This is a genomic window from Pradoshia sp., from assembly GCF_051873915.1.
Lineage (GTDB): Bacteria > Bacillota > Bacilli > Bacillales > Pradoshiaceae > Pradoshia.
Map to the genome: position 1 here is coordinate 1 of NZ_JBJEFJ010000179.1, position 57,671 is coordinate 57,671.

Below are 57,671 nucleotides of genomic sequence, written 5' to 3' on the forward strand. Positions count from 1 at the left end.
GGGCAAGGAATTTGATGAAACCTATAATAGAAAAAACCAAGAGAACCATCATGCATAAAAAAGAGAAGCCTGGTTTTTCACCGGCTTCTTTTCTCTTATAAAAAACCCGCTAATTTAGCGGGTTCAAAAATTAATGCACTTCTTTAGCTGCACAATCAGGGCAATCTCCGTAAATCTCCATCCGGTGATGAGTTACCTTGAAACCAGCCACATGCGAAGCAAGATGCTCAACCTCATCAAGACCTGGATAATGGAAATCGACAATCTTCCCGCATTTCTCACAAATAATATGGTAGTGGTCAGAGGAAGAATAATCAAAACGACTGGATGAATCTCCGTACGTCAACTCTTTCACCAATCCAACCTCTTTGAACACACGCAAGTTATTGTAGACAGTTGCTACGCTCATATTGGGAAATTTACCTTCTAATGCTTTGTAAATATCATCTGCAGTTGGATGTGTATGTGATGTAATTAAAAATTCTAATATGGCATGACGTTGCGGAGTCATGCGGACACCAGTTGTTTTCAGAGTATCTAAAGCATCTTTAAGTTGGTGAGACACCGTCATGCACTCCCTTTTTTATAGATTCTTACTTTATAATGGTTACAATAAGTTTACTTGATAAAGCGCCGTATTGTCAATGTTTCTACCAACCTAGCGGGTATAAGTCATCCACTCAGATTGGTAATCTCCTCTCCTATTCATGCAGCGTGGGTTCAAGACGGCCTAAACGCAGGTTCAAGAAACGCGCTGCAACGAAGAGCAAATCGGAGAGCCTGTTCAAGTAGGCAATCACGAGAGGGTTGACTCCTTCGCCAATCGCGATAGCTTTTCTTTCTGCCCTTCTGACAATCGTTCGTGCAACATGCAGCGTTGCACCAGCAGGATGTCCGCCCGGAAGAATGAAGTTCTTGAAGGGAGGAAGCTCCTCATTTAGCTCATCAATATACAATTCCATATCCGTAATGGACTCCTTCTTGAGTACCCATCCGACTTTTTTGCCCTCTGGTGTTGCTAATTCAGCACCAACATGAAATAGATCTGTTTGAATGACATGGAAGACTTGTTGAAGCTTATCTTTCCCCTCAAAGTCCAAATCATGTATATGACTAAGAGCGAGTCCAATCATCGAATTCGCCTCATCACAGGTACCATAGGCTTCTACACGTAAATCTGTTTTCAAGACTCTTGTCCCGTAAACAAGGGATGTTTGCCCTTTATCTCCAGTTCTCGTATAAATCTTCAATATTAATACCCCTTTCCTAAATCGATTTTATTCATATAATCATCTTCTTTTCTGCCAGAATACACATCTAAGTTGTGCTCAAAGATGGCAAAGGCTCTCGGAAGATAATTCTCCGTGATACTGGAGATATGCGGAGTTATCGTCAAGTTCGAATAGCCCCAAAGCGGGTTATCGGCGTCAAGCGGCTCGGCAGGAAACACATCAAGCGCCATATGACCAACGACCTTATCCTCCAGCACCCTCTTCAACGTCTCTATCGTGATAAGATCTCCTCTTCCTAGATTAATAAAGAGAGCATCACTTCTCATCTGCTTGAAATGATCATATGTGAGAAGCCCCCTCGTCTCTGGCGTACTTGGCAGGACAGACACAATGATATGTGCCTCCGGGAGTACCTGATTCAATTGTCCAATTGGGTGCACATCAGAAAAACTCTCTCCATCATAACGGCCGCTTCTATTCACGCCAATCACCTTCATTTGGAATGCATCAGCAAGACGAGCTATTTCCTCCGGAATAGCTCCAGTTCCAAGCAACAAGAGTGTCTTTCCGCACAATTCACCTACAGGGAGCCATTTATTCCATGTACTCTCCCTTTGCAAATCCTTTAAGTCAGCCAGCCTTTTCACATGTGATAACATGAGACCCAGTGCAAATTCAGACATCGGGACAGCATGGATACCTCTTGCGTTCGTCACAAGGATTCCCCTGCTCTCGATAGCTTCAATCGGCATCTTATCAATACCTGCAGCCATTGCGCTAATCCATTTGAGCGAGGACGCACGATTGATAATTTCTGGGCTCAAGTCTTCCGCATATGTAATGAAGATTTCCATTTCACCAATCAGTTTATCGTCAATCTGTTCCATCCCCTTAAAAAAGCAGAACTCATGTTCATTAAACTTCTCAGTGATGGATTTCTGCAGCGCTCTCGGAGGCAAAAAAGACGAGACAATTTTCATAATTACATCCCCCAAACATCTTATAACTAATTTCTTACTATTTATATTAAGAAACTTTCCCTATAAATACCAAAAAAAGGACTGCAAAATAATGATCTTTTGCAGTCATCAACATTTATGTTTGAGGAGGTATTCCCTGATTTCATCTTATTCAGATTGTCCGAGGTTGATTAGGGGATGAGCCTTCATTCTATAAAAAGGGCTCATTTCCCCTTCCGAAGCAAGGCATTCGGATTCAATCCCTCAAGCTCCGGGACGACAAATAAACCATTTTTGCGAATGAGACGGTCATCGAAGTAAATCTCTCCTCCACCGTATTCCTCACGCTGGACAAGAACCATATCCCAATGGATAGAGGATACATTTCCATTATCCGCTTCCTTATAAGCCAATCCAGGCGTGAAATGAATACTGCCATTAATTTTCTCATCAAAGAGAATGTCGCCCATTGGATGATGAATCATCGGATTGAGGCCAAGTGCGAACTCTCCAATATATCGGGCACCTTCGTCAGTATCAAAAATATCATTTATTTTCTCTGATTGATCAGCCGCAGCTTTGATAATCTTTCCATCTTTAAAGGTCAAACTCACATTACGGAAGGTTGTCCCCTGGTAGGGACAAGGAGTGTTATAGGTAATGGTGCCGTTAACGCTGTCTCTGACAGGAGCGGTATACACTTCCCCATCCGGTATATTTCGCTCCCCATAGCACATAACAGCCGGTATCCCCTTGATTGAAAAGGTGAGGTCTGTGCCCGGTGACACGATACGCACACGGTCAGTCTTCTCCATTAATTCTTTTAGAGGTTTCATAGCAGCTGCCATCTTTGCATAATCAACCGTACATACATCAAGAAGGAAATCCTCAAATTTACTCGTGCTCATGCCAGCTTTTTGTGCGAGCGATTTTGTCGGGTAATTCAGGAGTACCCAACGGCATTTATTAATATAGTAATCAGTAACAGGCTTCATGACTTCACCGCTCACCCTGAATACCTCTGCAGGGATATCGGTCATCTCCGCGTCATTCTCTTCCCCGACTATGTAAATCAGCGCGTCCAAGTCTTGGAATCGCTGCATTTCCCACCTGGCGATTGTTTCATACTGCTCAAGGCTGCTTTGTATAGCCCATTGCCTATCTAATTCATCATCCTTAAGCTCCATGAATGGATAGGCTCCCAGCTTATACGCCTCCTCAAGCAATTCGAGCATAAGCGGTTTTGTATTCGGTTGGCCGTGAATCATGATTTTATCCCCTTTTCCCGCTTTCACAGAATGCTCAAGGATTTGTTTGGCCAGTACCTTTAATCGCGGATCCCTCATCTTCTCCCTCTCCCCTCACTTTGCCTTTAAGATAAATTCTCCTTAATATAGGTTAACGCTTCTTCAACATGCCCCTTCACCTTCACCTTACGCCACTCCTTGACGACTTCACCCTCTTTATTGATGACAAAGGTCGAACGCTCCACACCCATATATTCCTTACCGAAATTTTTCTTTAAAACCCATACCCCATAGGCTTCAGACAAGACATGTTCCGGATCAGACAATAAGAGAAACGGCAAATCATATTTAGCTATGAACTTTTCATGTCTTTCCTTTGGATCAGGGCTCACACCGACAATGATGGTATCGAGTTCAGCAAACGATTGATGACTTTCTCTGAAATCGCAAGCCTCCGTCGTACAACCAGGTGTCATATCCTTTGGGTAGAAGTACAGCACAACATTCTTCCCAGCAAAATCAGCCATCGTTACAACCTTTCCATCTCCGGCCTCCAGTTTAAAGTCAGGTGCCATCTTTCCTATTAACGTACTCATATCGATTCCTCCTTCACTTTACATCTATTTATTACTATACCTAATTACGGTCAATTTTTACATTCTCAAAGTCAATGGCCGTACGAACAACAAATGCCGCCGGCAGCGCATATCCAATTAACGCTTCTATAGAAGCAATCCATCTCCCGACACCAACAGGCACCATATCCCCATACCCCACAGACAGCAAGGTCATCGTGCTGAAATAGAGTGATGAAGCAAGCTTGGCGAAGAACCCTCCCATAACAGGCAAACCGTTCAAGTGAATAACCGAACCAAATTTCAAATCCATCAAGACATACAATAACCCAAAGCCTATCAAGAAGATGAAATAGACCGTTATAATCCAATACAAATGCTCCAAGGAAATTCTCTCTCCCTTCTCAGTCGGAAGCAAGAGGCTCTTCAAGCTCATCCCCAGGCATATAATCACCGCTGATATAAACACATAGAACAAAGGATTCCCTCCTTCAATCGCGAACATCCCGCTAGTAATATATACTCAAGGCTCTGCATAACTATGATTGGTTGTACAGAACTGCTGGTTGGCTCGACCATATACAAATAAAGTTTGGGAGTGCTACAATATATTACGTGCTTTATGCATGAAGGAGGTATTTTTTATGAATCATACACAATCTGAGAAGCTGCATGCAGAAGCCCTCGAAATTATCGTCGGAGGAGTCAACTCCCCCTCACGGTCATACAAGGCTGTCGGCGGCGGATCGCCCGTCTCCATGGTAAAAGGTAAAGGCGCTTACTTCTGGGATGTTGACGGCAATAAGTACATAGACTACCTTGCTGCTTTTGGACCGATTATTACAGGTCATGCACATCCCCATATTACGAAGGCCATTACGGAAGCAGCAGAGAACGGGGTACTCTATGGAACACCAACACCATCAGAATTGACGTTTGCCAAAATGCTGCAGGAAGCCATTCCTTCTATGGAAAAAATTCGTTTCACAAATTCAGGCACTGAATCCGTCATGTCAACGATTCGTGTTGCCAGAGCGTATACAGGAAGAGACAAGATCGTTAAATTTGCCGGATGCTATCACGGACATTCCGATCTCGTATTAGTCGCTGCAGGCTCAGGGCCATCTACACTCGGTACACCTGACTCTGCCGGTGTTCCTCAAAGCATTGCCAAAGAGGTTATAACTGTACCATTCAATGATGTTGAATCTTTTAAAGAGACAATGGAGAAATGGGGAGAAGAAGTAGCAGGTATTCTCGTTGAACCAATCGTCGGAAACTTCGGCATCGTTCAGCCGCAGCCAGGATTCCTTGAATCTGTAAATGAAATCGCTCATGCACACGGTTCCCTTGTCATCTATGATGAGGTCATCACTGCATTCCGCTTTATGTATGGCGGTGCTCAAAACCTATTAGGCGTGGAGCCGGACATTACCGCTATTGGGAAAATCATCGGCGGCGGCCTGCCAATTGGCGCCTATGGCGGCAGAAAAGAAATCATGGATAAGGTAGCCCCAATGGGACCCGCTTACCAAGCTGGAACAATGGCCGGAAACCCTGCTTCCATGTTAGCTGGCATCGCTTGCCTCGAAATCTTGAAAGAAGAAGGGGTATATGACCGCCTAGACACGCTCGGTGCCCGATTAGAAGACGGCATCCGCAATGCAGCTAAGCAGCATAATGTAGCTATTCAGCTTAATCGATTAAAAGGTGCCTTGACTGTATACTTCACAGATTCAAAAGAAGAAATCATCAATTACGCACAGGTAGAAGCAACTGACGGAGAAAAATTCGGCCGTTTCTTCAAACTCATGCTTGAGCAGGGCATTAATCTCGCCCCTTCGAAATATGAGGCTTGGTTCTTAACAACCGCTCATACAGAAGAAGATATTGATAGAACGATAGAAGCAGTCAACGAAGCATTCAAATCTTTATAAATTCATCAAGATGAATAATTATTCAAAGGTAAATCCGCTTATCATAAGCGGATTTATTCTACAAATGAATAAAGGAAGCGTTTACATTAGGCTGTTTTACTGATTGCATATTTTTTTACAATCTAGTGACCAATGCATAATTAATTGATTTCTGAAAATTCTAATGATACTATATAGCTATTAGTCTTTAATGATTGTATACCCTCACACTATGTATTCCCTTCCAATTAGTTTCCAAAGTTACATCCAATACCACAAGTTTAAGCAGGAGGTGAACTGGCAATTAAATAGGCGCAAGCTTATCCGTTGCCTTTCTTATGAACCAAAAATGGAGTCCTAGCAAATTTACCGAATTCCATAAAGCTGAACATGATGCTTGCGGAATTATCGCCTGTGTAGAAAAGAAAAAAATCCCAACACGTGAAAATATCTTTGCGTGTATTGATGCCCTTGTAACCATGAACCACCGCGCTGGTTTTATTAATGGTGAAGGTGACGGCGTTGGCATTCATATAGATATCCCGCGTGCGTTATGGCAAGAAAAGCTAAAAAATACAGGGGTCGATTCTTCCCTGGCTGATTCCTCTCACTTCGTCGTTGGTCACTTCTTTATAGACCGCCGCGCCGATAAAGGACAGACAATCGAAGAGATTGTCCACAAAGCAAAAAGCAGCGGATTAAATGAGGTCTTTGTGTCCGATCAAGCCTATTCTTCAGACGCACTCGGACCAATCGCCCTGCAGGAGAACCCTGTCTTCTTACAGGTTGGCTTTATTGCCAATAAAGAGTTAAACCAGCAAGCACTCTCTTCCCTTTTATTTGATTTGACTATAGAAATTGAAAAAAATGAATCGATTCATGTTTCATCCTTAAGCCAATATCATGCGGTCTACAAGGTTATGGGTGCCGGGGATATTCTGCCAAAATATTATCCTGACTTAAGCAGCCCGCTCGTTGCATCCACTATGACTCTAGGACATAACCGGTATTGCACGAATACATTATCAAGCTTCTTCCGTGTGCAGCCATTCAGCGTTCTCGGCCATAATGGCGAGATTAATACGATTGCACGCTTACGGGATGAAGCACAAATGATTGGTGTTCCGCTCGTGCAAGGCGGAAGTGATTCACAAGACCTTAGCCGCACGCTCGAAACATTTATTTACCGCGAAGGCTACAGCTTATTCGAAGCGCTTGATATCATCTTCCCTCCAATCATCAATGAGATGAAGGAATATCCTGGACATCTTCAGGATTTGTACACATACTTACGTGAATCCTGGGGACATTTCGCCCAAGGACCAGCAGCCATCATTTCCCGCCACGCAGACGAAGTAGCGTTCTCCGTTGATTCACTGGGCTTGCGCCCATTATGGATGATGGAAACATCAAGCTCTTATCTTTTCGGTTCAGAACCTGGTGTCATTCCAACGACTGAATATGTTGCCGATCCAAAACCAATCGGACCAGGAGAAAAGGTCGGCTTGAAATGGAACGGAGATACCATCAAGCTTTATGAATATAAGCACTATCAAGAAGAAGTGTTCGAACGCTTCTCCAGTCGACTTTCATTTAAGGATACACACCTGCGCATGCTTCCTCCTGAAGCGAAGAAAATAATCGTGAACCAAGAGGACTCCAAAATCCAAAACGGGCAGTATAAGGCCTTTGGATGGGAGCGCGATAATATCCAATTAGTTGAGCAAATGGCAGAAAAAGGAGCAGAACCAATTCGTTCACTTGGCCATGATGCACCACTCGCAGCCCTTAACCCAGAACGACAAAACATTGCTGACTTCATTAAAGAAAGCGTGGCAGTTGTCACAAACCCTGCCATTGACAGGGACCGTGAGATGGAGCATTTCTCGACAAGAACCATCATCGGAAAACGTCCATCCTTATTTACAAGCGATAAGCAAGCAGGCCCAATCATTGAACTTCTTACCCCTCTGCTAGTAGAAGGTAAACCTGGTCAGGATTGCGTACGAGAATTGGGCCAGCCTTCCTTCGAACAGATTTATCAATTATTTGATGGCGAAGGCAAATGGCATACCATCTCCATGACATTTACAGAGGAAGAAACAATCGCTGAAGCCCTTGCACGCATTACAGGAGAGGCTATTCAAGCCGTCAGCAATGGTGCTTCTATCCTTTGTCTGGATGATGATTCAGCACATAAGGACGGACAGTTATGGATTGACCCGCATCTAGTCGTATCAGCCGTTGACCAAGCACTTGTCAAGAACGGTAAACGTCGTGATTGCTCTCTTGCCCTGCGTTCTGCAGCTATTCGCAATTTGCATGATATTATCGTTGCTTATGGATTGGGTGCAAATCTAATCAATCCTTATTATATGTTCCGAACAGTCGCTGATGAGACAGCGAAGCCTGTTGCGAACCTTTATAAGGCCTTGTCAAAGGGTCTTGAGAAAGTGATCTCCACACTCGGTATTCACGAGCTTCGCGGGTATGGACGCTTATTCTCAAGCATCGGCTTGCACGATGAGGTTGCAGAAGTCCTGAATATCGTCAACTTCTTTGGCTCTAACGAACTCAAGTACAACTTTGAAACCATGAAGGAAGATGCCAAGCAGCGCACAACTGATTATGCAAATGAGAAAGAGCGCATCGGCAAAACATTCCACCTCTTCCCGCGTATTTGGAAAGCAATCGGGGATGTGGCAAAGACCGGCGATTATACAGCCTACGGCGAGAAGATTTCTGAGCAAGAGGAACAGAATCCGACAACCATCCGTCATTTAACAGATTTCAAACAGACGGGTAATACTGTCAACCCAGAAATGGTCAATCTCGGCGTCGGTGAACATAGCCTGCCATTCGTTATTGCGTCCATGTCTTTCGGTTCTCAAAATGAGACAGCCTTCCGTGCATATGCTGAAGGAGCAGATCGCCTGAACATGATCAGCATGAACGGCGAAGGCGGCGAAATCAAAGATATGCTTGGTAAATACCCTCGGACACGCGGACAGCAGATTGCTTCAGGACGGTTCGGTGTCAATGCAGAGCTATTAAACTCTTCTAACCTGCTCGAAATTAAAATCGGGCAAGGCGCGAAGCCTGGTGAAGGCGGGCATTTGCCTGGTTCTAAGGTGACAGCGAAGATTGCCGAAGCTCGTAATGCGACAATCGGCTCTGACTTGATTTCACCTTCTAATAACCATGATATTTATTCGATTGAGGACTTGGCTCAAATGATTCATGAGCTGAAAACGGCCAATGACCAAGCCAAGGTTGCTGTCAAGGTTCCTGTCGTGCCGAATATCGGAACAATTGCTGTCGGAATCGCCAAAGCTGGAGCAGATATTATCACTTTAAGCGGATTTGACGGCGGTACTGGTGCCGCTCGGATTCATGCCCTGCAAAATGTTGGTCTTCCAGTCGAAATCGGGGTTAAATCTGCGCATAACGCCTTACTTGAGGCAGGCTTAAGACAAGATGTCGAGCTTTGGGCTGACGGCGGTCTAAAGAGTGCAAAAGATATCCTTAAAGTGATGCTGTTAGGAGCTAACCGTGTTGGCTTTGGTACCTTATCCATGATTGCCATCGGGTGTACCACTTGCCGCGGCTGTCATCTGGATACATGCCATGTCGGTATTGCAACTCAAATCGACTCTGAAGCTGAAGCTAAAGAACATGGCTTGCGCCGCTTCGTACCAAGGCAATACGATTTAGCCGTTGAAGGGATCGTCAATATGTTCACCGCTTTCGGTAATGAGCTGAAGACATTGGCTGCCCAGCTCGGCATTACGGATCTTCAAGAAGCAGTCGGTCATTCTGAGCTGCTCGAGCAAACAAAAGGCAAAGACATGCTTGACCTAACCTATCTGCTTAAGACCCTTGAGCTTGGACAAATCTCCAAGATGGAATCAAAATCATCGGATGAGGAGCTCATGGTCCAAATGGCAGCGGTTGGTGCCGAATATCTTGATTCAAGTGTGAACGATTTGTTCCAATCCCGTAATTTCCAAAATGTCAACGCCATTCAACGTGTTCTTGGCAGCCGCGTTTCCTGCCATCGAGTACGCGGGCGCTTAGATGGTTCATACAGAAAGCTTGATCCGGTGAATCTAACCTATAAAGGCTCCATTCCAGGAAACGGTCTTGGTGCATACAACACAGAAGGCATCAATATCGTTGTCGATGGCGGAGCCCAGGACGGAACAGGTAAAACATCCTTTGGCGGAACAATCGCCATCTTGAAGGATAAAGGAAAAGATGGACAATACTATAACGGCTCCGTTGGTAAAGGCTTTGGCTATGGTGCTCAAAAAGGCTTGCTCATCGCCCAAGGTGATGCCGATGCCCGTGCCGGAATCCGTCTCTCTGGTGCAGATATGATTATCGGCGGACTGCTTAAACAGGATATACCAGCCGACGAAAAAGGCAATATTGGTGTTAACTCCAATATTAAAGGCTTTGCCTTTGAGTATATGACCAATGGCCGCGGACTTGTACTCGGTGATCCAGGCCCATGGATTTGCGCCGGCATGACAGGCGGAGTCATTTATCTCCGCTATCAGCCAGAGCGCGGCTTGAATAAAGATGCCCTCCAGCGCAGGATCGCTAAAGGCGCACTTGTATCCATCGAGAAATTAACTGATACAGGCGTTAAGGATGTTACCGAGCTTCTTAGTCAATACATGAGCATACTAGGCTCAAATGGACAAAAAGCAGAAGCAGAAGAACTGGCCCTCCTTTTAGAGAACCCAGCTCAAAACTTCATCCAAATCGTCCCTGTGAAGGAACATGCCGATCCTTCCGTTTCAACAGAATGATTCGCGTATTGAAAAAAAGCCCTCCTTTGATCAGGAGGGCTTTTACTTTTAACTACCAAGACAGTTGTAAGCTCATCTATTTTGTTTTAAAGAAGGAAACTAGGGCATCCATGCATTCTTGAGTGAGTAAAGGGGAAAATAATTATCATATATAAGTCAATTTACAAGTATATCTTGAACATCCGGCCAAAACCCTGTATAGTACATTGAGTGAAAATAGACAAACGATTTGCATAACTTTAGATAAAGGAAGAGGTAGAATTTATGAAGGTTGGTGCCCGAGTTTTTAAAACGGGAGTAGCCATAGTCATAGCCATTTATGTAGCGGTACTGCTTGGGATTCCATCCCCTACATTGGCAGCCATTTCGGCGGTATTTGCCGTACAGCCGACTATTTATCGCTCCTATTTAACATTGATTGACCAAATACAGGCCAATATCATCGGTTTCTTGGTAGCCATCACATTTGTCCTGTTATTCGGAAACGAGCCGTTATTAATCGGTCTCGCTGCCATTATCACAATCGTCATTAATCTGAAGCTAAAAAATGATAATCAATTAACCATCTCTTTAGTGACATTAATCTTGATTATGGAGCAACCTGAAGGCGATTTTACAACGTTCGCTTTCTGGAGAGTATTCGCCATTCTCATCGGGATTCTCTCAGCCTTCCTAGTGAACTTGATTTTTCTTCCGCCTAAATATGAAACAAAGCTGTTCACACGAATTAATTACACCACTGATGAGATTCTGCGCTGGATTCGCATTGGCTCACGCAGCACGACCGAGCATGTGCATTTAAAGAAGGATATTAAACGGCTTAAGGAGAACATGAGCAAATCCGAGCGGCTTTATGATATGTATCAAGAGGAACGGCAATATTTCAAGAAAAATAATATTGCAAAGGCTCGAAAGCTCGTCCTTTATCGCTATATGATTGCGACCAACCGACGAGCGCTCGATATCCTAAAAAGACTTCACCGTTTTGAAGTAGAGTTTCACCAAATGCCGGATGACTTCCAGCTTGAAGTCCAAGAACAGCTCGATATCCTGATGAGAAAACATGAACATATCCATTTGAAATTCACGGAAAAAGTTAAACCAGGATACTTATATGCCGAGACAGAGGAGCAATATAATAAGCAGCAGTTGATTGAGGTTGTCAGAGGCTTCCGCATTAATGCCACGGATGAAACACCTGTTTACTACCATATGGTCACCTTGATCTCCGCGATTTTGGAATACGGAGACTATCTGGAGCATCTCGAAATGCTCGTCAATAGCTTCCATTCCTACCATAAAGCAGAAAACAAATCCGTACAATTACCGGATGATGATCAAGCATAAGAGCCATTGAGCGCTCAAAATAGCAGGCGAAAAACCGTTTTGGTTTTCCGCCTGTTTTTATAGCGTATTGCTGCTGTTTCTGTTTCCCTGACGACCGAGGTTTAAAAACAGCCTTTCTGTGACATCTAACGTACCATTCAGTTATAGTCCAGAATATAAGATATGCAGCAGTCATCCTTATTTAACCTTTACCCATGTTGTAAATTCCTTTACCAGTTTCTACACTTATAGGTAATGAGGAATGTTCATGGATTATAAACCATGATTCATTCACCTTTTTCAAACCATATGTGAATCGATTAGACATTTGGCGAAGTTGCTCACCACCATCTGCTAAATGTGCAGTAAATGTTACAGTACAATAAACAAATGCAAGGTTTATATCTTCCTCAACTACTAGGTCATGAAAATCAACCTTAAGTAAAACACCCTCTTCGTTCAATCCATTAAACCACTCTGCTACATTATTCTTCCACAAAGAAAGGTCCTTAACCTCCCAGTTCCCCCAGCAATCATAAATATGCATTTCAGGAGCGTACATGGATAAGAACTTTTCAACATCCTTCTCGTAAACGGATGTTTTATAGTTTTCAAGTACGTCTTGAACTTTGGAAAATACAGCTGTCATTAAGTACATCCTCCTTTATTAGTTTCAAAAGTGCAAGAATGCTTACTATAAGAAATTCTATGCTCCATCATCTATTTCCTTTCAATTAACCCGAACTCACACTCCAAAGATGGCTGTTTCATAACCATTTTTTACACCTTTCATAAAGCATGGTAACTCCCGGCAACAAAAAAACGAGCCAAAAGCCCGTTTTGAACGGAGCTTTCAGCTCAGCTTCTTCATTAACTGTCCAATTGCTGGATTTTAAACAAATCATAGTAAGAGCCCTGCCTGTCCATCAATTCTTGATGGGTGCCGCTCTCAGTGATTTCACCATGCTCGATTAAGACGATTTTATCGGCATGGGTAATCGTGGATAACCGGTGGGCAATGATAAAGGTCGTCCGGTCCTCTGACAGCTTCTCAAGCGCCTCTTGAATGAGATGCTCACTCTCAAGGTCAAGAGCTGAGGTCGCCTCATCCAGAACCAGGATTGGCGGATTCTTAAGGAATACACGAGCAATGGACACACGCTGCTTCTGCCCGCCTGAGAGCTTGACGCCTCTCTCGCCCACTTTCGTCTCATATCCGCTCGGTAAACCCAAGATAAAATCATGGGCATTGGCAGCTTTAGCTGCCTCATATACTTCTTTATCAGTTGCCTCTGGCTTCCCAAGCAGAATGTTAGCACGAACCGAGTCACTGAATAAGATACTATCTTGCATGACCATGCCAATATTATCTCTCAAGGAACGGACCTTAACATCACGGATATCGATTCCATCAAGCAGAATCCTGCCTTCTGTCACATCATAAAATCTCGGAATCAAGCTGACCAAGGAAGATTTTCCTCCTCCGCTCATCCCAACCAATGCGACAGTCTCTCCACGCTTTACTTCGAGATTAATATTCTTCAAAGCTAGGTTTTCATCTTCTCCATAGGAAAAGGAAACATTCTCAAACTTGATTGTTCCTTGCACGTCCTTACATTCATTTGCATTCGGGCGGTCCTCGATATCATAAGGGACATCCAGGAACTCAAATACACGGTCCATTGATGCCAGCGACTGAGTCAATGTGGTGGAGGAATTCATCAACCGTCTCAATGGCGCATAAAGCAAGTCTATGTATCCATAAAAGGCAACCATCGTTCCAAGTGTCAAATTTCCGGATATGACTTGATAGCCGGCAAAAAGAATCACAATCAGCGGCGCAACATCTGTAATTGTATTGACAGCCGCAAATGATTTGGCATTCCAGCTCGTATGCGTCAGGGCTTTTTTAAGGAAGTTGCCATTCTCCCGATTAAATTGCTTTTGTTCATGGTCTTCTATTGCAAAGCTTTTGATTACAGCCATTCCCTGCACCCGTTCATGCAGGTATCCCTGAACCTCCGCAAGGGCCTGAGAACGTTCTCTGGTCAATCCCCGAAGCTTGCCGAAGAAGTATTTAATTGAAAAACCATAAAGAGGTAAGAGCAACAATGAAATCAGTGTCAGCTCTACATCCATAGCCAGCATAATGCCAACCGCAATGAGGATGGTGACAAGATCAAGCCATACATTCATCAGCCCGGTGATGACAAAATTCTTCGTCTCCTCTACATCATTGATTACCCGGGATATGATTTCCCCGCCCTTGGCATTGGAATAATACTTAAAGCTCAGCTTCTGTATATGACCAAACATCTTGTCACGTATATCAAACAGAATCTTGCTCGCTGTCCACTGCGCATAATATTGACGGTAATATTCAACAGGCGGTCGGACAACGACAAAGATAAAGAACATTAAAGCCATCAGCATGAACAGCTTCCTAAGCTGTTCATCCTTTGTCAGGGCATTCGCCCCGATGACATCATCAATGACGTAACCAAGCAATGCCGGAGTAATCAACGGTATGGAGAATTTCACAATTCCGATGAGAATCGTGATGATGATTTGCCATTTATAAGGTTTTACAAATTTCATATACCGTTTTATACTGCTCACTATTAATTCTCCTCTTATCACGGAAAAAGCCCGTCCGTAATGGAAACAGGCTATCTTTCGTTATTCTTGATCGTTACATAACGCTTATACCAGCTATGAACAAATTCAGGCGCGAACGGTCCCTTCTTCGCCCGAATCATGCCGATTAATTTTTCCACATTCCGTCTTAGAATATGATCGATTACATTTGGGTAACTCATTTCACGCTTATGCTGCTCATATTCATCCTCATCAAGTAAATTGTACGTCATATCTGGATATACTTTAATATCCAAATCATAATCGATATATTTTACGGCTTCTCCATCAAAGACGAAAGGGGAGCTTAAATTACAGTAATAATAAATCCCATCTTCTCGCAGCATGCCAATTATATTGAACCAGTATTGCGAATGGAAATAGGTGATTGCAGGTTCTCTCGTCAGCCATGTCCGGCCATCACTTTCGGTGACGAGAGTCCGGTCATTGCACCCAATCACAATATATTGCGTTCCCTTCAAAACGGTCGTTTCTTGCCAAACTCGGTGGATGTGTCCATTATGCTTATAGCTGTGTATTTGGATTTCTTCTCCTTCTCTCGGTACTCGCACGTTGTATTACCTACTTTCTCACCCTATGGGCAGGGCACTTATCTATCACCAATCAATTCACCCTTGTCCTTATTCAGTATAAATAAGACACCATTTCCGTATTCTTCTTATTTATTATAACGATTTGAGCGTGATTTTAAAACAAAGTGAACCAGGATTATGCATACAACCTCATGAACAAGTATTATATACTTCCCACTTCCCGCCATATGTGAAACACTTGGCTCTATATGTATAAACATTCGATTAAACAAATAAAAAAGAACATCGATTAGATGCCCTTTAAAAACAATCTCAATCATGCATGATTTTCTCAGTAGAGGATTTCGTCTGGTAGCTTTCAATAACCCTCTCTGTCAGCTGCATGAAAATATTCTGAATCGAATTCAGCTCTTTCTTCATTTCCATAATATCATCCTGTACGGATAATAAATCCTGCTCCTTCTTACGGTTCCTCAATTCTTCCTCAAGCTCTCTGTAACGGTCAAGTTCTGTTTGCATATTTAATAATTTATCCATGATCAACATCTGCTCATTCACTAATTCCTCAAAGCTTTTCATCGTCATCACCCACCTCTTGTCCGTATAAAGAATAATTTCTCTATGTAGTGCTTTAATCCCTTTGACTTTTTCTGTTGGCTAATAAGAGGTTTTGTCGACATAAAAAGAAGCACCTGCCAGGCAAGGGCAAGTGCTTCGGATTAAGCATGCATTAAGATTGTTTTCCGAAGTTACCGGAGTTTTTCGCTTTGTTTTGTTCAGCTTTTTGGTTAGCTTCTCTTACGCTTTGCACATCAGTTTCAGATGCAAATTCAGAGCCGTATTGTCCTTGGCTTTGACCTGCAGATTGTGCGTTTTGTTGTCTCACTAGGTTAGCATTTGTTTTTGAACTGTTGTTAGCCATTCGTATCACCTCCACAACTATTAATGTGTCCAAGACACATATTGTTATTCAAAACTTTTACGAGTGATTTAGGCAGCTTTTCGGAAAACTATCTATTATTTAAAGGAGGGCTTACACATGTATGTAGGACGAGATATGACTGAGCTGTCAATGATTAAGAAGGAGGAATGGAAGGACTCAGAGCTTGAGTATTTTCATCATTCTCTTATGCAGATTATGCCTTATTTAAATGTTGAAGGGCATACGATTCAACGTGAGATTATCGAGGAAATTGAACGCCGAGGCGGATTAACCCGCTTTGAGGCTGACTGGACACACGGGACACGCATCTCTTATGACTAATGAAAAAAAACAGTGGCGGATAATCCGTCACTGTTTCTCATTCATTAAATGGGCTTCGTAGATTTTTTGATGGGATACAGGCAGTGCGTAGTCTTTGAAATCCTCATCCCTCACAAAGGCAGTTTTTCGGCCCTCTTCTGTAAACCGTTCCACATTTTCTACCCTTGCCTCATAGGCAGTGATTTCCCAAACAAGATGGGAGAAGACATGGCTGATTTGTCCAATTGGACGAATATCTTCTATGACAAGATGATGTTCCTTGGCCATAATCTGCTTTAAATCCTCCATGCCGCTGACCTCATAATTGGGAAATTCCCATAAACCAGCAAGCAGTCCGGATGACGGCCTTTTTCGAATAACCATCCTGCCGCTCTTATCAATCAAGACAAGGGCACTTAATTGAACTGTCTTCGTCTTCTTGGCCTTTGTCTTTACAGGAAGCTCCTGCTGCAACCCTTTTTCAAACGCTTGGCAATGCTCACGTACAGGACATAGCAGACATGAAGGCTTTGTCGGCGTACAGATTAAAGCCCCAAGCTCCATTAAGGCCTGGTTAAATTCAGACGTATGATCATGGTCAATCAATTCTCTCACAGCCTGCTCAAATACTTTTCTTGTGGCAGGTTTAGCAATATCATCATAAATTTCTAATATGCGCGAGAGCACCCTCATGACATTCCCATCAACAGCCGGCTCCGGCAGCCCGTATGCAATACTTAGAATCGCACCTGCTGTATAAGGGCCAACGCCCTTAAGGCGGCTTATTTCCTCTGGCGTATTTGGAACAGTACCGCCATAGCTTTCTTTCACTTCTTTCACGGCAGCATGCAGATTACGCACTCTTGAATAGTAACCAAGACCTTCCCAAGCTTTGAGGATTCTCTCCTCGTCTGCCTCTGCAAAATCTTCAAGTGTTGGGAACCATTCCATGAACCGCTCGTAATAAGGTATGACTGTATCGACACGTGTTTGCTGCAGCATAATTTCAGATACCCAAACCCTGTAGGGGTCTTTATTCATTCTCCACGGGAGCACCCGTTGTTCCTCCAAAAACCAATTTACCAAATCTTCTCTGAATTGCTCAATATTATTACTGGCTAACTTTTTCACGTTTCCTCCTGGTTATGTTAAATATTCGGGCAAAAAGGGAATATAAACATATTAGAAATAAACTTAGCAAGGTTAATTTCTTCATTGTAATTCATCCATTTCGGTATGGAAAGTAATTAAAATATGGATAGTATAGACATATAGTCTTTCATCTAAGTCTGTTTGCGGCAAAGGAGGTTTTCATATGGATACCGGTACACATCTTGTTATGGGTATAGCGCTCGGCGGGCTTGCTACTTTGGACCCTGTTGTGGCACATAGCTCATACACTGCGACTGCCGTTATGATTGGTACCGTTCTAGGCTCACAAGCACCTGATATCGACACTGTTTTGAAAATGCGCAATAATGCTGTTTATATACGGAATCACCGGGGAATGACCCATTCTATTCCCTTTGTATTATTGTGGCCGGTCTTGATTACAGCTGCCGCCTCCCTTATTCTTCCGGAGGCAAATGTATTGCATACATGGCTTTGGACCTTCCTAGCCGTTTTTCTCCACGTATTCGTCGATATATTCAATGCATACGGAACACAGGCAATCAGACCGTTATCCTCTAGATGGGTGGCACTCGGCATCATCAATACATTTGACCCTTTTATCTTCGGGATTCATATCGCCGGCTTAATATTATGGGCATTCGGTCTTCCGCCAGGCCCGACATTTGTCATGGTGTACATTATCGTCATTGGGTATTATCTTGCGCGGATTCTCGAGCACCGTTCCATTAAAGAACTTGTACGCCAAAAGATTCCTGATGCAAGACGAATCATCCTCTCACCGACAATGCGCTATCACAAATGGAAGATTGCTGTGACGACAGGGGATAAGTATTATGTTGCGGTTGCTGAGAACCGGGAAATCAGCATCCTTGATACATTTGACAGACATCCATTACCGGAAAGCCGTGTACTTGATGCGGCCTTGCAGGATGTGAACCTATCGGCCTTTGTTTCTTTCTCCCCGGTCTACCGGTGGGAGATCAGCTATGAAAACGAAATGTTCACCGTCAGGTTTATCGACCTTCGCTATCGAAGCAGAGGGCGTTATCCATTTGTGGCAATTGTTCATCTGGATGATCAATTGAATATCCTTAATTCATTCACTGGCTGGGTATTCACTGAGGAGAAGCTCCAAAAGAAATTAAATATCATCACAGGCTGATGGGAAATATTCGCATGCCTATTTCATCCTCCGCTTCCCATACTAAGAGGGAATCTAAGGAGAAAGGCATGATACAGATGAGAAATAAAGAAACAGGATTCCCTTATCAGCATGACAATAAATTCAGGGCTGAAACAGCCCGCGCCAAATCCAAATATGCTTCAAAGCGCCCAGATGGCACTACCAATACCCATCCTGAGGAACGAATGTATGCCTCTAGTCATCGGGATGAAGAATAAGCCCAAAATCAAAACCGCCCTCTATGGGCGGTTTTTTATTAAATGAATTTACTGTTTCTATTTCAACCTTTGTAATAAGGAGATGGGCAGTCCTTCCTCTTCTCCTTTATTCAGGCGAAATCCCCATGCGAATACGCCTTTCAAATACTCGACCTTAAAATATTCACCCGGAGCACCGTCAATCCCATAAATTTCACCCGGTTCAAAATCCTTCGGGTTTAAAGAATAGGCCTTTGCCATAACCGCTCTTCTCTTATGGACGGCAAATTCATTCACCATCCCTAGCTGCTCGGCCTTTCTTGCCTTTTCATTTAATTCAGCTATTGTCTGTCTTAATTCATGCTCAGTCATTTCACTAAATTTCTTCTCTTCCATCCCCATATGCCCCTCTCACAGTTCGTATTCTTGATTGTCTATCTGCTCTTTTCCAAGCTCAACAAACTTATTAATTAAGTCCATTTGAAATCCTTTACGGAATAAGGCTGTTTTCATCTTCTGCCCATATTCCCGTTCTTCAAGCTTTGCATACTTACGATGAAATTTCTGTCCCATCAGTACGAGGCTTTCCCACTCGCTATCCTCATCCACTGATGCGAGCTCGTCCGCAACAGATGCAGCAAGCCCCATATTATAACCCTTTCTTGTTAAGAAAAGCACAGCTTTTTGCTTCGCCTCTTTGTGAGAGCCCTTGCTTTTCTTCAATGATTTTTGCGCCAAAGCCTCCGCATTCTCCCATTGAAGAGCTGGTGTATATTGCTCTAGAGCTTCATCCTGCATACTCACAGAAATTCCCTTCTCGCTAAGCTCCCGTTTAATTAAATCCGGTCCCTTCCTGGCAATATTCATCTGGGTACGGACATAAGCTTTGGCATATTCCTCATCATTGACATATTTATATTCTCGCAATTTATGCATGGCTTCATCAATTACGGCTTCTTCCCATTCTTTCTCAGCCAGGTAAGCAGCAATCTCTCTTTCTGACCTCATACGATATGACAGGAAATGAACAGCCGACTGGAAGGCTTTTTGAACATGGTCGCGATATTGAATCTCCATAATGGCAAGTTCATCAACTTCCATTCCTTTCGATAACCGCATGCGGACGAGGAGGTCTTCATCTACACTAAATCCATATTCCTCTGCTTTCCCCTCATCGGATAAATAGATATTGAATCGGTTTTTATTTCGTTTTTGCTGTTCAATCTTTGAAATATTCGGCAACCTCTATTCACCTCCTCCTTTAATGTAGCATAATGTGATTCATTCAACTACCGAAAGAAACATCAGCGGAATAGTTCAGGTTTATTTTGGAAAATATAGAGAGGTAAACTATGTGCAGGAGGAATGTGTAATGGATAAGAAAAAACGTGAGAGCATGAAAAAATCACTAACAACTACACAAGAAGTAATGTATCAGCGTGAATTCAAACGAGCTGACCGCGCAGGCGGCTTCAGCGGGCCAAAAGGCATTCGTCCGTGAATTACCTGTATTTTACCGGTCTGATTCATGAATCAGTAGCACATACTATCCTTTGAGAAACAATCACTTTCCAAGGAGGGAACTTGCAATGGGCAGGTATAACCATAACTTAGTTCACGCTAAATCCCGAAAGCTGACAGCCGACATGCGCGGACTGTCGGATGGAATCGATGTTGAATTCTCAGAGGCACTTGCTGACCACGATGATCTCGTGGCGCAGGAAAGAGCCAGAGCCGCCGATGAGCGTGCAAGGGCTCGAGCTAAGCAATAAAGAACGGCCCGCTGAAAAGCGGGCCGTTTCTTATGTCTCTTATGAATTTACTTCTGCATTTAAACTAACAGGTGTTAGACCAAGCTCTTCAAAGATATCATTGATCATTTCAGAACCAAGGTTAAAGGATTCATTAGCATCCTCCAGCTTTTCTGAAGAGTTTCCAGCAAGGATCTCAGCTTTCTTGCTATAAGACGTTTGAATCGCTTCAGTCGCCACATCTAGGTTTTTCTTATAATTGCTTAATGCTTTAGGCACTTCGACTTTGCCAAGGGCATCAGCAGTTGCCTTTGCAGATTCAGAAGCAGCAGCTTTATCCTCATCTGTCAGTGTATCTGGTTCCTCAGATAATTCATATGTATTCAATGCTGTATCATTTGCATTAATCGTGTTGGCTAATGAGAGGTAGAAATCAAGCATCTCGCTCTTTACATCCTCCTCTGATACTTTTGAATCATCTGAGCTTTCCTCTTTGGAAGAATCCTCTGATGAACAACCAACAACAAGAATAAAAGCAAATGCCATCATAATACTCAGTAAAAATTTGTTTTTCATCCCTTTTTCATTCCTTTCCATATTTCTATTGTGCATTTTATATCATACAACTATTTAAATTGTTCGTAAACATCTGAATAATCTCGTTTTTACAATGTTTTTCGACAGTGGAAAATAATGTGTTAATCTAGGCATTTTCACATAAATATTGTACTATTAAATGCGAGATGAACCATTAATTACAAACAAGAGTCAGGAGAATGACCATGATATTATCAGTCAAGAATTTAAGTCATGGATTTGGCGACCGCGCCATCTTCAACGATGTATCGTTCCGTCTGTTAAAGGGAGAACATATCGGTCTTGTTGGAGCTAACGGCGAAGGCAAATCCACCTTCATGAATATTGTTACCGGCCAATTGGAACCTGATGAAGGAAAGGTTGAGTGGAACAAGAAAGTCCGTACCGGCTACCTTGACCAGCATGCCGTTCTTGAAAAAGGGATGACCATTCGTGATGTATTAAAGACAGCCTTCCAATATTTATTCGATATCGAGCAAGAGATGAATGACATCTTCGCAAGTATGGGGGATGCATCCCCTGAGGAATTAGAAACATTGCTTGAAGAGTCTGGCGTCCTGCAAGATATCCTTACTAATAATGATTTCTATGTCATCGATGCAAAAGTAGAGGAAATCGCACGAGGACTGGGATTAGATGAGATTGGACTTGAACGGGATGTCCAAGACTTGAGCGGTGGACAAAGAACGAAGGTATTACTCGCAAAGCTGTTATTAGAAAAACCTGACATCCTTCTTTTGGATGAGCCGACTAACTATTTGGATGAGCAGCATATCGAATGGCTGAAGCGCTATCTCCAAAATTATGAGAATGCCTTCATTCTCATCTCACATGATATTCCATTCCTCAATAGTGTCATCAATCTTGTTTACCATATGGAAAACCAAGAGCTGACACGCTATGTCGGAAATTATGATGACTTCATGAAAGTATATGAAGTAAAGAAACAGCAGCTTGAAGCCGCCTATAAGCGCCAGCAGCAGGAAATTGCCGACCTGAAGGATTTCGTTGCCCGCAATAAGGCACGTGTATCCACACGTAATATGGCAATGTCCCGTCAGAAAAAGCTGGATAAGATGGATGTCATTGAACTGGCTAAGGAACGTCCGAAACCGGAATTCCATTTCCGCGAAGCCCGTACTTCCGGGAAGCTCATCTTTGAGACAAAGGATTTAGTCATCGGCTATACCGAGCCATTATCAAGACCGCTTAATCTTCGGATGGAACGCGGCCAAAAAGTGGCGTTCACAGGTGCCAATGGAATCGGAAAAACGACGCTTCTGCGCAGCATCCTTGGTGAATTGAAGCCGATATCCGGTCAGGTCGAGCTTGGAGAGCACTTGCATATCGGCTATTTCGAGCAGGAAGTTAAAAACCCATCAACCAAAACGTGTATCGAAGAGATCTGGCAGGAGTTCCCCTCCTATAACCAAGCAGAGATTCGTGCAGCCCTTGCAAAATGCGGCCTGACAACGAAGCATATTGAAAGCAGGGTAGATGTCTTAAGCGGTGGAGAAAAAGCGAAGGTACGCCTGTGTAAGCTCATTAACAATGAGAATAATCTGCTCGTGCTTGATGAGCCGACAAACCATCTTGATGTTGATGCGAAGGAAGAATTGAAACGTGCATTAAAAGCATTTAAAGGGAGCATTCTCCTCATCAGCCATGAGCCTGATTTCTATCAGGACATTGCAACAGATGTATGGAATTGTGAAACCTGGACAACGAAGGTATTTTAAGCCTAATAAACCCCTGCAGCAAAGCTTGCTGCAGGGGTTTTGTATGATTATGGCTTTAAAATAACCTTTGTGCAGTCATCCTCATGCTCATTGAACAAGGAATAGGCTTTTGCCGCATCGGTAAGAGGCATCTTATGCGTAATGATCTCTGTCGGATCAATCTTTCCTTCTTCAATCATCTTGTATAAACGCGGCATATAATGAATGACTGGAGCTTGTCCTGTTTTGATGGTGACATTGCGGGAGAAGAATTTCTCAAGCGGGAACATATTATAGGTCATTCCGTAAACACCGGTAAGCTGAACGGTACCAAATTTACGTACTGCATCGGTCGCAATTTTGATGGCGCTTAATGTTCCGCCCTGAAGCATTAACTTTTGTTCGATCTTCTCGATAGCAGATTTCTTTCCGTCCATTCCAACGCAATCGATGACCACATCAGCACCGCCGCTAGTCAAATCCTTAATATAGCTGCCCGTATCATTGTAATCAATTAAATTAACCGTTTCTACTTTATTCATTCTTTCTGCCTGCTTCAAACGGTAGTCTAAATGATCAACGGCAATCACACGCTTAGCTCCAGCAAGCCAAGCAAATTTCTGGGCCATCAAACCTATCGGACCGCAGCCAAGGACAACGACTGTGTCATCTGGCTTCACACCAGCATGCTCGACACTCCATAAGGCAGTTGGAAGTACGTCTGACATAAATAAGACTTGCTCATCCTCAAGCTCGGAGGATTCAGGAATTACAAACGGCATGAAATTCGCGAATGGCACTCGCAAATATTCCGCCTGTCCTCCCGGATGGTTTCCATACCGTTCCGTATAGCCGAAATATCCGCCCGTATCCTGATGGGGATTGGATTCTGAATGATCGCATTGGCTTTCCATTTCATTTTGACAATAGAAGCATTGGCCGCAGGAGACATTAAATGGAATGACAACACGGTCGCCCTTTTTCACCTTTGTAACTTCCGGTCCAACCTCCTCTACAATACCCATTGGTTCATGCCCAATGACATAGCCCTTACTGATTGGCATATTTCCTTGATAAATGTGCAAGTCAGATCCGCATATTGCCGTAGACGTTATTTTGACAATAATATCATCATTCTTCTGAAGCTTTGGATCTTCTACTTCCTTGACTTGAATATCTTTTGCACCCTGATAAGTTACAGCCCGCATTTTTCAGCCTCCTATAATTTAGGTTCTCTTTCCTTATTCCCATAAGGATAGACGCTTATGCCAAAAAAAGGAGAAAAAGGCAGATAGGCGGAATTATGACTATTAACAGATCTTGCTAATTTAGTCATCAAGCCCGCCCTGTTTCACGCTTGTCACTTATTCTTAATCCATAAATACAAAAACCAGACGGCATGGTTCTGCTCATCCTTTGCAGCCCGTGTGAAGAATTGCTTTACCGCTGTGTTTGCTGCATGATCGGCAATGGTCAAATACTTATCAACCGTATTCTGTTCATCAATTATCGCCGCCTCGAGTCCAAGCTCATATTCATCCGGGCATTCCTCAATCAGCTCAGGCTTTGGATCGCGTCCAAATATTCCCGAGTAAAGCTTCACCAATTCCGTAAAATGCTTAATCTCATCATTCCGTATTTCAAGAATCCGCTCTCTTTCCTGGTCATTCGGAGCCATTCTTGCGAGCTTCTCATAGCATTTAACCGCACTGTACTCCCCATCGATGGCGCCCTTCATTTGCTTGATTAACTCATCAACCGCCTGTTGCTGATTCCTCGCATAGTAGTAATACATCCAGTCCCCCCCTAACGTATTCCTCCATACTCTATGACAATCCCCCAAATTAGGTTCAAAAAGCTGACGGTGTTTTCAATAAAAAATATGGGGTATATAACAAGTGTGGCTGATATGTGATTACAACACGTGGTTATCTTATTAATGGACGTTGATTCCGAAATTTGACAGAATGAAAGTAAGGGTATATACTTAGAGTAATGTAATAAAAGTGACGTACTGAGTGGAGATGTAAACATATATGGCATTCTGCAGAAATGTTTTTTATCGGAACACTTATTCACACTGGATCGGCTTCGGAGCCGTAAGGATGTAAGAGAGGTAGGGCTTACGTCGTTTAAGTAAAACGTCCAAGTGGAATAGATAACCGCGGCAGTTTACATGTACGCACTTCATAAGAGATTAACCCATCTTATTTCATTATCAGAACGGAGCAGACTATTCTAGTTTGTTCCGTTTTTTAATGCAAAAAAGCGCAGTCCTTTTTAAGAAAGCGCCTAGAAATTAAATGTGTCCCGAATCAATCGAGCGACCTCTTCTGCCGATCGCTCAGTATTATCAACTCTCATATAATTTTCCCTCTCAATTTCACCCTCATGTGAATTCAAACGATACGTCTGCATCGAATTCGTTAATTCCGCTTCGGACGCAGCAATATCCCTTTTTGTCGGTTTGTGCTCCAGCCTGTTCGCACTCCGATTCCTGCTCAGCCTTTCGTTCCAGCTCTGCCTCTAGTTCAACGAAATAGACATCCGCTCCTTCTGATTCAAATACCTTACAGACATCATTCACAAAATCCCAATCCTCTTGTTCATTAAATGCCCATACACAAGTGAAAATCAGTCCCTCCATTTCACTGGCTGCAGCAGACTTAAATATCTCCATTCGAAATTGGTTCGTGAGCCTCCACATTTCCGGCGTGAAACCAAAAAGGGGCTCCAGCATTTCAATGGTCATATGATTATGAAATAATTTCATGCCCGTCATACTGGCTAATTCTTGCCCTACCGTCATCTTCCCAACAGCTTGCGGGCCAAAGATTAGAACAAATTTCATTATTTTCCTCCTATGTAAGAAGCTTTATTTAGTCAAGCTGCCATTTCTCCTATTGTAGAAGATCTATCGTTCTACTTAACCAATGTATATATTTATTTCTCACTTCTTCTAACCCTCCATCCTTATCTCCTCACCTTTCATTCTAGCATTTCTTATCGCTTAAAAAGACTGATAGCATCCCATGAAAAAAGAGGCCATAAATGGCCTCTTTTCTTAAAGCTCTGTATTTCCTCGTAAATTAGGGTCTCCACCAGTGGTGGGGTTGATTGCCTCTGATCTTGTTCGCTCAGCTTGTACAAGCGGATCATCCGATTTCTCATAGGTGTCCCTGTCGGTGTATTTCTTCTGGGCCTCTGGATCAACCAAGACAAGGATCTTCCCTGATTCTACGTCTCTTTCATATTGCTTGGCATCCTCATCCGGGACGCCCATACCAACAAGTGCTCCTGCAAGACCGCCTGCACCAATTCCCGCTGCCATCCCGCTTAAAGTTGCGGCAATCGGTCCAGCAGCCACAATTGGACCCACACCTGGGATAGCAAGGGCTCCAAGCCCCGCAAGCAATCCAGTCAAGCCTCCGAGAACACCTCCCGTCGCAGCGCCAGCGGCTAGACCATTATCCACCTTTGTCTTATCCGTAATATTTTTCGTTTCTTCCTTATCCTTGGCTACGACCGAGATATCATCGCGATCATATCCTTCCTCTTGCAGCTTCTTCACGGCCTTGACCGCTTCTTCTCCATTTTCATAAACACCAATTACTTTCTTATCCACACATTTCACCCTCCTAGAAAAATTCTTATATGGAAACATTACCCGGAAACAATCTCGATAATCCATTTTTTGTTTCTTTGTTACTTCATCATTTTTCAGGGTATTATAGAATAAGTGAAACGTAAGCGGTAAGGAGGAATCGCAATGATTATCGTATGGATTAGTGTTGGGCTCATTGTCGCTTCACTTGTCTTTCTTGGCATCTTTGCCGTTAAGACGATGAAGGAATCAAAACCAGTCATGACAAAAATGAATGCGACTATCACACGTATTCAGCAGCAAACCGATACAATCAAGATGCAAACTGATCATTTAAGCGCCACTCAGGCGAAAATTACAGAGGATATCGAGTACAAAAAACAAGCCGTCAATTACCCGGTCAACGAAGCGAAACAGATTGTTCCCCGCTTAAAGACCCTTTGGGCAGCAACCCCGTTTTCCAGCCTGCTCCCAAAAAAATAAACCAAAAAGGAACGCCCCCATCATGATTGGAAGCGTTCCTTTTTGTTATGTTATTTTGGGAAGATTTCAAGAAGATCGCGCAAGGAATGAATATGGTAATCTGCTCCATCCAGCTCTCCATCATCCGCAAAGCCAAAGTGACAAGCAATAGCCGGTATTCCATTTGCATGAGCTGCTTCAATATCAGATGAGCGGTCCCCAATCATATATGCTTCTTCCTTAGGAAGGACCGCAAAATGAGCCTGCAGTATCTCTTCCTTTTTCTTTCCTTGCACTAATTCAATGCAAAGCGGGTCATCAAAATATTCCTCTATTCCTTGAGTTTCCAAAATTCGTTCAAGATAAGCCGTTGAACAGTTACTCGCGGTTGTCAATCTATGTCCTCTCTCCTTTAACTCAGAGAGCACCTCCTTCACATACGGCAGCAGGACATCATGCTCCTGCATCATGTCCAATAGCTTTACCTCCCAGCTTGATTGAATGTGGATAAGCTCCTCAGGCTTCCCGTCTGGAATGAGTGTTTCCCAAAACTCCTTCTTCGGAAGTCCAAATACAGATTGAATTGCCTTAGGCTCAGGCATTTTTAGGTGAGGATAACGCTTGATTTCCTCCTGAATAAGCGGGATGCTAAGCTGTGTTGTTTCTACAAGAGTTCCATCTAAATCAAATATCAATAGTGCCAAAAGACCTACCTCCAAATCAATTATTCCCTTTAATCTCCTACAGATACAAGCATCAATAGGAAAGATAAACCAAAAAATATGGATTTTTTATGAAATTTATTATATAATAGAATTAACCCGCAAACATGACCAATGTTTAATGCCATCCCGCTTTGGGAATAAATTTTTATCTCCTTCTTCACCGCACATTATGTACACCTTCTACTAAACATTAACCAGCACTCATTTACCCTACTTTTTAGCGCAGCCAACATCTTATGCGTTTATTAACTGAATCAATTTTTATCAAAAGGAGAGATGTAACAATGATGAATGTAACAGTTGTAGTTGATTTCATGGGAAGACATTATACAACAAATGTGTTGACTCAAAGAGACACGGACGAATCTGAGATCATGCAAATGGCTTACGAACAAGTTCGTAAACAATGGACACCTATTAAATAACATATGATCTTAATCAACCGCTCAGGGATAATCCCTGGGCGGTTATTTTTTTCTTTAATCATCTCGAAAAAATAGTGAAGGGTCAAATGATACTTTGCCAACTCATCTAAAAACCCGAACAAATATCTATTTCAGTAAAATATTAACTCTTTTACCTATAATCATGATTAATCTTATTTTTCACAGGTATACCAAAGGGTTATCATTTGAAATTACGTGTTCACTACTTTTATCATTAAAGGGAGGAAAGATTTTTCAATATAATTTATTTTGAAAAAAATCTATAGAAAGGAGCATAATTATGAAGAAATTCTGGCTTTCTCTTACCGTTTCAATAATGGCGCTTGCTGGATTAAGCGGATGCAGTCCAATTACTGTCCTGAATCCGAAAGGACCGCAAGCGGAAATCCAGTCAGACACAATTATTTTCTCAATGTATGTTATGGCGGGTATTTTAATCATTGTTTATGCGCTTTTTATTTATATGATTGTGAAATACCGAGCAACAAATCAGCCAGTTCAGTATGATCCTCCATACATCAAAGGAAATAAATGGCTGGAGATAATTTGGACGGCTATCCCTATTATCATTGTCATCGTGCTATCTGTCGTGACTGTAAAAACTACTTTCCAGGTGGAAAGCACACCTGCTGGTTACGAGGATGAGGAACCATTAGTCATCTATGCCGCATCATCCAACTGGAAGTGGCATTTCAGCTATCCAGAGCAAGGCATTGAAACAGTCAATTACGTCAATATCCCGACAGATAGGGAAATTGAGTTTAGACTTTACACATATGGCCCAATCACCAGCCTTTGGATTCCACAGTTAGCCGGGCAGAAATATGCCATGAGTGATATGGTCACCACCTTGCGTTTAGCGGCTGATGAGGAAGGAGAATATCACGGACGCAATGCGAACTTCAGCGGTGAAGGCTTCGCTCAAATGGATTTCATATGTGAAGCCATGACCGAAGAAGATTTCAATGACTGGGTTGATGAGGTCCAAGCAACCGCAGACCCATTGACAGAGGAAGAGTTTGATAAACTGCTTGATACCGAATACATGGGAATCGCTACCTACTCTTCTACTCACCTAGAGTTTAGACCAGCTCCTGTATGGCCATTCCATCAGCCCGAAGAGGATGAAGATGGCGGAACAGGAACAGGCGGACATAATCACTAACCTTTAGAGAAAGGAGATACCACCATGAAATGGGATGAGTTTTTTGTTACAGGCGATCCGCTTATATATGGCGCAATGGTCAGTATCGTTGTGGCCACATTAGCCATCTTGATTACATTGGCCGTAACGAAAAGATACGGCTGGCTATGGCGGGAATGGCTGACAACTGTTGACCATAAACGCATTGGCATCATGTATATCCTAGCTGCACTCTTGATGCTTTTCCGCGGCGGTGTCGATGCACTAATGATGCGTCTTCAGCTTGCGACACCTGATATGGCATTCTTGGCTTCACAGCACTATAACGAAGTTTTTTCAACTCACGGAACGATTATGATTTTGTTCATGGCTATGCCCTTTGTGCTTGGCATGATGAACCTAGTGGTCCCGCTGCAAATCGGGGCAAGAGATGTTGCGTTCCCTGTTTTGAACGCAGTCAGCTTCTGGCTATTCTTTGCAGGGGCGATGCTTTATAATTTATCCTTTGTCATCGGCGGTTCACCAGATGCCGGCTGGAGTGCTTATTTCCCGCTTGCTAGCAATGAATTCAGCGCAAGTGTCGGACATAACTACTACTCCATTGCCATTCAGCTATCCGGTCTAGGAACATTGATGACTGGGATTAACTTTATCGTAACGATTATGAAAATGAGAGCACCAGGCATGAAACTTTGGAAAATGCCGATGTTTACATGGGCAACATTAATTACATGCATTATTATTTTATTTGCTTTCCCTGCTTTTACCGTTTCCCTAGCCCAAATGATGTTTGATCGTCTATTCGGCACACAGTTCTTTGCCATGTCTAATGGCGGGATGGATATGCTTTGGGCCAATAACTTCTGGATTTGGGGACATCCTGAGGTATATATCGTTGTCCTCCCTGCATTTGGGATCTTTAGCGATGTCATTTCAACCTTTGCACGGAGAAATATTTATGGATATAAATCCATGATATTCAGTATGTTCGCCATTTCCATCTTGTCATTCCTTGTCTGGGCCCACCATTTCTATACAATGGGCCACAGTGCAGCTGTCAATGACTTCTTCGCCATTGCGACTATGGCCATTGCAGTGCCGACAGGAATCAAAATCTTTAACTGGTTGTTCACTCTATATAAAGGCAAGATTGTCTTCCCTACGGCGATGCTGTTCTCTCTCGCCTTCATTCCAATCTTTACGATTGGCGGGATAACAGGTGTCATGCTCGCGATGGCAAGTGCGGATTACCAATATCATAATACGATGTTCCTGGTTGCCCACTTCCATTACGTGCTCATTCCTGGTACAGTATTCGGTATGCTTGCCGGGGTTTATTATTGGTTCCCGAAACTTTTCGGCTTCCGCTTGAATGAGAAAATTGGCAAGATCAGCTTCTGGCTTATCGCGATTTTCTTTAATGTGACCTTCTTGCCATTGTTCTATCTAGGTCTCGATGGGATGGCTCGCCGGATGTACACCTATTCTGCGGCAACTGGATATGGTCCGCTCAATCTTGTGTCATCAATCGGTGCCGTCTTCTTGGCAACAGGATTTGCGCTCATTTTCTACAATGTCATCTATAGTGCACTTAAGAGTCCTAGAGAGCATCTTGCTGACCCGTGGGATGGACGGACACTTGAATGGTCAATCCCAAGCCCGGCACCATTTTATAACTTTGCCGTAACCCCTGAGATTCAATCAGAAGAGCCGGTCTGGGATTATAAGAGAAAAGGCATCCCAATCTATCGGGATAAAATAACGCCGATACACATGCCTAGCAACTCAGGAAAACCGGTTATCATGGGAATCTTCTTCTTCTTGTGGGGCTTCTGCATGGTATTTAGCTGGTGGATTCCATCAATCATTTTCGGAGCGGCTGTATTCATCATCTTAGCCACCCGTTCCTTTGAACGTGACCATGGCTATTATGTACCAGTAGATGAGATTATCGCAACCGAAAACAAGCTGAGAGGTGAGAACCAATGAAGGTAGATACTAGCCTGCCATTAGAATATAGCACCGAAGAGAATCGCTTGAAAATCTTTGGATTCTGGCTCTTTCTTGGAGCAGAGATTGCCTTGTTCTCTATGCTGTTTGCCACCTATTTCACCTTGGTCAACGGAACAGGCGATGGACCGACAGCATCAGAAATATTCGAGCTCAAACCCGTTATTGCAGAAACCTTTGTTCTCTTGACGAGCAGCTTTACATGCGGATTGGCGGTTCACAGCATGCGCTTGAACTATAAAAAACCGATGATGACCTTCTTTATCATCACCATGTGTCTTGGTCTTGTCTTCCTTGGCGTTGAAATCATGGAATTTGTCACCTATGTCGGTGAAGGAGCGACCATGCAGACTAGCGGTTTCCTATCAAGCTTGTTCATGCTCCTTGGTACACATGGCGCTCATGTCACATTCGGTTTGTTCTGGGGATTATGTATCCTCATTCAAGTTGTACGTGAGGGCTTTACTGCTCATACAGCGAACAAATTCTTTATTTATTCACTGTATTGGCACTTCCTTGATGTTGTCTGGATTTTCATTTTCAGCTTCGTTTATTTGAAAGGGATGATTTAAGATGGTGAAGCAGCTTTTTCCGATTAAGCATGTCATGGGATATCTCTTATCCCTTGTCTTGACTTTCATAGCCCTTTCCGTCGCCTATTACGACGTATCCTATGCGACTGGGATGGGAATCTTAAGCATAACGGCGATCATTCAGGCCAGCGTGCAGCTCTTCTTGTTCATGCATGTCAGTGAATCCTCAGACAAGCATACTGTCTATCTCAATATCATTTTTGCCATCTTTATCGCGCTCGTCATTGTCTTTGGAACCCTGTTTACAATGATTTGGGGACATGCAGGACATTAAGAGGCGGAACATTTAAAGGCATTGACCAGTATTGGTCAATGCCTTTTTTAGTGGATTTACGAATGGTTTCACAAACAAATTAGGGGTGCTCATTTACTTCCCTATCATCTTAAAAAGCCAAATCAAATTCGATTTGGCTCCTTAGAAAATCTTTTTCTTGCCTCGGTCCTCAATAATAATTTCCACCGCTTCACGAAAACGCTGAGAGTGGACAATCTCCCTCTCACGCAGGAAACGAAGCCCATCATTCAAATCAGGGTCATCTGACATATTGATGATCCATTGATACGTTGCTCTTGCCTTTTCCTCTGCAGCAATATCCTCATAAAGGTCGGCAATCGGATCCCCTTTCGCCTGGATATAAGATGCTGTAAACGGGACACCAGCGGCATTATGATAATAGAGAGCAGAATCATGGTTCACGTAATGATCGCCGAGGCCTGCATCACGCAATTGCTGAGGCGTTGCATCCTTTGTCAGTTTATATACCATTGTTGCAATCATTTCTAAGTGACTAAGCTCTTCGGTGGCAATATCGTTCAGCAAACCGACTACAGGATCAGGAATGGTATAACGCTGATTCATATAACGAAGGGCAGCAGCGAGCTCTCCATCGGCCCCGCCGTATTGCTCAATTAAGTATTTAGCCAATGTGGGATTACATGTGCTCACCCGCACAGGATATTGCAATTTCTTTTCATAGAACCACATTTGTTCTGCACCCCCTCATTAAATTTGCCATGGCCATGGATACGTTCCCCAGCCCCAGTTGGCGTCTGTGTAACTATTTCCGAATTGCTGAAGCGGACCGTACTTGGATTCGAACTGCTGCTTCAATTGCTTCGATTGATGAGCAAGCTCGTTAAATTGCTGCATTCTTTCAAGGTCCTTCGGATGTGTGTCAAGGTAAAGGGTCAATTCGACGATGGCAAAATCAAGTGCCTGAATTTCTTCTAGCAACTGATAGAACTCATCCGGCAATTGCTGCTTCATCGCTGGCTACCTCCTTTTCCCTTCATACGGATTCTCATAATATTCATACAGGGCTTTCCAAAGGGTTCCTCTCTTCAAAGCTTCTCTCGGGGTAAATTGTTCAAGATTAGGCGGCTGAAATCCTAAATACAGATTAGGGGGTGTCGAATAATATTTCTTCCCGATCGGCGGACACGGGTCAAATCGGCTATGGAATGGCGTATATGCCTTCATTGAGGTGAACGGCTCTCTATTCTGCTCTGACATGCACAGGCACCTTCCTTTACGAAAAGATCACTTCCCATAAAGCGTACGTTCAACCTCTCCTTAATATGACTGAAGATTAGCGGACAAGAAAAAGACCCTCTGCTCGTCCATGGCGGCAGAAGGTCCTTGTTAATGAGAGATTCGCTCTACTATCTCGAGCCGATTCCCAAAAGGATCTTCAAGAAAGATTCGATTGGCGTCCGGCAATTCAACGTCCTCAATATACGAAATACCTGATTCCGACAAATGTGCCTTTACTATCTCAAGCTCCTCTGCTCGAAAGGCTGGATGAGCTTTTTTGGCCGGAATAAATGCTTCTTCAACTCCCAGATGGAGCTCATAGTCATTGAATTTAAACCATATACCGCCACGTTTCGCTAATTCCGCTGGTTTTTCAATCATCTCTAACCCAAGTATGCCATGATAAAAATCACGTGCCCTGTCTTCTCCACCTTTTGGCATTGCCAGCAAAACATGATCGAACGCTTTAAAAGACATTTTTACCCCGTCCTCTCCATTTCCCTTTACCTTAAATATACTGAAACATTTATGGCTTTCCCATGTCTCATTTCTTATAAGAATATATAATGAATCCTTATCTGTTATCTCAACTATTTGTATTTTCACGAAAAATAAAATACGATTAATAAGACACTAATTAGAAGCAGTACTTATTTGGAAATTAGGTGAAGGAAAGCAATGTCCATTCTAGTTGTTGACGATAATAAAGTGAATTTATTTGTAATTGAAACCATATTGAAGCAAGCAGGCTATAAGAATATTAAAATGGCCGACTCAGCAAAGACCATGTTCAATCTCTTAGAAGAAGACCGCCTAAAGAATGGGAACAGTACGTTTAATCTTATTCTCCTGGATATTATGATGCCTGAGATGGATGGCATCGCTGCTTGTAAACAATTACAGAATTGTCCCGAGTATAAAGATATACCCGTTATTTTTGTTACTGCACTTGGGGACACCCATAAGCTGGCCGAGGCACTTGATGCCGGAGGCACCGACTATATCATGAAACCAATCAATAAGGTTGAGCTTCTCGCCCGTATGAGGGTGGCCTTAAGACTGAAGGAAGAGAAGGATTGGCATAAAGAGCAAGAGGAAAAGATCAGCTACGAGCTGAATTTAGCTTCCATGGTTCAAAGAAGTATTTTAAGCGATCCGATTGCAAATGAAGATATCTCGATAAAGACGTCCTACAAGCCTTCATTCAATTTGGCTGGCGATATGTATTATTGGCATCAAATTGACGAGCATCGCTACGCCGTCTTTTTATTTGATATGATGGGACATGGGATACCCGCCTCCTTAATGTGTATGTATATTTCATCCATCATGCGGGATGCTGTCCGTAATCTGATTGAACCTGAGAAAGTCATACTTGAATTGAACCGGTCGATGACCATGCTTGACGACCATGCAAAAACAACCTCTTATTACTTAACCGGTATCTATTTATTAATTGATACGGAGAAAAAAACAATTGATTATGTAAACGCCGGCCATCCGCCATGTTATCTCTACATTGATGACAGCGAACTTGTGCATCTTGGCCAAAGGAACACAGCAATCGGCTTCTTTGACCGCATGGAAGTGAAGAAATCAACCATACACTATGCCGACAGCTTCCAAGTCCTTTTATTTACAGACGGGGTAGTCGAAGCAATTGATGATGATGAGAATAAAGCCATCAGTCATTTACAGACGATCGCTTCCCGGCAATGGACAGATGAAGAGGCAGCCTCTCCTCTTGATATCATCCTTCCAAAGGAAAGACAAAAGAATCAGCAAGATGATATGTGCGTAATTATCGTACGAGGATAAAATATGACAGGCGGGGAGACATAAACCTCGCCTGTTCTTTATTTAATAGAATAAGAAAAACGTTTGAAGTGATTGATGATGCTATTGCTGCTATTCTTGCTTACTGCCTCCCCTTCTATATAGACCAGCAGCATCAACGTCTAGTTCAGATGAATGGAGCAAAATCCAAAATTCCTCAAAAGCTGAATAAGTTGCAGCAAGGACAAGACCAACTGCCAGCCATTCGCTATGATGACTGTAAGTCAGCATAAACGGATAGAGAAATAACAGAATTCCCGTGCCTTTATTGGCGTATGTATGCAAAATGGCAAATGTATGGAACTTGATGCGGACAAGCATCAAGGAGGCCATCCGGATGAGAAGAATCAGCCATATCCATATAATGAAGAAAAGAGAAAGCTGAAGAAAGGGGATTATCTTCAGACAGACAATCACCATAAAAATCCCATCTGCCATTGTATCAAGTCTCGCTCCAAATGAACTGGAAATTTGATATCTTCTTGCTAAATAACCATCCAGGATATCCGTTAATCCAGCAGCTGTATACAGTGCTAGAAATACATAGGAAAAGGACTCTGCTGGCAGCAAACAAAAGGATAAAAGAATTCTCAATACCGTTATCACATTAGCCCCATGCTTCATATTCATCACCCACCCTATGTGATACCCGAATTCTGAAAGGCATGAAACAGGAAAAAAGCGGTCAGCTGCTTATGATACAGCTGACCGCTTTTTCGTTTATTTCTTCTGATATAATCGCTGTGCACTGTCAATTTCAATGAAAGAATTGCTCATCTCCATGATCTTTAACGATTCTTTATTGCCAAGACCAATAAATCCGTCTTCACTTAGAGAATCACTAAAGAGACGGAAAACCTTCTCCTGCAGTTCCATATTGAAATAAATAATGACATTCCGGCAAATAATCACATGAAACTCATTAAATGACCCATCAGTTACAAGGTTATGCTGAGCAAAAACGATATTCTTCGACAAGTATGGATGGAAATGAGCATATTGAAAATCCGTATTATAGTATTCAGAGAATGCAGCTTTTCCTCCTGCCTGCAAGTAATTCTTCGTATAGGCCTGCATCCTTTTCAACGAGAATGCTCCTTGTCTTGCCTTCGCAATTACCTTCTCATTCATATCGGTCGCATAGATCTTAGCCTTGTCCAAAAGCCCCTCCTCCTTTAAGAGGATGGCCATTGAATAGACCTCTTCTCCTGTCGAACAGCCTGCATGCCAGATTCTAATCTCCGGAAGGTCCTTGATCTTTGGAACAATCTTCTTCCGGAAGGTGTAGAAGAATTCTGGATCTCGGAACATATCAGTCACATTAATCGAAAAATCATTAAGAAGGTTCGTTACATATCCATCCTCATGAATGACCTTCTTCAATAAATCAGATACGGTTGATAAACGGTCCCGATTCAGGCGGTTTTCAATCCTTCGTTTAATGGATGAACGCATATATTCACGGAAATCATAACCAGTCATTCTATAGATGGCTTCTAATAATAAATCAATTTCTAAATCTACTAGTTCTTCTTCTGAGGTCGGCGTTCTCCGATAGCCCACTAGCCCCTGCAACTCCCTTCACCTACTTCGTCAGCCAAACACGCATCACGGAGAATAATTGTTCCAAATTAATTGGTTTGCTAATATAATCCGTCGCTCCGGCTTCAAGACATTTCTCACGGTCGCCTTTCATCGCCTTAGCAGTCAATGCAATGATTGGGATAGATATAAATTCAGGATTGGATCGAATATGACGCATGGTTTCATAGCCATCAAGCTCCGGCATCATAATATCCATCAGAATCATATCCAGCTCTTTTTCCACTTGCAGCAAATTCAAGCATTCGATCCCATTCTCAGCAACGACTATTTCCACCCCTTTGCTTTCTAACGCATTCTTAAGGGCAAAAATATTGCGGTGGTCATCATCCGTGATAAGGACTCGTTTGCCCTTAAAGACATCTAGAAGCTCTTCTTCCGCTTCAATCTCAGCAGCTGCTGCAGCTATCTCGTCCGTCTCTTCCTTATGAACGGCCACTTGCTCTAACACTTCATTTGGTATTGGCAAATGGATCATATCGTTCGTTTGGTCTTTTTGCATACCCTCTGGAAGATTCGGCAAATACACAGTAAACACGCTGCCCTCATGCTCCCTGCTCTCAAGCGTAATAAATCCGCCCAGCAATTTCGCAAACTCGCGGCAAATGGATAATCCAAGTCCTGTTCCGCCATATTTGCGGGCTGTAGCACCGTCTGCCTGTTGGAATGCCTCGAAGATTAATTCCTGCTTTTCTGAAGCAATGCCGAGTCCAGTATCAGACACAACGATTTTCATCCAGAAATCAGATTGGACATTTTGATTCAGTGCTTCTTTTTCCTTCGTATTTTTCACCTTTTCAAGCTTTAATGTAACGGCACCCTTATCGGTAAATTTAACAGCATTGGAAAGTAAATTTTTGATGATTTGCTGCATTCGCTGTTCATCTGTATAGAAAATAGAAGGGAGGTCCTGCTCAATTTCCACATTAAAGGTAAGCCCCTTCTGCTCAGCCATCGGCAGGAATGATCTTTCAAGTGTTTCGACAATCTCGCGGATATTAGCTTCATTGAAGAAGACTTCAAGCTTTCCGGCCTCTATCTTGGAGAGATCGAGAATATCATTAATCAATAACATCAAATCATTGCCTGATGTATAAATAACCTTTGCAAACTCTCTTTCTTCCTCTGTATACTCACCATTCTGTTTCTCTGAAAGCATTTCAGATAGAATCAAGATGCTGTTCAGCGGGGTACGAAGCTCATGAGACATATTAGCGAGAAACTCAGATTTATATTTCGAGCTTTGCAGAAGCTGTTCGTTCTTCGCCTCAAGTTCTTCTTTCGAGAATTCCAGCTCTCTTGATTTTTGTTCAGCCTCCTGGCTGCGTTCTTCAAGCTGCTCGTTGATCATGCGCAGTTCCTCTGATTGCATTTGTAATTCCTCTGATTGAGACTGCAGCTCCTCTGCTTGCACTTGGAGCTCCTCTGTCATAGCCTGAGAATCACTTAGTAATCTTTCAATCTCCATACGGCTCAGTACACTGTGAATGGCCATGCCCAATGTTTCAACCATTTGGATTAAGGCTTGATATTCAAGCTCACTAAAGCCCTTCATACTGGCAAATTCCAATACGGCAATCGTATCTCTTTCATATAGAACTGGGGCAATTAAGATGGCTTTGGGGCGTACATCACCAAGTCCTGTCTTGATCAGCTGATAATTCTCAGGTACATCCTCAATGAGGACAACCTTTTTATCAATGGCTGCCTGTCCAACAATTCCCTCTCCCATCTTAAATTGCTCCCTGCCGCCATTTCCATAGGAAGCGACCCGGCGGAAGATTGGCTCATCATTGTCTTTTTGCTTCAAATAGACAGCTCCAATGGATGCACCAAGCATTGGTGTTAGCTTGGATACTAAACGATCGGCCAATTCATTAACCTGAAAGATGCCTTGATTCATCTCTGCTACCTCAGCTAGCTGTGTCTGAATCCAGTTCTGGTCAGTAATCTTCTTCGTATATTCTTTTTCATTGCGGGAATAGCTCTCAAGTGAAGCAGACATATTATTAAACGCTATCGCAATACGGCCAATTTCATCTTCCGTTCTAACTCTCAGTCTCGGCATGGACGTTGTATCGCGTAAATCGACCTTGCTGATGACATCAGTGATTTCATTCAGCTCTTTCGTTGTCGAACGAATAACCCAGTAGGCAATAAGACTTGTTAATAATAAGGATAGAATAATTGCCATTCCGACAATTATCTCCATTTGATCATATTTTTCCTGAGCACGTAAAAGCGCATCATCCATCAAGTCTTCTTGGAAAGTAATAAATTCCGTGATTACGGGAACTAAATTTTCCCCAGAATCTGCGAGACTCCTCATCAGTCCATTATAATCATTTGTTGAACCTCTTCCCATCTCAGTGAGAACCTGGCTTTCGTTCTGGGTGTAAATATCATACATGGCCTTAAACTCAGCCAGCAGTTCTTCCCCTTTTTCGGTGTTCGCCATTGATTGGAGCTTAGAATATCGGTCTTCTATCATAATATGATATTGATTAATCTGATCAAGAGTTTGATTGACCTTCTCTGCATCCGTCTGTGATTCAGCTAAAGCTAAAGATGCCTGCATACCCAAAAAGTTCTTCTGAATATCATTCGTATAGCTGACTTTCTGATAGCGATCATTTACGATTTCAAGCATATCTTCACGTGAGCTGTTCAAACGGCCAGCTATGATACTAAGCACGATAATACTTATTGCCAGCATTAGCCCGAAGCCAACAGTCAGCCGTTTGGAAAAACTCATTCGGCTCACTTTTTTTTCATCTTCGCTCATCCAACCACCCTCTCTCATTTGTCGAATAATACCTGCTTTATTTAAATGGTCACATTGTCATAACAATACAGTATTACTTTCCATTATACTTTATATGACAGACAAAAAGACACTAACTTGCGTCAGCGTCTTTCCTCTTTCTATCAGATATTACAATACAGGGGACAATAAACGGGAGATGGATTCTTTAAATCGAATATAAAGTGTACGATTATTGTATACCTCAGGCGTCAATTCGATACTCTCCATCAAGTCCTCCTCAAATGTATTCCGCAAATTAACAGCAGAATTCTCATGATAGATAATCGCATTCACTTCAAAATTCAGCCTGAAGCTGCGCACATCGATATTGGCCGTTCCCACTGTCGCGAGGCAATCATCAATAACCATCGTCTTGGCATGCAGGAATCCATTCCCATAAAGATAAACCTTTGCTCCAGCCTTCAGCACTTCCCCGACATATGAATAGGTAGCCCAATAAACAAACAAGTGGTCGGGCTTATCAGGAATCATAACCCTGACATCAACGCCCGATACAGAAGCAATACGTATGGCATCAAGGACACTATCGTCCGGAATGAAGTACGGCGTTTGAATATACACATACTCCTTCGCATCCAAAATCATTCGAATATAGCTGTTCTTTATCTGTTCCCATGAAGAATCCGGTCCAGAGGTCACGATTTGCAAACCGACCCCCTCATCCTTCCTCTCATCTGTATATAAGAAATAATCATCGGTCCATTCCATTTTCTCACCTGAAGCTTGCGCCCAGTCCAAAAGGAAACGAACCTGCAGGTCATTCACGGCATTTCCTTTAATACGAAGATGAGTGTCACGCCAATAGCCAAAGCGAGGGTTTAACCCTAAATACTCTTCTCCGACATTAAATCCCCCGATATAACCTACTTCTTTATCAATAACGACAATCTTCCGGTGATTACGGAAGTTAATGCGCAAATTTATGATAGATAATTTCCCGGGGAAGAAAGCATAGGCACTGCCTCCTGCCTCAATAAGCTTTTTAACTCGTTTTTTTGATATTCTTCTCGAACCGGCATCATCATACAGGAGCCGAACTTCAACTCCCTCCTTCGCCTTCTCCGTCAATGCCTCAAGCAGACGGTTGCCGTAGACATCATTTTGGATAATGTAGTAGAGAACATGAATATTCTTCTTTGCAGCGGCAATGTCTTTAAATAATGAATCAAATTTGTCCTTCCCATCAGTGAAGATTTCAAGTTCATTATTCCGCGTATAAAGAGAATGATCTGTTGTCATATTCATCATAATTAAGTCTTTATACTTCTGTGTTAAATATGTATTAAAGGGAGCAACCCCATCACGCAAATGGTGTTTTTGCTGATGTATCCCGCGCTCAATCGCCTCATACCCTCTCTTATCCCATGTAAAGATTCTCCTCTTGCTCAAATTCTGGCCAAGAATGATATAGAGGATGAAGCCGCCGATTGGGATAAACGTCAATACCATCAGCCATGCCCAAGAAGCGCTCACATTACGGCGCTCCAAGAAGGTGATTGTAATCGCAAATATTAAATTGATGACAATCAATAGTATCCAAAAGATCGAATCAATCATTTCCATAGGACAATCCTCTCCAACCCATAAGCGCTATAATCTATATATTAAAAATACCATAAGGTACTAATAATACAAAGGCTCTGTTATTCTTTAGTATTGATTTACGTGGCAGGCTGGTGAAACCAAAGGGGTGGTCGGGGAACCTTCTCTCGTTCTTCATGGCAGCTGCTAGGTCTTCCCTGTCCGCTAATCCCGCAGAAGTAAACACCGCCTGGAATGTTGAGAGACGGGATTCTACTATCAACCTCAAAATAATTCTCCTTTACTTATTATGCTACTGTCGTGTTTGCCCAATTCCTCTATTCATTTGAATAAATAATCATTGAAATGGAATAGTAAATAGCAAAATCAAGAGGAGGATGGGAACATGCCAAGAAGAAGCGACAATACTCATACCAACCCAGAGATCAATCCCGATGCTAATCACGAAAATATCATCAATGACCCTAAAGCCTATAATATGGGGGTTGCCGTCAGCAATTTTTATCCCGGACACGGAATGAGCAAGAATCCTTATCATGTAAAGGACACAGAAGATACCCCTGCTGAAATGGAGCAATTTGAGAAATTGACACGCGGCAAAGATTTACTGGAAAAATAAGAAAAGGGAGATGGCCACGCCAATCTCCCTCTTTATTCCTCCTTAGAGCACCTTGCTTAAGAACAGTTTCGTCCTTTCATGCTGCGGATTTGCGAAAAGTTCCTTCGGTTCATTTTGCTCCACGATATATCCTTCATCCATGAATATAACGCGGTCTCCTACTTCCTTTGCAAACCCCATCTCATGTGTGACAACGACCATCGTCATCCCCTCGCTTGCCAATTGCTTCATGACCTCAAGCACCTCACCAACCATCTCTGGATCCAGTGCAGATGTCGGCTCATCAAACAGCATGATTTCCGGCTCCATCGCTAAAGCACGGGCGATGGCAACCCTCTGCTTCTGTCCTCCTGACAAAGAATCAGGATAGGCATTTGCTTTTTCTGATAGACCGACCTTCTTGAGTAATTCCAGTGCCTTTTCCTTCGCTTGCTCTGCTGATACCTTTTTGACCTTTGTCGGGGCAAGCATCAAGTTCTCAAGAACGGTTTTATGAGGAAAAAGATTAAAGTGCTGAAAAACCATGCCTGTCTTTTGACGGACCTTATTGATGTCTATTTTCTTATCAGCGAGGTCTATCCCATTAATACGAACATGCCCGCCTGAGATGGCCTCAAGTAGATTCAAGCACCGCAGGAAAGTGGACTTCCCGGACCCGGACGGACCGATTACCACTACGACCTCTTTTTGTTTGATAGTTATGCTGATATCCTTTAAAACCTCGTTATCTCCGAATGATTTTTTCAAATTCTCGACGACAATCATTTCGTATCAAGCCTTCTTTCCATTTTGTTTAACAGATAGCTCAAAGAAAGCGTAAGAATGAGATAGATAAAAGCTGAGGCAAGATATGGCTCCCAGACGCGGAAGTACTGGCTTGCCATCGCCCTTCCCCAATAGGTAAGCTCAGGGGCCGCAATAACGGCCGCTATGGAAGATTCCTTTATAAGGACAACAAATTCATTACCTAAAGGCGGAATCATGCGTTTAAACGCCTGTGGCAAAATAACATAGCGCATCGCTTGCCCGCTCGACATTCCGAGTGAGCGTGCCCCCTCCATTTGACCTGTATCAATGGATTGAATCCCTGCCCGGAAAATCTCCGCAATATAGGCAGCTGAATTCAATGATAAAGCAAGTATGGTTGCCAAAATGACATTTGTCTCACCGGTTATAGCTGGAACAACCCCAAAATGGATTAATAGAAGTTGGACAAATAACGGGGTGCCGCGAAAGAAACCAATATAACAATTAAGCGGTATCGACAATAGCTTGCTTTTCGTTATCTTTCCAAGCCCTATTAATAAACCAAGGACCGTTCCAATTAAAATCCCTGCAATGGAAAGGCCGATTGTATATAAAGTCCCTTTTAGCAGAAAGGGCAAATATTCCTGAATAATATCCCATCTGAAGTCCAATGCCTCATCCTCCTTAGACTAAAAATTGCGTAACATGGCCTTAAATTCCCGATGTTACGCAACTCCATCAATTACGTTACTGTTGCTCTTTTAACGTCTCAACATCCGGCTCAATTCCGAACCATTCCTTGTAGATCTCCGTATAGGTCCCATTATCAATGATGGTCTTTAATGCATCATTAACCTTGTCCTTCAGCTCGCTGTCTTTTGGAAACATCAAGCCGTAGTATTCATTCTCAAATGCGTCCTCATCCGCTACTACCACAAATTTATCCTTAGGATTATTCTTCGCATACTCCTCAACAACCCCGTTATCCGCGACAACTGCAGCAGCACCATTTTGCTTCATTTCCATAATGGCCAATACCGTCGTTTCAAATTTTCTGATGTCTTCATTTTTCTTTCCAACAATCTTCTCTACTGCCAAATGTCCCGTTGTACCCGTTTGTACAGCAACCTTCTTCCCTTTCAAGTCATCTGCTGACTTGATATCGCTTCCTTCAGGCACAAGAATCTTATTTGTTGACAGGAAGTAGGGAACAGAGAAGTCATAGGTTGCTTTTCGTTCATCGTTAATTGAGATTGCTGACATGCCGAAATCTGCTGTTTTATTCTTAACTTCTACGAACAGGGGATCCCAGCCGACATTTTCAATTTCCACCTTGATTCCAGCTTCTTTGGCAACTGCCTTAACTACATCCACATCAAAGCCGACAATCTTACCGCCCTCTTGAAATTCAAAAGGCGAATAATTGGCATCTGTTACGACCCTGTAAGTCTTATCTCCGTCGTCTCCTTTACCGCTTCCAGAGGTTTTTTCCTCACTGGTGCCGCAAGCGGCAAGGACGAGCATAGCACTGGCCAGTACCGATGCCATAATAAATCTCTTTTTCATGAAATCTCCCCTTCGTTATTCAAATATATTTTTTAAATTTTCAAAATTCTATGAAATTTATTATAATCTTCGTTGGAAATTTATGCAATTGAAAATTAGCTTTTCTCTATTAAAGTAATAGAGAAAAAATATCTTCTATTCCTAAAGGGTACGAATTGGTTAAATTAGGGTATAGATGCTTATACATTGATTTGCTAGATATAGGGGGAGCATTTATGTGGGTGAACAAGCCTTTTTTTAAATATGCGAGTGGTTTAATACTTATTCTTATCATCATTTTTTTATTCGGAAAAATTGATTACTTCATATGGCCTTTTCAGAAATTCATTATCACGCTATTCTTTCCCATTTTAATAGCGGGACTGCTTTATTACATCCTTAGGCCAGTCGTCCAATTGCTTAGCCGCTACATGCCGATAGCCATCAGCATCCTCTTAATCTATCTGCTAATTGGGGGACTAGGCTATCTCGCTCTAAAAACAACTGGACCCAAGATTATTTCACAAGTATCTCACCTTATGGATGTCGTACCAGAACGAGCCGAATCGATTGCTGAAACCTCCAAAAGTATTATAGAAGACCGCTCACCTGATTTCCTGTCAGTGGACAAAATCAAGGATTATGCAGGAGACTATTTGGAGGCGTTTCCACAAAAGATTTCTACGAATGCGATTACGATTTTTTCAACCATTACGAGTGTGTTAACCGTTATTGTCATCGTTCCATTTATCGTCTTTTACTTCCTGAAGGATGGGCATAAATTGAAGCCGTATCTCCTTCGCCATATTCCCCAGTCAGTCCACGCAGAAGGTGCAAGAATTCTGGCAGAAGTAGACAAGACATTATCGACCTATATCGTTGGTCAATTTATCATTGCTGTCGCCGATGGAGCGATGATGTATATCGGATACTTAATCATCGGCTTAGAAAATGCACTCGTCTTCGCGATCTTTGCCACACTGCTGACAGTCATCCCGTTTCTTGGGCCGTTCATAGGTATCATACCTGCCTTGATCAGCAGCTTCCTAATCAGTCCATTTATGGCTATTAAGGTGTTGATTCTTATGGTCATTGTTCAACAAATTGAGGGACACTTAATCACTCCGCAGGTAATGGGGAAACGACTCGACATCCATCCGTTAACCGTCATTTTTCTCTTACTTGTTGCTGGTTCTCTCTATGGGTTTGTCGGCATCTTAATTGCCATTCCGACTTATTCTGTATTAAAGGTCATCATTAATAACTTCATTCGCTTCTTTAAGCTTCGCAGCAATACATTCGAACAATAAGAGAGCTTGCCTTCCAGGTCTTGGGCTTTGCAGCCAAGCTCAAGACCTGGAAGCAGCAAAAAAAGGCGGAAAACCACATGGTTTTCCGCCTTTTTCGCACTTAGGAATAGCTCCCCTTCTCTTTACTTTTCGTTTTAAGAAACCGTCTGGTATTCCCTATCGGCGAAGACCATCCATTCATATTGGCGCAAGCGCAATTCGAATAGTTTCAATGGATCTCGGTACATTTCTGGTTTCGCACGCATTTTCTCCAGCTGGCGATTATATTTCTCTATCAAGCTATTCGTATCAGCAATCAATGTATTCATCATTTCCTTCGGATTGCTGAAGAACATAGCTACATCTCTTGTAATTGATTTCTCGAACATCTCGAATTGAAGCAGGAATTTATCTGCAATGACCTCTGCCACTTCTGTATAATCCTGTGTTTCAATTAAGCTTGTGTATTTATTGTACATCAAATTCTTGTTCGCAATTGAACCGAATAGCACTCCCGCACTCTTCAGCAATAATTGCTGAGGTGTGTGGCGAAGCAGGATATTGACAGAATCCATTTGAACACCGCTTGTCATTCGGTTTGAGTCTCGGCGCCAGTCATCCAGCACACGGAAATCACAGTCCATATTGACGCGTTCATCCTGATAGATGGCATTAAATCCATCTGCCATTTCAGTCAGGAAGCTTTGACTTTCCTTGAATTCAGCATCCGCTTCCCGAATCCATTCCTGCATGGAATAGAAGTATTTTGGAAGGATGGTCGTTTCAAGATACTCCTGCACGCGTACATTCATCTTTTCATTCAGTTCGATGTGAATCTTCCGGTAATCACTATCTTCAGCTAGCAAGTCCTTGCTCGCTTGAAGAATTTTTGGAATGGCACCGACCACATCATTTCGGATTTCTTCCTTACGTTTCTTGAACGATTGACGAAGCAGCACTGCCTTTTCTTTCTCTAAGTCATCCAATTGATTCAAGGCTGCTTTCAGCTTAGACAAGAGATCCTCATTCTTGTGTATGGAATCAACCAATTCCTCTTCTCGCTCAAGTCTTTGGTCAAGCAAGGAGGAGATTGTCTCACGAACATAATGAAGAAGCCTCATCGTACGCTGGCTTTCCTTGTATGGCTGAACAAGATTGGCCTGAAGGAATTCCGTGAAATCCCTCAACTGGCTTGCACCCTTATAGTGAGCGGAATGAGCAAAAATCTTCGCATTCGGCAAGTATGGATTAATTTTCTTCCAAGCCTCATCCACAATGCGAATAGCTTCTTGGTCGTTATGGACAAGGTCCATCTTATTCAGCAAGAAGTGAATTGGCAAATCTGGCGCCTGCTCCTGAATCATGAGGACAATATCTCTTTCCCTATGACTGAAAGGATCATTCACATCAAGAACAAAGAGAAGACTGTCTGCCATATGCAAGTAGCGGCGCACCTCCTGAGTCTTACTATTGGCAATACTGAACCCTGGTGTGTCAATAATCGCAATGCCGTTATCCTTTAAGAAGGCGCTTGGCAGTCTGTAATCAATGATGCGCGGAGGACCGCCCATCCATTCGCGTGATGTAATACGTTCTTCAACTTCATCATCATTCAGATGAATGATGGATGAATCGGTAACCTCGCTTACATTCTCCTCTTCACCATACTTATACATCACAGCTGCCGCAGTCGGCAGGTCAAATGAATCCTCTCCAAGAATGGAGTGAATCAAAGCAGATTTTCCATTGCCGCTAGTCCCGGCAATCATCAAACGCTGCACATTTAAGTCGAGCATCTCATCCATGATCCATTTATGTCTTTCACTGACAGCTAAATCATTCTCCATTGCCCATTTGTCAATGGTTTCAAAGAGGCGGATGCCATCCTCCAGTCCATCTCGGTCATAGGTGAGTCCTGAGAGGATATGCTCTGCTATTCCGACATCTTCACCACTTAATGTAGACGGGAAGTGATCATTCCAAGCAAGAACGCTTGAAGAAGCCAGCAAGGCTTGATTCCTGTCTGTCAGGCGCACCCAATTCCGAAGAAGACTTGGAACAACAGCTTTTAATGACTTAACCGATCTCTCTCCATTAATTAGGTCAAAATAAGCATCCTTGAACAAGGCAGATAGAGCTGGGTAGGAGCTCTTCTCAGAGATTTCAAGATCCTGCAGCAGGTCATTGAAGCCTTGAATCCACGTCATATAAGAAGCTTCACCTTCATAGCTGTGCCATAGGGCAGCAGCGAGGCCTTCAAAACGCTTATCATTGATGTCATAAAGCTTATGCAGCGCCGGATAGAAGTAAGCCGGATCCAGATTCTTTGTTACTCCATCTTCAATATAAGATTGAAGGATATTGTACCAATCAATAGATTCTGTTCTCATTGCTTCATTGATAGCCAGCTCAACTGCGCTGCCCCAATCCATTTGCTCTTCAAAGAAATTCCGGGCTAAAGAAGTCACTTGGTCATCATCAGGATTCAATCGAACAACCTTCTTAATGGTTTGATCGGCCGAGCTTAGCTTTTGTGTTTTTATGTAAAGGGTAAATAATTGTAAACCCACCTCGGTATTTAATATGATTGAATCCGATTGGATAGATTTATACATCTCTTCCGCTGTGGAATATAGCTCTACGGCGAAATAGGCATCTGCCATATTTTTCTTTGCCCATGGTTCGAGCTCATTTGTCACCTGTTCCCATTTAAATATCGCCGTTTCGTAGTCTTTGTAAAGGTAATACAACTCCCCTTGAGCAAAGCGGAGATTGGATAGCTCCGGAATATCCTGGTCCTGTTCCTGCAGGACATATTCACTTATGACAAGTACTGGATTTACTGTACTGTCTTTATCTATAAAGGTCTTATAATAAGATTTCTCAATTAACATATTCTCATTACTCATACGACCCCTCCTTAGTTCTATATGACATTGTACATTCACTCTTAAGCATGTAACTAATATAGTTTAATAAATCTGGATTGCAATACGATTTCCATTTAGTAACAAGTTGAATACATATTTACAGTTTATCATGTGTTTTTGTCACATTTGCAATAAAAATTGGATTACCTTTTCCTTTTCCCTCAATCATTCCACCCAAAACGTTAAGATTATTATTATTTTAATATATTGTAAAGGGAAGAGATAGTGATTTTATTCACCTGGCTGCCACCAATGAAATCAAGCCTGCAGGCAAAAGACTGCAGGCTTGATTTTACAAACATTATTTCCACCAATTATCGAACATGGATGTTGGTAATTGACGCTTATGCTCCGTTTTTAAATATTGATTTTCAATCTTTCTCGCAGCCTCTAAACTGACTTGTTTTCCCTCCAAATAATCATCAATCGTATCATAGGAGATTCCAAGCTCTGTTTCATCTGCCTGCTGAGGCTTATGATCAAGCAAATCGGCCGTTGGTACCTTAAGATAAAGTCGCTCCTCAGCCCCAAGCTCCTTTAACAGCTCCTTGCCCTGTCTCTTTGATAGACCGGTTAATGGGAGCAAATCGGCACCGCCGTCTCCGTATTTCGTGAAGAAGCCGGTTACCGCTTCTGCTGCATGGTCTGTTCCAATGACAAGCAATCCTCGCTGGCCGCCGACAGCATATTGTGCAATCATGCGAAGTCTTGCCTTCGCATTCCCTTTATTGAAATCAGTAAGAGGCTCTGATGCTGCCTCCTCATATTGGGCTGCTACAGCATCAACGGCTGGCTTGACATTAAAAGTCAATGCTTCATCTGGCTTTATGAATTGTATGGCGGCTTGCGCATCATCCTCATCATGCTGAACGCCATAAGGGAGCCGTACCGCAACAAATGTCGCTTCAGTTCCTTCTTCACGCAAGGATTCAACGGCCATTTGAGCTAAGCGCCCCGCAAGCGTGGAGTCCTGCCCTCCGCTTATACCGAGAACGAACCCTTTTGCACCTGTTTTCATTAAATAATCCTTCAGGAATTGCACTCTTTTTTCAATTTCTTCTTTAGGATTGATGGTTGGCTTCACGTTTAACGCTTCAATTATTTGTGCTTGTAAACTCATTTTAGCGCTCTCCTCCTTTAACTCCTCTTTATTGTTCCTCTATTTTCCATCGATAATCTCTTTTATAGAGTTTATTTTACTCTATCTCCGTTTTTTTCAAAACTGTTTGACCATCAAAGAAAGAAGGAGACTTATTTTTTTCTTCTTTTAATTATTTTAATATAATAATAAGGTAAGCTTCTTGTAAAGGAGGAGAGCTATGATCCTGAAAGATGCGCTAGCCATCCCAAATCTATTCATCATGTGCAGCCTAATAGGCTTTTCAATTGAATTTATGTTTAAACTAATGAACCATAAAACCTTCATGGCAGCCTTGCTCCCTGCCATTCTCTTTAGTCCGTTATATGGATTAGCTCTTTGTCTATTTTTGATCTTCAAGCCAATTTCCTTGCCCGTTGAATCGACTGTAATTGTCTCAGCATTGCTTTTGTTAGAAGCCTTTAAACGCCTCGTCCGATCTCATATGATACCGAATTTACCAGCGGAAAATTCACGCATTCTATTGCTTGGGATTCTAATGTGGACAATCAGTTTCCTTATTCTATCTGAGCAGGTTTATCCTCGAGTGAAAGATGTCATCACAGATATGCCCTTTTCATGTTCAATCTTATTCATTTATAGTCTTTTTTATATTGTCTTTGTCTATCTGATTCAAAAAGGATTCAAGAAACTGAATGAGGATATTAGTAACCTGGAAATGATTGATACAACAAGAACTCAAGTCCAAACTGCACGGAATGAACTCATTCATGGTCTTATTGAGTTAGATATTCATCAAGAAGAGTTTTTGGAGGAGGTCAATGAAGAATGTAAGCAGGATATGACCGACTTAGACCGGCAATTTGAGGAGATTCTTCTGCAATTAAGTCCCCTGCAGCAAAAAATAATCAGGGCTTACCCTTCTTTAATTCCTGATAGGAAGCCTTCAAAAGAGAAGGTTAACCGCAAGGATGGTTAGTGTTATACATCACCTTTAAGGATGTGCATCCCTGTATTTCAGCATCCTTCATTCCTATTGTAAATAGACTTTAAAATTTGCCAAATAATGTTCAAAAAACCTTGGATAAAGTTTGAATAAAGCAAATTGCTCAATTATTCACAAACGATATGCTGTATAAATAAAGTATAGCAAATAGCTGATCTTCCATTCCGCGGCAGAAGGTCAGCAAAAATCATTTAGGAGTGAATGAACATGATGGAATGGTTAAGAACAAATAAATATGCATCCGGACTTTTGCTTATCATCCGGTTATATCTTGGATACGAATGGTTTATACATGGATTAGAGAAAATCAGAGGCGGTGCTTTCGATGCTTCAGGCTTCCTCACTAATATCATTGCTAATCCGGTCAAAGGCCCGGACGGTACAGCTCTTTATCCAATGTATAATTCTTTCATTGAAAATTTTGCCCTTCCTAATGTAGGCATCATCAATATCTTAATTCCTTGGGGCGAATTCTTTGTCGGGCTTGGACTGCTTTTGGGAGTACTAACAACAGCCGCCGTATTCTCCGGACTCTTGATGAACTTCCTGTTTGTCTTTGGCGGTACAGTTTCTACAAACCCAGCAATGATTGTTCTTGGTTTTATCATCCTCGCTGCAGGGGCCAATGCCGGTAAACTTGGCGGAGACTATTATGTCCTCCCTTGGATTAGAAGAACACTATTTAAGAAAAATGATAACCCACATTTCCCAGTAAAAGATCAGCCCGCTCATTAATCGTAGGCTATAAAAGCCTGAAGTCCTTGACTTCAGGCTTTTTTCGATGGAAAATACACCTATAATCTACATAAAAGAAGGCTAGTTTCATTGAATAAATATCTTTTACCCTAATAAGATATAGAATGATACAAAACCTGCTTTCCTCTGGAGGGATATTATGCTGGAATGGTTCACAAGTCTTCCCGTCATGTTCCAGGCTTTCTTAGCAACTTTATTCACTTGGGGCATGACGGCTCTTGGGGCGGCTCTTGTCTTTACAACCAAAAATGTTAATATGAAGTTTCTTGACAGCATGCTCGGCTTTGCCGGAGGGGTCATGATTGCAGCCAGTTTCTGGTCCCTGCTGTCTCCTGCTCTTGAAATGGCAGAAGGAGGTCCTCTCCCATCCTGGTTCCCTGCTGCGGTCGGTTTCCTTTGCGGCGGCCTCTTCCTAATGATATTGGATAAAGTCCTGCCTCATCTTCATCCGGATAAACCGCTCGGTCAAGCAGAGGGAATTCATCCAGAAAACAAGAAGCGAAGCACATTGCTCGTTCTAGCCATCACCTTGCATAATATTCCGGAAGGCCTTGCCGTTGGTGTTGCCTTTGGTGCTGTGGCTGCCGACTTGCCAACTGCATCCCTTACTGGAGCAATTGCACTAGCTATCGGGATAGGCATTCAAAACTTTCCGGAGGGTTTGGCGGTTTCCATGCCGCTTAGACGAGATGGAATGTCGCGAAAGAAAAGCTTCCTTTACGGACAATTTTCTGGGATGGTTGAACCGGTTGCCGCTGTCATTGGGGCTGTTGCGGTTCTGTTTATTCAGCCGCTTCTGCCTTATGCACTAAGCTTTGCTGCCGGTGCCATGATCTTCGTTGTAGCAGAAGAGGTAATTCCGGGCTCACAGGAAAACGGCAATACTGACCTTGCCTCCTTATTCCTGATGATAGGCTTTACCGTGATGATGATTTTGGATGTTGCCCTAGGTTAATTCATAGATACAAGCAGAAGAAGACAAACCCATTCATTATAGGGCTTGTCTTCTTTTTTTACCTTCTATAGCTTGCTCATAAGGATGAGCCCCTCTGCTGACTTTCTTACATCAAACTGCAGCAACTATCCACGTATTCATTCAAACAGGTGCTCTAATCTATTGTTACTTACAGGCATGATCGATACATTTGACTAAACGTGACTCGATGTCCTCAGCAACTCCTTTGAGTCGGTCATTTTCCAGCATACTGATTAAGGCAGTCGGTTTAGGCATACCGATTTTTGTTTGACCATCATCCTCATATACGACTATTTTGCAAGGAAGAAAATAACTGGCAAGACTCTCTTCCTCTAGCACTTTCTTAGCTTCCTGGGGATTGCAAATTTCAAGTATGACAAAGTTCCCATCAAACTCCACCCCTTTTTCCTGCAGCTTCTCTTTCATTTCCACACTCCAAAGGATTCCGAATTTCTCTTCTTTTAATGAGTCCTCCAGTCTGCCAATAGCCTCTTCAACTGACATAGCAGCCTCTTTTGTATAATGAAACATCGAAATACCTCCTTTATTAAGATTCTCCATTTTCTATTCCCCCGTAGGCTCTCATTAATCCTTTTTTTAGGGAGGCAGTAACAACTCAAGAGACCATTGTCCAAAGAGACAATATATCCCACAAAAACATTTCAAATTTACAAATGCATGTAAAACAAGGTATTATAAGCAAGGTGTAAACGTGGTTCGTAACCATCCCACGATAAAAAACTAAGGAGAGAAACATAAATGAAAATCAGAACACTTGCGGTGAACGGTGTGCTGGCTGCTCTTTATATTGCAGTCACTATGCTAATACAGCCATTTGGCTTCACCAATGTACAATTTCGAATCTCCGAGATGTTCAACCATCTCGTCGTATTCAACAAGAAATATTTTATCGGTATTGTTATCGGGGTCTTCTTCTCAAACCTCTTCTTCTCCTCTCTAGGTGTCTATGACCTTATTTTTGGAGTAGGACAATCTGTCTTGGCCTTATCCCTCACCATTCTGACTGCCCGCTTTGTGAAGAACATTTGGGCACGGATGGTTGTTAACACGATTGTCTTCACGGCGACGATGTTCTTGATTGCCATCGAGTTAAACATCGTACTTGGATTCCCATTCTGGATTACTTATTTAACGACTGCAGTGGGTGAATTCGTTGTCATGGCCGTTGGGATGCCAATCATGTACGCCTTGAACAAGCGTATCAACTTCAAGAATTTAATATAATAAAAAGAAACATGAAAGCTGGTCCAAAAGCTCCTATAAGGGGTTTTCGGATCAGCTTTTTTTGATAGGCTTCTGTTCTTGCAAGCCTTTCGTTTTCCAATGATTTTTCTATCCTAATACTAGATTTAATCCTCCCTAAAATTGCTCCATATCACTTATAAAAAGACAAAACGGCTTAAACAATGATTCATTCTTCATTATTTTGTCATCAAATAAATGCTTAATTACTCTTATATTAGGGTATCTTTATTTTGAGGAATTAATGAAGGAGGTCCTTTTTAATGGATGAGAAATTAAAAGAATTGATCGATGGATTAAATGAAGATTTAGCAAATGAGTATGCAGCATCAATTATGTATACAAATTATGCTGCAATGGTTTCCGGTTTATTTAGACAAACATTAAAGCCTTTCTTCGAAGGAGAAATCTCTGACGAACAAGGCCATGCTCTATACTTATCTGAAAAAATCGCCACACTTGGCGGAACACCTACTGTCACACCAGCTGAAGTTAAACAAACTACAGATGTAAAGGTTATGCTTGAATCAGCCTACCAAGCGGAAAAGGATACAATCGACCGTTATGAAACACGCAAAAAACAAGCGGAAGAACTAGGCTTAACTGAATTAGTCGTTAAGCTTGAAGATCTTATCTCTGATGAGACAGGCCATATGGAAGAGCTTGGCCGCATCCTTTCTGATTCAAGATTTGACTAAAAAATACACAACAAATAAGCTCGAAGAAGGAAGAGTCCTCTCTCCCTTCTTCGAGCTTATATTTTTTAGTGAAAATTATTTGCCAGGTATCTTCTGCTCTGTAGCAGTAAAGAATTTAGTCACCAATAAACCGCACACAAATGTGATGATGCACAGAATCAAAGCCAACGGGCTATTCGGAAGTCCAGGGAATACAACAAATACAGAACCCGCAATCAATCCCATTATGATGGCAAATGTCATATGAGGGAATTGAAGAAGCAAGTAGGCAATTGCTTTGCTGCTGAGAATAAACCCAAGGGCTGCCCCGGCGCCAACCGCCATAATGACTGGCAGATTCAGGTCAGATAAAGCAGATATGATCGTCGAATAAGCCCCAATCAATAGAAGAACAAATGATCCGCTGATTCCTGGAAGGAGCATGGCCATACTCGCAAGCCAGCCGGAGAAGAACAATCTTACATATGTCCCAGCTGTAAATGAGCTGATTACGGCTTCTTCATTCGTCTGGATAAAGGCCATAGAGGCAAGAAGACCTCCAACAAGGACCAATACCCCTATATGCTTTACATCAAAATTACTCTTCACATCTGCTTGTTTCGCGATAAACGGAAACACTCCAATAATTAGGCCTAAAAAGAAAAACTGTGTCGGCTCATAATGGTTCTCCAATAAGTAATCAATAACACGGCTGAAGGCAAGGATGGCAAATCCCATTCCGAGTGCCAAGGGAAGCAAAAAACCCAAATGCCTCCTCCAATCCCTGCTGAAAATACCGCTGATGGCTAACAAAAAGCGGTCGTAAATCCCTAAGATGAAAGCGATGGTTCCTCCGCTCACTCCTGGGATTAAATCACTTATGCCCATTAAGAGCCCTCGATAGATATTCTTCCATTCCAAGTTTATAATCAACTCCATCATAGTTTCGTGCTCTTAGTGTACAATTTTCCGATGGGTGGAGACAATGGCACTTCCTGCAAATATGAAAAAACTCCCCAGTTCATCAGGGGAGTTCAATAAGGGTATTATGAATGATTCACTTCAAGGATGATTTTTCCGGAGGTTTTTCTTGATTGCATTAATTCATGAACCTTTGCAGCCTCCTCTAGCGGATACGTGTCCCCGATGATTAATTGAAGCTTGCCTTCCTCCAAATATTCAAACAGCTCACGTACACTTCTTACGAATAATTCTCTTTTCCTCATAATCTGCGGAAGGAAGAAGCCAATAACGGATTGATTTTTCGCCATTAAGGAGGACGGATGCATGACGGCCTGTTCTCCGCTTGCCACTCCATAAATGACGACTCGTCCAAATGGAGCCAAGCATTTCAGCGTATTCTTAAACACATCTCCCCCAGCCATCTCCAAGGCAACATCCACACCTCTGCCTTCTGTGGCATCAAGCACCTCTTGATGCCAGCCTTCCTTCGTATAATTGATGCACACATCCGCACCGAGGGATTTCGCGAGCTCAAGCTTTTCATCGGTACTTGCTGTCGCAATCACCTTTCTAGCGCCAAATAGCTTCGCGAGCTGAACGGCAAGCGTTCCGACTCCGCCTGCAGCAGCATGAACTAACACGGTCTCATCCTTTGAGAGACAGCCCATCGTTTTTAGAATATGATAGGCACTGAGTCCCTGCAGCGGCAAGGAGACAGCCTGCTTGAAGTCAATCTCTTCCTTCAGCATGACAAGAACGTTCCTGGCATCAACTACAGCATACTCAGCATAGCCCCCGGACTCAATTAATGTTACGACGCGTGAACCGATATTGACATTTGTCACTTCTGCTCCCGCCTCTACAACCACTCCTGCAATTTCAGCCCCTGGGATAAATGGCAGCTTTGTCGGTACGACATACTGCCCTTCCCTTCTAGCCGTATCGGCATAGTTAACACCAATAGCATGAATTTCAATCAATACTTCTGACGGTCCTGGCTTTGGCTTTTCAATATCGATAGTCTTTAATACTTCCGGTCCGCCATATTCCGTAAATTGTACAGCTTTCATCCGTTAGAATACCTCCTTTTATTTCCCCGTGAATTGTGGGCGCCGTTTCTCCTTGAAGGCTTGAATGCCTTCTTGATGGTCTTCTGTAGCAACCATCATGATTTGCGTCATTCTCTCCCGCTCCAATACATCCTCCAATGTTGCCGTAAACGAATAATCAATCATCTTCTTCATCTGTCCATATGCCTGGCTTGGTCCAATCGACAAAAGCCCGGCATATCGCATGACTTCATCATTTAACTCTGCGAGCGGTACAATCTTATTGACAACACCGAGCTGGTAAAGACGCTCTGCCGGAATTGGCTCAGCAGAGAAGAAAAACTGCTTCGCCAAATAAGGACCCACTAGACGCGGAAGAAAGTAGGAGCCTCCTCCATCTGAGATCAGTCCGACCTGGGAAAAACTTAAGGCAAACTTACTGTCATCTGAGGCAATGATTAAGTCACAAGCAAGAGCAAGATTAAATCCCGCTCCTGCAGCAAAGCCTTGGACAGCTGCAATAACAGGTTTTTCAACTGCTTTGATGGCAAGGATGCATTCATTCATTTTGCCGAGATGTTCATATACGTCTACGGGTTGATTAGACCCCATCGACTTAACATCCCCTCCAGCGCTGAACGCCCGCCCGGCGCCTGTCAGGACAATCGCACGAACATCCGGATTCTTGCCCGCCTCCTTCATTTCCTTTGTCAGCCCAGCAATCATCTTTGGACTGAAGGCATTTAAGCTATCAGGTCTGTTCAAAGTCAATACCAATACTTTACCATGCATTTCTTTTACTAAATGTTCCATTCACCATTCCCCTTTTCCTGTTTATGTAATCATCCAACCGCCATCTACTAAAAGGTCTGAACCGGTCATATAGGAAGCATCACTTGAAGCGGCAAAAGCAATTACCTTAGCAATCTCTTCACTTGTCCCAACTCTTCCGAGGGCTGTATTCCGCTTAATGGATTGTACGAATTTTTCATTGGTTAAGGACCATTCTGTCAGAGGCGTCTCCGCAAATCCCGGGGAGACAGAATTCACCCTGATTCCGTATGGGGCCAGCTCCAAGGCTAAGGCATGAGTGAAATTGATGACAGCCGCCTTTGCTGAGCTGTAATGAGGCAGATGCGAGGCTGCCTTATGCCCGGATAGGCTCGCAATGTTAACAATCGCTCGATTCCCGCCAGTAATCGCACTTTCCGCCATCATTTTCCCCAGGACTTTTGAAACAATAAAGACACTTTTCAAATTGATTTCCTGAACAATATCCCATTCATCAACAGATGTATCGAGAATCTTTGACTGTATAGATCCACCCGAATTATTAATGAC

60 protein-coding genes, 1 pseudogene and 1 riboswitch (1 of these 62 running past the window's edge) are annotated in these 57,671 nt (G+C 42.7%); of the genes and pseudogenes, 23 read left to right on the plus strand and 38 right to left on the minus strand.

Features of this window, described 5'->3' with window-relative positions; all coding sequences use genetic code 11:
• Window positions 1-130: 130 nt before the first annotated feature.
• From perR to ACI35L_RS15500, 6 genes are all read right to left on the minus strand, one after another.
• Window positions 131-571: a peroxide-responsive transcriptional repressor PerR gene (gene perR, locus ACI35L_RS15475; RefSeq protein WP_049672062.1), complete on the minus strand. Its 441-nt coding sequence runs from the start codon at window positions 569-571 to the stop codon at window positions 131-133.
• Between the two features lie 130 nt (window positions 572-701).
• Window positions 702-1,250 carry a cob(I)yrinic acid a,c-diamide adenosyltransferase gene (locus ACI35L_RS15480; protein WP_049672063.1) on the minus strand — a complete coding sequence of 183 codons (549 nt, stop codon included), beginning with the start codon at window positions 1,248-1,250 and terminating at the stop codon, window positions 702-704.
• A gap of 2 nt (window positions 1,251-1,252) precedes the next feature.
• Window positions 1,253-2,212 carry a D-2-hydroxyacid dehydrogenase gene (locus ACI35L_RS15485; protein ID WP_049672064.1) on the minus strand — a complete coding sequence of 320 codons (960 nt, stop codon included), beginning with the start codon at window positions 2,210-2,212 and terminating at the stop codon, window positions 1,253-1,255.
• Between the two features lie 203 nt (window positions 2,213-2,415).
• A complete protein-coding gene (locus ACI35L_RS15490) occupies window positions 2,416-3,537 on the minus strand; it encodes an aminopeptidase (RefSeq protein ID WP_439803269.1) in 1,122 nt (373 codons plus the stop codon).
• 26 nt (window positions 3,538-3,563) lie between these two features.
• Complete coding sequence (bcp, locus tag ACI35L_RS15495; protein WP_049672066.1) at window positions 3,564-4,034, minus strand: thioredoxin-dependent thiol peroxidase; 471 nt, start codon at window positions 4,032-4,034, stop codon at window positions 3,564-3,566.
• A 40-nt stretch (window positions 4,035-4,074) separates the two neighbouring features.
• A complete protein-coding gene (locus tag ACI35L_RS15500; RefSeq protein WP_231589611.1) occupies window positions 4,075-4,482 on the minus strand; it encodes a potassium channel family protein in 408 nt (135 codons plus the stop codon).
• A gap of 175 nt (window positions 4,483-4,657) precedes the next feature.
• Between ACI35L_RS15500 and ACI35L_RS15505 the strand changes: the two genes are divergently transcribed.
• The 3 genes from ACI35L_RS15505 to ACI35L_RS15515 all read left to right on the plus strand — a co-directional run bounded on the left by ACI35L_RS15505 (window position 4,658) and on the right by ACI35L_RS15515 (window position 12,093).
• Window positions 4,658-5,950 (plus strand): glutamate-1-semialdehyde 2,1-aminomutase, encoded by a 1,293-nt coding sequence (locus ACI35L_RS15505; protein ID WP_049672068.1) that lies wholly within the window; start codon window positions 4,658-4,660, stop codon window positions 5,948-5,950.
• A 317-nt stretch (window positions 5,951-6,267) separates the two neighbouring features.
• Window positions 6,268-10,746: a glutamate synthase-related protein gene (locus tag ACI35L_RS15510; protein ID WP_049672069.1), complete on the plus strand. Its 4,479-nt coding sequence runs from the start codon at window positions 6,268-6,270 to the stop codon at window positions 10,744-10,746.
• Between the two features lie 264 nt (window positions 10,747-11,010).
• Window positions 11,011-12,093: an FUSC family protein gene (locus tag ACI35L_RS15515; RefSeq protein WP_049672070.1), complete on the plus strand. Its 1,083-nt coding sequence runs from the start codon at window positions 11,011-11,013 to the stop codon at window positions 12,091-12,093.
• Between the two features lie 181 nt (window positions 12,094-12,274).
• Here the strand turns inward: ACI35L_RS15515 and ACI35L_RS15520 are convergent, their stop codons facing one another.
• The 5 genes from ACI35L_RS15520 to ACI35L_RS15540 form a co-directional block, all read right to left on the minus strand.
• Window positions 12,275-12,721 carry a YybH family protein gene (locus ACI35L_RS15520; RefSeq protein ID WP_049672071.1) on the minus strand — a complete coding sequence of 149 codons (447 nt, stop codon included), beginning with the start codon at window positions 12,719-12,721 and terminating at the stop codon, window positions 12,275-12,277.
• 221 nt (window positions 12,722-12,942) lie between these two features.
• Complete coding sequence (locus tag ACI35L_RS15525; protein ID WP_049672072.1) at window positions 12,943-14,691, minus strand: ABC transporter ATP-binding protein; 1,749 nt, start codon at window positions 14,689-14,691, stop codon at window positions 12,943-12,945.
• A 50-nt stretch (window positions 14,692-14,741) separates the two neighbouring features.
• Window positions 14,742-15,281: a nucleoside tri-diphosphate phosphatase gene (ntdP, locus tag ACI35L_RS15530; protein ID WP_049672073.1), complete on the minus strand. Its 540-nt coding sequence runs from the start codon at window positions 15,279-15,281 to the stop codon at window positions 14,742-14,744.
• Between the two features lie 294 nt (window positions 15,282-15,575).
• Window positions 15,576-15,842, minus strand: coding sequence for a YgaB family protein (locus tag ACI35L_RS15535; protein ID WP_049673033.1), 267 nt, complete (start codon window positions 15,840-15,842; stop codon window positions 15,576-15,578).
• Between the two features lie 151 nt (window positions 15,843-15,993).
• Window positions 15,994-16,185, minus strand: a complete 192-nt coding sequence (locus ACI35L_RS15540) for a gamma-type small acid-soluble spore protein (RefSeq protein ID WP_049672074.1) — start codon at window positions 16,183-16,185, stop codon at window positions 15,994-15,996.
• A 117-nt stretch (window positions 16,186-16,302) separates the two neighbouring features.
• Here ACI35L_RS15540 and ACI35L_RS15545 point away from each other — a divergent pair, with 117 nt between their 5' ends.
• Window positions 16,303-16,527, plus strand: a complete 225-nt coding sequence (locus ACI35L_RS15545) for a hypothetical protein (protein ID WP_049672075.1) — start codon at window positions 16,303-16,305, stop codon at window positions 16,525-16,527.
• A 27-nt stretch (window positions 16,528-16,554) separates the two neighbouring features.
• On the opposite strand, the gene mutY is transcribed toward ACI35L_RS15545, so the two are convergent.
• Complete coding sequence (mutY, locus tag ACI35L_RS15550; protein WP_049672076.1) at window positions 16,555-17,637, minus strand: A/G-specific adenine glycosylase; 1,083 nt, start codon at window positions 17,635-17,637, stop codon at window positions 16,555-16,557.
• Window positions 17,638-17,821: 184 nt separating this feature from the next.
• Between mutY and ACI35L_RS15555 the strand changes: the two genes are divergently transcribed.
• Together ACI35L_RS15555 and ACI35L_RS15560 are read left to right on the plus strand one after the other, a co-directional pair.
• Window positions 17,822-18,802 (plus strand): metal-dependent hydrolase, encoded by a 981-nt coding sequence (locus tag ACI35L_RS15555; RefSeq protein ID WP_049672077.1) that lies wholly within the window; start codon window positions 17,822-17,824, stop codon window positions 18,800-18,802.
• 77 nt (window positions 18,803-18,879) lie between these two features.
• Window positions 18,880-19,041: a small, acid-soluble spore protein K gene (locus ACI35L_RS15560; protein WP_049673034.1), complete on the plus strand. Its 162-nt coding sequence runs from the start codon at window positions 18,880-18,882 to the stop codon at window positions 19,039-19,041.
• Window positions 19,042-19,098: 57 nt separating this feature from the next.
• Here the strand turns inward: ACI35L_RS15560 and ACI35L_RS15565 are convergent, their stop codons facing one another.
• Window positions 19,099-19,416, minus strand: coding sequence for a YfhH family protein (locus ACI35L_RS15565; RefSeq protein ID WP_049673035.1), 318 nt, complete (start codon window positions 19,414-19,416; stop codon window positions 19,099-19,101).
• Window positions 19,417-19,431: 15 nt separating this feature from the next.
• Window positions 19,432-20,262 (minus strand): recombination regulator RecX, encoded by an 831-nt coding sequence (gene recX, locus ACI35L_RS15570; protein WP_049672078.1) that lies wholly within the window; start codon window positions 20,260-20,262, stop codon window positions 19,432-19,434.
• 130 nt (window positions 20,263-20,392) lie between these two features.
• Between recX and ACI35L_RS15575 the strand changes: the two genes are divergently transcribed.
• A complete protein-coding gene (locus tag ACI35L_RS15575; RefSeq protein WP_082197186.1) occupies window positions 20,393-20,521 on the plus strand; it encodes a YfhE family protein in 129 nt (42 codons plus the stop codon).
• A gap of 88 nt (window positions 20,522-20,609) precedes the next feature.
• Window positions 20,610-20,792: a YfhD family protein gene (locus ACI35L_RS15580; protein ID WP_049672079.1), complete on the plus strand. Its 183-nt coding sequence runs from the start codon at window positions 20,610-20,612 to the stop codon at window positions 20,790-20,792.
• Window positions 20,793-20,831: 39 nt separating this feature from the next.
• Here ACI35L_RS15580 and ACI35L_RS15585 read toward each other — a convergent pair whose 3' ends face one another.
• Entirely contained in the window at window positions 20,832-21,347 is a 516-nt protein-coding gene (locus ACI35L_RS15585) for a hypothetical protein (protein WP_049672080.1), read from the minus strand.
• Between the two features lie 206 nt (window positions 21,348-21,553).
• Between ACI35L_RS15585 and ACI35L_RS15590 the strand changes: the two genes are divergently transcribed.
• Entirely contained in the window at window positions 21,554-23,107 is a 1,554-nt protein-coding gene (locus ACI35L_RS15590; RefSeq protein ID WP_049672081.1) for an ABC-F family ATP-binding cassette domain-containing protein, read from the plus strand.
• Window positions 23,108-23,154: 47 nt separating this feature from the next.
• Here the strand turns inward: ACI35L_RS15590 and ACI35L_RS15595 are convergent, their stop codons facing one another.
• From ACI35L_RS15595 to ACI35L_RS15610, 4 genes and pseudogenes are all read right to left on the minus strand, one after another.
• On the minus strand, window positions 23,155-24,294 hold the full coding sequence (locus ACI35L_RS15595; protein ID WP_049672082.1) for a zinc-dependent alcohol dehydrogenase: 1,140 nt from the start codon (window positions 24,292-24,294) through the stop codon (window positions 23,155-23,157).
• 152 nt (window positions 24,295-24,446) lie between these two features.
• A complete protein-coding gene (locus ACI35L_RS15600) occupies window positions 24,447-24,881 on the minus strand; it encodes a ferritin-like domain-containing protein (RefSeq protein ID WP_439803270.1) in 435 nt (144 codons plus the stop codon).
• Window positions 24,882-25,378: 497 nt separating this feature from the next.
• Window positions 25,379-25,937, minus strand: a pseudogene (locus ACI35L_RS15605) (shikimate kinase).
• A 213-nt stretch (window positions 25,938-26,150) separates the two neighbouring features.
• Window positions 26,151-26,711 carry a general stress protein gene (locus ACI35L_RS15610; RefSeq protein WP_049672084.1) on the minus strand — a complete coding sequence of 187 codons (561 nt, stop codon included), beginning with the start codon at window positions 26,709-26,711 and terminating at the stop codon, window positions 26,151-26,153.
• 144 nt (window positions 26,712-26,855) lie between these two features.
• Between ACI35L_RS15610 and ACI35L_RS15615 the strand changes: the two genes are divergently transcribed.
• Window positions 26,856-27,173 carry a DUF948 domain-containing protein gene (locus ACI35L_RS15615; protein ID WP_049672085.1) on the plus strand — a complete coding sequence of 106 codons (318 nt, stop codon included), beginning with the start codon at window positions 26,856-26,858 and terminating at the stop codon, window positions 27,171-27,173.
• A 50-nt stretch (window positions 27,174-27,223) separates the two neighbouring features.
• Here ACI35L_RS15615 and ACI35L_RS15620 read toward each other — a convergent pair whose 3' ends face one another.
• Entirely contained in the window at window positions 27,224-27,856 is a 633-nt protein-coding gene (locus ACI35L_RS15620; RefSeq protein WP_049672086.1) for an HAD family hydrolase, read from the minus strand.
• 305 nt (window positions 27,857-28,161) lie between these two features.
• Here ACI35L_RS15620 and ACI35L_RS15625 point away from each other — a divergent pair, with 305 nt between their 5' ends.
• From ACI35L_RS15625 to qoxD, 5 genes are all read left to right on the plus strand, one after another.
• On the plus strand, window positions 28,162-28,302 hold the full coding sequence (locus tag ACI35L_RS15625) for a BA3454 family stress response protein (RefSeq protein WP_156185654.1): 141 nt from the start codon (window positions 28,162-28,164) through the stop codon (window positions 28,300-28,302).
• Window positions 28,303-28,603: 301 nt separating this feature from the next.
• On the plus strand, window positions 28,604-29,488 hold the full coding sequence (gene qoxA / locus ACI35L_RS15630) for a cytochrome aa3 quinol oxidase subunit II (RefSeq protein WP_053103777.1): 885 nt from the start codon (window positions 28,604-28,606) through the stop codon (window positions 29,486-29,488).
• 24 nt (window positions 29,489-29,512) lie between these two features.
• The gene (qoxB, locus tag ACI35L_RS15635) at window positions 29,513-31,456 is read left to right on the plus strand and encodes a cytochrome aa3 quinol oxidase subunit I (protein WP_049672087.1); all 1,944 of its coding nucleotides are present in this window, start codon (window positions 29,513-29,515) and stop codon (window positions 31,454-31,456) included.
• Complete coding sequence (gene qoxC / locus ACI35L_RS15640) at window positions 31,453-32,049, plus strand: cytochrome aa3 quinol oxidase subunit III (RefSeq protein ID WP_049672088.1); 597 nt, start codon at window positions 31,453-31,455, stop codon at window positions 32,047-32,049. The genes qoxB and qoxC overlap by 4 nt, the downstream gene beginning before the upstream one ends.
• Window positions 32,050-32,053: 4 nt before the next feature.
• Window positions 32,054-32,344: a cytochrome aa3 quinol oxidase subunit IV gene (gene qoxD / locus ACI35L_RS15645; protein WP_049673037.1), complete on the plus strand. Its 291-nt coding sequence runs from the start codon at window positions 32,054-32,056 to the stop codon at window positions 32,342-32,344.
• 141 nt (window positions 32,345-32,485) lie between these two features.
• On the opposite strand, the gene ACI35L_RS15650 is transcribed toward qoxD, so the two are convergent.
• The 4 genes from ACI35L_RS15650 to ACI35L_RS15665 form a co-directional block, all read right to left on the minus strand.
• A complete protein-coding gene (locus ACI35L_RS15650) occupies window positions 32,486-33,055 on the minus strand; it encodes a manganese catalase family protein (protein WP_049672089.1) in 570 nt (189 codons plus the stop codon).
• Between the two features lie 18 nt (window positions 33,056-33,073).
• A complete protein-coding gene (locus tag ACI35L_RS15655) occupies window positions 33,074-33,337 on the minus strand; it encodes a spore coat protein CotJB (protein WP_049672090.1) in 264 nt (87 codons plus the stop codon).
• 6 nt (window positions 33,338-33,343) lie between these two features.
• Window positions 33,344-33,583, minus strand: coding sequence for a spore coat associated protein CotJA (locus ACI35L_RS15660; protein WP_049672091.1), 240 nt, complete (start codon window positions 33,581-33,583; stop codon window positions 33,344-33,346).
• Window positions 33,584-33,712: 129 nt separating this feature from the next.
• Window positions 33,713-34,081 carry a VOC family protein gene (locus tag ACI35L_RS15665; protein WP_049672092.1) on the minus strand — a complete coding sequence of 123 codons (369 nt, stop codon included), beginning with the start codon at window positions 34,079-34,081 and terminating at the stop codon, window positions 33,713-33,715.
• A gap of 201 nt (window positions 34,082-34,282) precedes the next feature.
• Here ACI35L_RS15665 and ACI35L_RS15670 point away from each other — a divergent pair, with 201 nt between their 5' ends.
• Window positions 34,283-35,422 (plus strand): fused response regulator/phosphatase, encoded by a 1,140-nt coding sequence (locus ACI35L_RS15670; RefSeq protein ID WP_049672093.1) that lies wholly within the window; start codon window positions 34,283-34,285, stop codon window positions 35,420-35,422.
• A 90-nt stretch (window positions 35,423-35,512) separates the two neighbouring features.
• On the opposite strand, the gene ACI35L_RS15675 is transcribed toward ACI35L_RS15670, so the two are convergent.
• The 4 genes from ACI35L_RS15675 to cls form a co-directional block, all read right to left on the minus strand.
• A complete protein-coding gene (locus ACI35L_RS15675) occupies window positions 35,513-36,070 on the minus strand; it encodes a CDP-alcohol phosphatidyltransferase family protein (protein WP_082197188.1) in 558 nt (185 codons plus the stop codon).
• A 90-nt stretch (window positions 36,071-36,160) separates the two neighbouring features.
• Window positions 36,161-37,003 (minus strand): CheR family methyltransferase, encoded by an 843-nt coding sequence (locus ACI35L_RS15680; protein WP_049672095.1) that lies wholly within the window; start codon window positions 37,001-37,003, stop codon window positions 36,161-36,163.
• 22 nt (window positions 37,004-37,025) lie between these two features.
• Complete coding sequence (locus ACI35L_RS15685) at window positions 37,026-39,827, minus strand: response regulator (RefSeq protein WP_053103778.1); 2,802 nt, start codon at window positions 39,825-39,827, stop codon at window positions 37,026-37,028.
• 150 nt (window positions 39,828-39,977) lie between these two features.
• Window positions 39,978-41,426, minus strand: a complete 1,449-nt coding sequence (cls, locus tag ACI35L_RS15690; protein ID WP_049673039.1) for a cardiolipin synthase — start codon at window positions 41,424-41,426, stop codon at window positions 39,978-39,980.
• Between the two features lie 370 nt (window positions 41,427-41,796).
• Here cls and ACI35L_RS15695 point away from each other — a divergent pair, with 370 nt between their 5' ends.
• On the plus strand, window positions 41,797-42,030 hold the full coding sequence (locus ACI35L_RS15695) for a hypothetical protein (protein WP_049672097.1): 234 nt from the start codon (window positions 41,797-41,799) through the stop codon (window positions 42,028-42,030).
• 42 nt (window positions 42,031-42,072) lie between these two features.
• Here the strand turns inward: ACI35L_RS15695 and ACI35L_RS15700 are convergent, their stop codons facing one another.
• From ACI35L_RS15700 to ACI35L_RS15710, 3 genes are all read right to left on the minus strand, one after another.
• The gene (locus ACI35L_RS15700; RefSeq protein WP_049672098.1) at window positions 42,073-42,795 is read right to left on the minus strand and encodes an amino acid ABC transporter ATP-binding protein; all 723 of its coding nucleotides are present in this window, start codon (window positions 42,793-42,795) and stop codon (window positions 42,073-42,075) included.
• Complete coding sequence (locus tag ACI35L_RS15705; RefSeq protein ID WP_049672099.1) at window positions 42,792-43,448, minus strand: amino acid ABC transporter permease; 657 nt, start codon at window positions 43,446-43,448, stop codon at window positions 42,792-42,794. The genes ACI35L_RS15700 and ACI35L_RS15705 overlap by 4 nt, the downstream gene beginning before the upstream one ends.
• 76 nt (window positions 43,449-43,524) lie before the next feature.
• Window positions 43,525-44,343, minus strand: coding sequence for a basic amino acid ABC transporter substrate-binding protein (locus ACI35L_RS15710; protein ID WP_049672100.1), 819 nt, complete (start codon window positions 44,341-44,343; stop codon window positions 43,525-43,527).
• Between the two features lie 215 nt (window positions 44,344-44,558).
• Between ACI35L_RS15710 and ACI35L_RS15715 the strand changes: the two genes are divergently transcribed.
• On the plus strand, window positions 44,559-45,632 hold the full coding sequence (locus ACI35L_RS15715; RefSeq protein WP_439803271.1) for an AI-2E family transporter: 1,074 nt from the start codon (window positions 44,559-44,561) through the stop codon (window positions 45,630-45,632).
• Between the two features lie 134 nt (window positions 45,633-45,766).
• Here ACI35L_RS15715 and ACI35L_RS15720 read toward each other — a convergent pair whose 3' ends face one another.
• Window positions 45,767-48,520, minus strand: coding sequence for a dynamin family protein (locus ACI35L_RS15720; protein ID WP_049672102.1), 2,754 nt, complete (start codon window positions 48,518-48,520; stop codon window positions 45,767-45,769).
• 322 nt (window positions 48,521-48,842) lie between these two features.
• Window positions 48,843-49,661 (minus strand): ammonia-dependent NAD(+) synthetase, encoded by an 819-nt coding sequence (gene nadE, locus ACI35L_RS15725; RefSeq protein ID WP_049672103.1) that lies wholly within the window; start codon window positions 49,659-49,661, stop codon window positions 48,843-48,845.
• A 199-nt stretch (window positions 49,662-49,860) separates the two neighbouring features.
• On the opposite strand from nadE, the gene ACI35L_RS15730 reads away from it, so the two are divergent.
• The 3 genes from ACI35L_RS15730 to ACI35L_RS15740 all read left to right on the plus strand — a co-directional run bounded on the left by ACI35L_RS15730 (window position 49,861) and on the right by ACI35L_RS15740 (window position 52,357).
• Complete coding sequence (locus ACI35L_RS15730) at window positions 49,861-50,619, plus strand: hypothetical protein (RefSeq protein ID WP_049672104.1); 759 nt, start codon at window positions 49,861-49,863, stop codon at window positions 50,617-50,619.
• 234 nt (window positions 50,620-50,853) lie between these two features.
• Window positions 50,854-51,381, plus strand: a complete 528-nt coding sequence (locus ACI35L_RS15735; protein ID WP_439803272.1) for a DoxX family membrane protein — start codon at window positions 50,854-50,856, stop codon at window positions 51,379-51,381.
• 160 nt (window positions 51,382-51,541) lie between these two features.
• The gene (locus tag ACI35L_RS15740; protein WP_049672106.1) at window positions 51,542-52,357 is read left to right on the plus strand and encodes a ZIP family metal transporter; all 816 of its coding nucleotides are present in this window, start codon (window positions 51,542-51,544) and stop codon (window positions 52,355-52,357) included.
• A gap of 165 nt (window positions 52,358-52,522) precedes the next feature.
• Here the strand turns inward: ACI35L_RS15740 and ACI35L_RS15745 are convergent, their stop codons facing one another.
• Complete coding sequence (locus ACI35L_RS15745) at window positions 52,523-52,909, minus strand: DUF302 domain-containing protein (RefSeq protein ID WP_049672107.1); 387 nt, start codon at window positions 52,907-52,909, stop codon at window positions 52,523-52,525.
• Between the two features lie 175 nt (window positions 52,910-53,084).
• A riboswitch (PreQ1 riboswitch) is annotated at window positions 53,085-53,129 on the plus strand.
• Between the two features lie 8 nt (window positions 53,130-53,137).
• Here ACI35L_RS15745 and ACI35L_RS15750 point away from each other — a divergent pair.
• Window positions 53,138-53,623, plus strand: coding sequence for a QueT transporter family protein (locus tag ACI35L_RS15750; protein ID WP_049672108.1), 486 nt, complete (start codon window positions 53,138-53,140; stop codon window positions 53,621-53,623).
• A gap of 281 nt (window positions 53,624-53,904) precedes the next feature.
• Window positions 53,905-54,339 carry a ferritin-like domain-containing protein gene (locus ACI35L_RS15755; protein WP_049672109.1) on the plus strand — a complete coding sequence of 145 codons (435 nt, stop codon included), beginning with the start codon at window positions 53,905-53,907 and terminating at the stop codon, window positions 54,337-54,339.
• A 75-nt stretch (window positions 54,340-54,414) separates the two neighbouring features.
• On the opposite strand, the gene ACI35L_RS15760 is transcribed toward ACI35L_RS15755, so the two are convergent.
• From ACI35L_RS15760 to ACI35L_RS15775, 4 genes are all read right to left on the minus strand, one after another.
• Window positions 54,415-55,239, minus strand: coding sequence for a DUF368 domain-containing protein (locus ACI35L_RS15760; RefSeq protein ID WP_439803273.1), 825 nt, complete (start codon window positions 55,237-55,239; stop codon window positions 54,415-54,417).
• 125 nt (window positions 55,240-55,364) lie between these two features.
• Window positions 55,365-56,351: a quinone oxidoreductase family protein gene (locus tag ACI35L_RS15765; RefSeq protein ID WP_439803274.1), complete on the minus strand. Its 987-nt coding sequence runs from the start codon at window positions 56,349-56,351 to the stop codon at window positions 55,365-55,367.
• 18 nt (window positions 56,352-56,369) lie between these two features.
• Window positions 56,370-57,143, minus strand: coding sequence for an enoyl-CoA hydratase/isomerase family protein (locus ACI35L_RS15770; RefSeq protein ID WP_049672111.1), 774 nt, complete (start codon window positions 57,141-57,143; stop codon window positions 56,370-56,372).
• 21 nt (window positions 57,144-57,164) lie between these two features.
• On the minus strand, window positions 57,165-57,671 hold the 3' portion of the coding sequence (locus tag ACI35L_RS15775) for an SDR family NAD(P)-dependent oxidoreductase (RefSeq protein WP_049672112.1). Its footprint extends 261 nt past the window's final position; 507 of the gene's 768 nt are visible here — the last part of the coding sequence; its start codon lies off the right edge, out of view; its stop codon occupies window positions 57,165-57,167.

Excerpts from the sequence above, each read along its gene's own strand:
- ACI35L_RS15510 (WP_049672069.1), top strand. The coding sequence starts at position 6,268 with ATGAACCAAAAATGGAGTCCTAGCAAATTTACCGAATTCCATAAAGCT.
- ACI35L_RS15575 (WP_082197186.1), top strand. The coding sequence starts at position 20,393 with ATGGATAAGAAAAAACGTGAGAGCATGAAAAAATCACTAACAACTACA.
- ACI35L_RS15685 (WP_053103778.1), bottom strand. The coding sequence starts at position 39,827 with ATGAGCGAAGATGAAAAAAAAGTGAGCCGAATGAGTTTTTCCAAACGG.
- ACI35L_RS15520 (WP_049672071.1), bottom strand. The coding sequence starts at position 12,721 with ATGACAGCTGTATTTTCCAAAGTTCAAGACGTACTTGAAAACTATAAA.
- bcp (WP_049672066.1), bottom strand. The coding sequence starts at position 4,034 with ATGAGTACGTTAATAGGAAAGATGGCACCTGACTTTAAACTGGAGGCC.
- ACI35L_RS15650 (WP_049672089.1), bottom strand. The coding sequence starts at position 33,055 with ATGTGGTTCTATGAAAAGAAATTGCAATATCCTGTGCGGGTGAGCACA.
- ACI35L_RS15730 (WP_049672104.1), top strand. The coding sequence starts at position 49,861 with ATGATCCTGAAAGATGCGCTAGCCATCCCAAATCTATTCATCATGTGC.
- ACI35L_RS15735 (WP_439803272.1), top strand. The coding sequence starts at position 50,854 with ATGATGGAATGGTTAAGAACAAATAAATATGCATCCGGACTTTTGCTT.
- ACI35L_RS15765 (WP_439803274.1), bottom strand. The coding sequence starts at position 56,351 with ATGAAAGCTGTACAATTTACGGAATATGGCGGACCGGAAGTATTAAAG.
- qoxA (WP_053103777.1), top strand. The coding sequence starts at position 28,604 with ATGAAGAAATTCTGGCTTTCTCTTACCGTTTCAATAATGGCGCTTGCT.
- qoxC (WP_049672088.1), top strand. The coding sequence starts at position 31,453 with ATGAAGGTAGATACTAGCCTGCCATTAGAATATAGCACCGAAGAGAAT.
- ACI35L_RS15745 (WP_049672107.1), bottom strand. The coding sequence starts at position 52,909 with ATGTTTCATTATACAAAAGAGGCTGCTATGTCAGTTGAAGAGGCTATT.
- ACI35L_RS15755 (WP_049672109.1), top strand. The coding sequence starts at position 53,905 with ATGGATGAGAAATTAAAAGAATTGATCGATGGATTAAATGAAGATTTA.
- ACI35L_RS15670 (WP_049672093.1), top strand. The coding sequence starts at position 34,283 with ATGTCCATTCTAGTTGTTGACGATAATAAAGTGAATTTATTTGTAATT.
- ACI35L_RS15770 (WP_049672111.1), bottom strand. The coding sequence starts at position 57,143 with ATGGAACATTTAGTAAAAGAAATGCATGGTAAAGTATTGGTATTGACT.
- ACI35L_RS15565 (WP_049673035.1), bottom strand. The coding sequence starts at position 19,416 with ATGGAAGAGAAGAAATTTAGTGAAATGACTGAGCATGAATTAAGACAG.
- ACI35L_RS15660 (WP_049672091.1), bottom strand. The coding sequence starts at position 33,583 with ATGTCAGAGCAGAATAGAGAGCCGTTCACCTCAATGAAGGCATATACG.
- ACI35L_RS15560 (WP_049673034.1), top strand. The coding sequence starts at position 18,880 with ATGAGAAATAAAGAAACAGGATTCCCTTATCAGCATGACAATAAATTC.
- ACI35L_RS15555 (WP_049672077.1), top strand. The coding sequence starts at position 17,822 with ATGGATACCGGTACACATCTTGTTATGGGTATAGCGCTCGGCGGGCTT.
- perR (WP_049672062.1), bottom strand. The coding sequence starts at position 571 with ATGACGGTGTCTCACCAACTTAAAGATGCTTTAGATACTCTGAAAACA.
- ACI35L_RS15750 (WP_049672108.1), top strand. The coding sequence starts at position 53,138 with ATGAAAATCAGAACACTTGCGGTGAACGGTGTGCTGGCTGCTCTTTAT.
- ACI35L_RS15485 (WP_049672064.1), bottom strand. The coding sequence starts at position 2,212 with ATGAAAATTGTCTCGTCTTTTTTGCCTCCGAGAGCGCTGCAGAAATCC.
- ACI35L_RS15700 (WP_049672098.1), bottom strand. The coding sequence starts at position 42,795 with ATGATTGTCGTCGAGAATTTGAAAAAATCATTCGGAGATAACGAGGTT.
- ACI35L_RS15615 (WP_049672085.1), top strand. The coding sequence starts at position 26,856 with ATGATTATCGTATGGATTAGTGTTGGGCTCATTGTCGCTTCACTTGTC.
- nadE (WP_049672103.1), bottom strand. The coding sequence starts at position 49,661 with ATGAGTTTACAAGCACAAATAATTGAAGCGTTAAACGTGAAGCCAACC.
- ACI35L_RS15665 (WP_049672092.1), bottom strand. The coding sequence starts at position 34,081 with ATGTCTTTTAAAGCGTTCGATCATGTTTTGCTGGCAATGCCAAAAGGT.
- ACI35L_RS15490 (WP_439803269.1), bottom strand. The coding sequence starts at position 3,537 with ATGAGGGATCCGCGATTAAAGGTACTGGCCAAACAAATCCTTGAGCAT.
- ACI35L_RS15540 (WP_049672074.1), bottom strand. The coding sequence starts at position 16,185 with ATGGCTAACAACAGTTCAAAAACAAATGCTAACCTAGTGAGACAACAA.
- ACI35L_RS15590 (WP_049672081.1), top strand. The coding sequence starts at position 21,554 with ATGATATTATCAGTCAAGAATTTAAGTCATGGATTTGGCGACCGCGCC.
- cls (WP_049673039.1), bottom strand. The coding sequence starts at position 41,426 with ATGATTGATTCGATCTTTTGGATACTATTGATTGTCATCAATTTAATA.
- ACI35L_RS15535 (WP_049673033.1), bottom strand. The coding sequence starts at position 15,842 with ATGAAAAGCTTTGAGGAATTAGTGAATGAGCAGATGTTGATCATGGAT.
- ACI35L_RS15545 (WP_049672075.1), top strand. The coding sequence starts at position 16,303 with ATGTATGTAGGACGAGATATGACTGAGCTGTCAATGATTAAGAAGGAG.
- ACI35L_RS15720 (WP_049672102.1), bottom strand. The coding sequence starts at position 48,520 with ATGAGTAATGAGAATATGTTAATTGAGAAATCTTATTATAAGACCTTT.
- ACI35L_RS15595 (WP_049672082.1), bottom strand. The coding sequence starts at position 24,294 with ATGCGGGCTGTAACTTATCAGGGTGCAAAAGATATTCAAGTCAAGGAA.
- ACI35L_RS15505 (WP_049672068.1), top strand. The coding sequence starts at position 4,658 with ATGAATCATACACAATCTGAGAAGCTGCATGCAGAAGCCCTCGAAATT.
- ACI35L_RS15695 (WP_049672097.1), top strand. The coding sequence starts at position 41,797 with ATGCCAAGAAGAAGCGACAATACTCATACCAACCCAGAGATCAATCCC.
- ACI35L_RS15655 (WP_049672090.1), bottom strand. The coding sequence starts at position 33,337 with ATGAAGCAGCAATTGCCGGATGAGTTCTATCAGTTGCTAGAAGAAATT.
- ACI35L_RS15715 (WP_439803271.1), top strand. The coding sequence starts at position 44,559 with ATGTGGGTGAACAAGCCTTTTTTTAAATATGCGAGTGGTTTAATACTT.
- qoxB (WP_049672087.1), top strand. The coding sequence starts at position 29,513 with ATGAAATGGGATGAGTTTTTTGTTACAGGCGATCCGCTTATATATGGC.
- ACI35L_RS15580 (WP_049672079.1), top strand. The coding sequence starts at position 20,610 with ATGGGCAGGTATAACCATAACTTAGTTCACGCTAAATCCCGAAAGCTG.
- ACI35L_RS15600 (WP_439803270.1), bottom strand. The coding sequence starts at position 24,881 with ATGTATTACTACTATGCGAGGAATCAGCAACAGGCGGTTGATGAGTTA.
- ACI35L_RS15675 (WP_082197188.1), bottom strand. The coding sequence starts at position 36,070 with ATGAATATGAAGCATGGGGCTAATGTGATAACGGTATTGAGAATTCTT.
- ACI35L_RS15740 (WP_049672106.1), top strand. The coding sequence starts at position 51,542 with ATGCTGGAATGGTTCACAAGTCTTCCCGTCATGTTCCAGGCTTTCTTA.
- ACI35L_RS15515 (WP_049672070.1), top strand. The coding sequence starts at position 11,011 with ATGAAGGTTGGTGCCCGAGTTTTTAAAACGGGAGTAGCCATAGTCATA.
- ACI35L_RS15625 (WP_156185654.1), top strand. The coding sequence starts at position 28,162 with ATGATGAATGTAACAGTTGTAGTTGATTTCATGGGAAGACATTATACA.
- ACI35L_RS15710 (WP_049672100.1), bottom strand. The coding sequence starts at position 44,343 with ATGAAAAAGAGATTTATTATGGCATCGGTACTGGCCAGTGCTATGCTC.
- ACI35L_RS15585 (WP_049672080.1), bottom strand. The coding sequence starts at position 21,347 with ATGAAAAACAAATTTTTACTGAGTATTATGATGGCATTTGCTTTTATT.